This window comes from Thalassolituus marinus (assembly GCF_020320395.1).
Lineage (GTDB): Bacteria > Pseudomonadota > Gammaproteobacteria > Pseudomonadales > Oceanobacteraceae > Venatoribacter > Venatoribacter marinus.
This window is the reverse complement of the sequence record NZ_JAEDAH010000058.1, coordinates 51,549-109,219: the sequence shown is the minus strand read 5'-3', so window position 1 is coordinate 109,219 and position 57,671 is coordinate 51,549. Positions and strand designations below refer to the sequence as shown.

Genomic DNA, 57,671 nt, shown 5'->3' with positions numbered 1-57,671 from the left:
TCGATGAAGCCGTCAGCCTGATTCAGCGCGCTATCGCACATTTCGAAGAAATCAGCGCCGCAGAAGAAAGCAGCGAAGAGCTGGTTGAAGAACATGAAATCATCGGTGAAGCACCGGCCATGCAGGAAGTTTTCCGTGCAATCGGCCGCCTTTCACAATCCAATATCACGGTATTAATTAACGGTGAATCCGGTACCGGTAAAGAACTGGTTGCCCACGCACTGCACAAGCACAGCCCGCGTTCTGCACAGCCATTTATTGCGCTGAACATGGCTGCGATTCCGAAAGACCTGATTGAATCCGAATTATTCGGTCACGAAAAAGGCTCCTTTACCGGTGCCGGTGGTCAGCGTCGTGGTCGCTTTGAGCAAGCCAACGGCGGTACTTTGTTCCTCGATGAAATCGGTGACATGCCAGCCGACACCCAGACGCGTCTGCTGCGGGTATTAGCCGACGGTGAGTTCTACCGCGTTGGTGGCACCACGCCGGTTAAGGTGAACGTACGTATTATCGCCGCGACCCACCAGAACCTGGAAACCCTGGTAAAAGAAGGCCGTTTCCGTGAAGACTTATTCCACCGCCTGAACGTTATCCGTATCCATCTGCCACGTCTGGCTGATCGCCGCGAAGATATTCCGAAACTGCTCGGTCACTTCCTCAAGCGCGCCGCCGAAGAACTGGAAGTGGAATCCAAAACCCTGCGCCCTGAAACCGAGGAGTATCTGAGTTCTCTCGACTGGCCAGGTAACGTACGTCAGCTGGAAAATACCTGTCGCTGGATTACTGTTATGGCATCCGGCCGTGAAGTTCTGATCAGCGATCTGCCACCGGAACTGCTCGACCAGCAAGGCAGCATTCATACTTCTGGAAACTGGGAACAGGCACTGCGTTACTGGGCCGACCAGCAACTGACCAATGGCACCACCAATCTGCTGGATACTGCCGTGCCCGTGTTTGAACGCATTATGATTGAAACGGCACTGAAGCATACCGCTGGCCGTCGCCGTGATGCCGCCAACCTGCTGGGCTGGGGACGAAATACGCTGACACGCAAAATCAAAGAGCTGAATATGGATGGCCATGGCTCTGATGATGATGACGACAGCGACGACTGATCTCATCGCATAAGAAAAAATAAAGCCGGGGAATAAACGTCTTAACGGATGTTTAGCACCCGGCTTTTTTACTGGTAAATCTCACGCCAGTAAATAATCCGGTCATGCCCGCGATACACACCAAAAGTTGCTGTTGCAGCCGGGTCCTGCAGACTACCATCGCCATTAAAATCATCCTGCAACCACACTGGCACACGGTAACTGACACTGGTTTCACCGGTATCCGGCGAACCGGCAACAATAATCGGAGCCGTCAGCAATACTGCATCGTCGCTTATTCCTGCACTCAGTGTACCCGTGTTACCAGTAACTTCTGTCAGCCCGGTAACTCCCAGCGTCACGTCACTGGCACTGTCGTAAGTCCAGCAGCTGTCATCGGCGTTCACCACAAAGCGCGAGCCATTAAAATATTCATTGCGTGCCGCCAGAGTTAAATTCATGGTTTCCGGACCATAGGCATTCTCAAGCCACAAACGACCATAGCGCAGCTGGAAATTCGCCGCCGGCGTAATATTCATTGCGCTGCTCAGTGCCGCACCGTCCGGGTCGCTGAAAATACCCAGGCTATAGGTGACGTCCGGTGTCAGCGGAGCAACCTGAGCCAGCACCGATTTACTATAAGTTGCCGTATCAAGACTGCTCATATCGTAATTCAGCACCCCGGCCGCGGCGACAGTAATACTGCCATCGTTGACCACAGAGCTCATGACAAGGGCGTTGCTGTCGGTGCCCACGGCACTGTTGTCCGTAACCGGTCCGCTGATACTGACTGCGGACGCAGCCAGACGCACATAGCCGCTCTCGGTATAGTTCTGTGTGGTATTACCACTCTGATTAAACGCAGTAATCTGTAAACGCGGTGCGCTCAGCCAGCTGAGCGGCTGTCCCGTATACGCAAATGCACTGCCGGTACTGCAATAGGGGGCTAGTTCACCGGCAGATACAACACTGGCCGAATAATGGTGTGGATAGAAGCGTCCACTCGCTTGTGAAATACCATCCGCCAATGCCACCCCAAGATAATTTGCCCCAGGGGACACGCGGAAATTAAATACGCCTACTTCAGATTCACTCGCCGTAATCTGGTTCAGGTTGTTTGCCGCTGCCGTATGGTTGTATGTCAGTGGCGACACCACACCATTTACACCACCAACCGGGCTGACTTTATCCACGGATAACGCCATCCCCGACATAGCAAAAGACGGCGTGGGCGTATTACCGCTGCAGAAATCACTATCAGCCGCCATCTGCCATCCCATCGCCTGCACGCTCAGAGTAAAGTCACTGCCCGCTGCAACAAAGGCCGGGCAGGTCTCATCAGCAGCAGCGCACTCGCCGCTGGTTTGTACGCAAAAACCTGCCGGTACACTGCTGAACTGATTACTGCCTGTCATACTCAAGCCAGCATCGTTACCACTACCGGTTAACAGTGCATTCAGCTGCATGCGACCGGCATCGGCATAATTCAGGGTAAAGGTTGCTTTGCCATCAGTATCAAAGCTCAGAGTAAGCGGCGTTGCGGAGCCAGAATCAGTGCCAATATCGGTGCCGTTAATCGATACAGGCCAGGAGACCACGCGCGCTGTATTATCCGGATTAACATAGTCTGTCCAAAGCTGCAGCGAACGATTTACCGAGGCAAAAGCTGGCACGCAAGCCTGTGTCACGTCGTCCTTTTTTACCGCCTGAATACTGGCCAGTGCCGAGCCCTGCCCGGCAATAATATCCGGTGCATCAACAACAAAACCCGAATCAGAAAATGTCAGACTGCAGTTACTGGTCTGGCTGCCACCGTCAATGGCGCAGGTGTTGGTGGTGTATGCCTGACGTACCGGATAGGAATTCAGCACCGATAAATTCACCGTTTCAGCGGTTGTGTGCCAAAGATTAAAAGTGCTGCTGCCCCCAACGATTGTCAGGGTATCTCCCCCCTGCCAGCCAGACGGACTCAGCGTGACGCTGACATCATCGGTAAAGAGTTCTGAACAACTGGCATTTTTACAGGCACGAATCAGGACTTCCTGAGCATTGCAGGTTAAGGCATTACTGCTGTATTCCATTTCAAAATGGTGTACCAGCGGCCCAACCGGATTAATAGTTTTTGCGCATATCTGTAAATTATCAATCGCATGATTATTGGAAGAGCCACCGGTGGAACCGGTCAGCGACAACCAGAGATTTTCCGGAATGGTTGCCTGTCCACTCGCCGCAGCCACATCGGTTGAGGCAATCAGAGTACTGAAACTGCTGCCATTGGTGCTGCGCTCGACGGTCAGATAAGCGGCACTGCCAGTGCGGGCGTCAATGGTAATACGATAGCGGTAGCCCGGCCTTGCAGTACTGGTACGACGGCGGTCAATATTAGGATTCAACTGGCCAGTACCCGTTATAAAACGATAGCCTGTCTGATTTTCTCCGGAGCCGCGCACCGATACGCTGTTCGGCACAAAGCCGGTCCCACCCTGCCGACCTTCTGTCGGGTTAGAAAAGTTGCCGTATTCATCCAGCGCAATACCCAGCCAGCCACCGGCAAAACCGGTGTCGCCATTATCACGCTGCGCATAGCCCAGTGAGCCGCCAAAGCTACCGGCCTGCGGTGTCACTGTCGCGTCGGAAAATACCAGGGTAATACCATCGGCACCGTCGCCATAATTCGGCGACCAGGCGTAATGATCGAATTCGATTTCAACCAGATTATTCTCTGCCGGAAACCAGCGCTGCAGGGTCGCTGCGGTTGACTGATAGGTCACATCCTGAGTTAACAGCAAGCGTCCAGAACTCACTGTTGGCGTGAAACTGCCACTGAATCTGGATGTCACCCAGTCAGAACCCAGAGAAGAATTGCTGAAGGTATCTGTCAGGCAGGTTAATCCGCCGGAGCCCTGACACGACTCTGCCGGCGTTGATCCCGGCGTGCAGCTGCCGATAATCACCGTAGAGCCATAGGCGTAAACCGTAGAATACGTTGGCGCGGTAAAATCACCATAAGCTGTTGTATCAGTCAGGGTAATAGCTCCACTGACCGTGCTGACCGTTACCGGATCGGACGCCGTGCCCAACGTGCTGTTACTGATATTCAGCGAACTGGCCCCGGAAATTGTGCCGGACAACATGGTTACGCCATCAAATTCAGAGTAATTATTATTGGAATAAAAATCCCCCTGAATAGTACCGCCACTGATAAAAATTCCTGACGATAGTGACTGTGCTCCGCCATACAGATCGGTATTACTGGTCGTAATAGTGCAACAATTTGAGCTCACCAGGCCACCGACCTCTCCACCCGTTAAACTGATAGTCCCGGTATCGGCACTGACACTACCTGATATACTGCTATCGGTCGTTGTAACACCATTACTGGCTGACACATCGCCATTAATGGTGCTGTTATTTAATGTACTACTGCCGTTGGTATCGACACTGCCATTTACAGTGGTATTGCTTAAATTAATACTGCCCGATGAAGATGATATATCGCCATAAATGGTATTACTGCCATTAGCGACAATATCGCCATAGGCAGACACCAGCGAAATGGACTTAGCCGCCGAACCGACGGTGTTACCATTCAGCGTAATACCAGCATTGGCCTGCACAACGATATCACCAAGAAATTCCCAGAAAGACGTAGCTACTGTCATGGTATCGCCCGGATTCAGCGTAATAGACCCGGTACAGGTAAAGGTTGATCCCGATACACTCCAACTGCCGCCAGTGCACGGCGGCACATCACTCCCCCAGTAACTGAATACGTAGTCATACGCCAGCGCTTGATGGCTGCACAACAAAGCCAGTATGAAGAGGGAGCGGCGAATTACAGTCATCATTGCACCATCACCTCCAGTTGCCGCTGCGCCTGCTCACTACCATTGCCACAGCTGCCACTACTGGTCAGAAAATAAAATGTATGGCTGCCATCGGTGACACTGCGGCAGCTGACACTGGTGCTGCAACCATTCAGTCCCGCTACTGAGAACGACTGGCTATAAAAAGGTGATGTAGTACAACTACGTCCGGCACTGCCATCGGGAGGCAATAAAAGATTCAGTGCTAACTGAATACCCGACTCCGCCGAGTAAAAAGCGCGCTGCGACTGAATAACCGTGGCGACCGACTCAGCAGAACGTAGTGTCAGGGCGCTGATGGAAGCAATAATCAGCGCCAGAACAGTAATCACAAAAATAGCCGCTGGCAGCCCGAAGCCTGCGCTGCGTAATACACCTTGTTCAGGGGACATTGCGAATCTGTACCTCCTGCGCCATCGTCAGTTGATCACCATTGGTGCCATTCAGGGTAAAGCTTAACGTTACCAGACCATTGCGCTGCAACGTCGGTGGGGTGAAACGGAATTCGAGTGAATCGGCCAGCAAACCATTGGCCAGTACTTCACGCCCGGCGGCAAATGTGGATGGCAAATTCGTTTTCAGCTGCGCCACGCTGTTAATAAATCCATAGCCGGAGTACAGATACAGCCATTCGCCGTCCTGACAAATGGCTTGCGGCTGAGCACTGATAAACAGGCGCTGCTGTGGCGACCCTGAAGGAAAGCGATGAGGCTGGCTGAAGCTCACGGTCGCCGGTGCATTACCTGCTGGCAAAGTGGCGGTGAAAGGGGTTAACGGTCCGGTGCTACCCGGGTTGTATAAATTGCCTGTCAGCGGAAAGACACTCATATAACCAGTAACGTCAGCCACAACTGAATAAGGTACCGCAACCAGTGAGCTGATCGCTTTGCTTACCTCCAGATCGGTATAAGCACTGGCCGCCAGCAGTGGCATAAATTCTACACAGCTTCGATCTGAAGTTGTGCGAACACTGCCTGGCAGCGCCTGACGCAGGCGGCGAGAAATCTGTTCGCTGATAATCGCCCCCGTGCCAGCCAGCTGTTGTCGACTGCCGGTATCGACCAGTGAGCGACTGGCCTGAGAAATAAACGACACCGACACCGCTGCCACAATGCCGCCAATCACCAGCGTGATCAGTAACTCAATCAGGGTAAAGGCGCGGGCGTTTTTCATCAGAAATTCCCCCGATACACCGCAAAACGTCCCTGCTGACCATTGACCGCAGTCACCACTATTTCAATCCGCTTAGCGCCATTAGTATTCGCTCCAACACTGTTGTCACAACTGACACTGACCGAGATCGTATAGCCGGAATAAAGCGCCGCCAGAGATTGATCAGCAAATGCTGGCGCTTCATTGCTGACGCCGTTGTAATCATCCACATCGTCATATTTATCGCGGTTCTCAACATCATCCGTGATGCGGCAACCAACATAGGTTGGCACACCGCCATTACCGGTATCCTCATCCCAGCGCTTGCTCAGAATTTCATCGGCGTACAACTGTGCCAGATCGACCATGCGGGTCTGGATCAATACATCCGAGCTGCGCCCGGTAAGAAAGGAAAAGGCCGCAAGCCCTGCGGACATCGCCAGACTGATGATCACAATCACAATCACCAGCTCGACCAGCGTCATAGCTCGTACGTGATGATAATAGGTGTGTATCTGGCCAGGTGTTTTCATGCTGGGTTCCACAATAAATCAGCGATTGCCTGAGCAACTCTGCAACTACTTAATTATGGCTGACAACTGCCGGGATGCATGAAACCTGTTGAGGTCTGACAGACGCTGTGGCTGCTGTCGCCACTGAATACCCAGGCGCGGTTGCTGCCTGTGCTGCCATCCTGCTGAAAATTGACGGCCACCACCTGACCATTAGTCAAAGCGCTACCGTTCAGGGAAAGGGTCAGGCCATTACGTTCAATACGATCTGCCGTTACATCGCTACCACCAACCTGCAACGACAACAGCCAGACATCGCTTTGTTGTTCAACGCGCAGAGTTCGTGTGGCAGAAGCACCGGAATTAGCCAAAGCCTGTTGCTGCGCCAGCAACCCCATGGCAATAAAACGATCGCGCGCAGCAAGAGCCGAATAGGATCCTGTGCGCGCGAAGAGAGATGTAGCCGCAGCGCTCAATACCCCCAGCAGAATGATCACCATGACCAGCTCTACCAGAGTAAAACCGCGCTGCCTCATACCGCCGTTAACAACCTGTTGTGGTAATACCAGAGGTATCCACAGCACCGGAAGTGTCGGTGTAGGTAAAGTTACAGGTACCGAGAGTTACCGTTACCACGCCAGCTGCAGCGGCAATTGTGTAATCCGCTGTTGATAACTGTGCCGCGGTCACAATACCACCGGCTGTCGTAACACCTTCCGGGTAGCCACTTCCCACAATGTTAATAGTGGTACTTTCAAGCGATACAGTTGCGGGTACTGTTGGACTGCCATCTGCAAGCCACTGCGCATGAGCAATATTTGCAGCAGAGCGAACAGCACCAGCGGCAGCCTGAATTGAGGAAACACGTGCCTCACCACCCAGATCAGCAAACCTTGGCAGTGCATAAGCTGAGAGAACCCCCAGAATCACAATCACCATAATCAGTTCGATCAGTGTGAAACCCGCTTGTTTTTGAAGTTTAGTCACTTTCATAAGTCCGACTCCTGCATACTATCGGAAGGTAAAATTCACACGGCCGTTGGCCATGGAGTATTCAATAATCGCCGGGCTGTCTAATCGCCCATGCGGATCGTTAAACTGATACAGACAGCCTTGTGACAGTGTCTGTACGTCGTACATGCCAGCCGAGGTTTCGTCGGCAGGCAGGGCACCGTCGCGTAACAACAGTTGCCATAATTGCTTACAGGCTGCCTGCGCATTAACTGGCTGCTGCAGACTGCCATCGCTGTTCTGGCGAAACACAGACTGTGGCCAGCCGTTATCCGTCATCTGCAGCACCACCCCATCACCATAGACATTCACCAGACTCGCTGGCTGTCCTTTAGCGATCCAGGCCTCATGCGAGGCCAGTACAGCAGCCCGCAACGACATGGAGGTTGCCTGTACCTGTATCCGTTCAGCTTCACTGAGCAAGCGCGAAAAAAACACCAGCAGAAAGCTCATCATTAGCGCCAGGATAACCACCGCAATCACCAGCTGAAGATTGCTGTAGCCTGACATGGCTTTCAGGCGCATCTCCGCACAGTGAGAGGCTCTGTTAAAAACCATAGCTGACCCTGTGATTTTTTCCGCAGGAATTACGAAATAAAACAAAACTCAGGTAACGCCCGCTCACACTAGCCACGACCTGTAGCGGCGGTACCCAGATCCCAGACTGGCAGGAAAACACCCAGCGCCAGGATGAGTACGAGCACCCCCATAAAGGCAAGCAAAATGGGCTCTACCGCATCGGCCAATTGCTTCAGTTCGTAATCAATTTCTTCTTCATAGAAATCGGCCACCTCGTCCAGCAAGCGATCAACCGAACCGGTTTCTTCGCCGACAGTCATCATCTGGAGTACCAGGGGTGTGAATAAACCGGTAGCGGCTGCGGCATTTGTCAATCGGTCACCACGCTCAACACCGCTGTGCATTGAACGAACCGCATTACCGACGTATTTATTGCCAACGCTTTCGGCAACAATATTAAGGCTGCTCAGAATGGGAACACCCGATGACAGCATCATGGCAAACGAGCGCGAGAATCGGCTCAGTGCAATCCGTTCGAAAATACTGCCAAGTAACGGCCACTTCAGACGGTTCCTATCCCACCACAATCGCCCTTCCTGGGTATTAATATAAAAACGCAGACCGAAGAAGCTGCTCAGCAGCACGAACAACAACAGAATGCCGTTATTGCGCACAAAGTCAGATGTTCCCATTAATACTCGCGTCGCCCAGGGAAGGTCTGCCCCCAGCTTGGCGAATACACTGCTGAAGCTTGGAATAACGAATACGGTAATAACAGCCAGAGCAACTGCCATGGCAAATATCACCATCATCGGGTAGCGCAGCGCTGCCTTAATACGCTTCTGTGTTTCCCGCTCAGACTCAAGGTGGCCAATCAGGCGTTTTAACGCGTCATCCAGCTTACCGGTGCTTTCACCCACCTGAACCAGGCTGACATAAATGGTTGAAAACACTTTCTGGTGACGGCGAAAAGCACCGGACAAATCAGAACCACTGATCAACGACTGACTGATGTCCGCCAGCACCGTCGACAGCGCTTCATTGTTACTCGATTCGGCAAGACCGTTCATGGCGCGCAGGATGGGGATACCAGCTCTGGTCAGTGCATACAGCTGACGGGTAAACAGAATTAAATCGTCGTCGCCGATTTTCTGCGGAAACAGCGTACGCAGAGACACGGCGGATTTTTCTGCTGTTACTATTTTCGACTCTTCCAGAGCCAGCACCACAACCCGTTGTGACTGCAGGTTTTCAACCGCTCCCCGGGAGCTGCCAGCATTGATTTTGCCACTGATCAGCCGGCCATTCTCATCGCGGCCACGGTAGGTAAATTCAGCCATCAGCCACCTGCCTCATCCAGCGTTGCGGACACACGGAAAACTTCATCGAGCGAAGTAATACCGCTACGGGCATAATCCAGCGCACACAATGCTAACGAACGAAAACCTTTTTGCCCCGCAGCAATGTCAGCGAACTGCTGTTGTTGGCCCTCACGCATCGCCGCCACCAGGTCCGGAGTCATTTCCAGCAACTCGTAGATACCAATACGTCCCTGGTAACCGGTATTATGACAATGATGGCAGCCTGAAGCGGCCTTATAGGGTTGCGAAGAAGAACCTGACTCCAGGGTTTCCAGCCAACTGATTTCCTGAGTATCCGGCGTGTAATCGTGCTGACAGTAGGTACAAAGCTTTTTAACCAGTCGCTGAGCCACAACAGCACGTAATGACGAAGCAACCAGATACTGATCGACGCCCATGTCCATCAGACGTGCCACTGTCGAAACTGCATCGTTGGTGTGCAGAGTCGATAACACCATGTGGCCGGTCATTGCTGCTCGTAAGCCGATTTCAGCGGTTTCGTGATCACGCATCTCACCGACCAGAACAATATCCGGGTCCTGACGTAACGCGGCTCGCAGGACAGTGGCAAATTCAAGACCCACTTTCTGATTGATCTGCACCTGATTAACCCGCGGCAGGCGGTATTCGATCGGGTCTTCGGCGGTGATAATTTTTTTCTCTGGCTGATTGAGCACGCTGAGTGCAGCATACAGTGTGGTGGTCTTACCACTCCCGGTCGGACCCGTTACCAGCACCAGACCATGTGGCCGCTTAATCAGATACTCGAAACGCTGCTGAATCGCATCCGGCATACCCAACTTATGCATTTCCAGCATCCCGGCACTCTGATCCAGTAAACGCATAACCACCGACTCGCCAAACTGAACCGGCATGGTCGACAAACGAACATCAATACTTTTATGCAGGACCCTGATATTAAAACGGCCATCCTGAGGCAGGCGCTTCTCGGATATATCCAGCCCTGACATAATTTTCAGACGCGACACCAGTGCAGATGCTACACGTCGCTCTTTCATCACCTGCTCCTGTAATTCGCCATCTACACGCAGGCGGATTCGCAGCTGATGCTCTTCCGGTTCAATATGAATATCCGAGGCTTTAATCTGCACTGCATCCTCAAACAGGCTTTGCAGCAAGCGTACAACCGGCGCCTCATTCACATCGGATGACATCGCCATCTGGTCGATATCGAACTCGCTGCCGCTGAGCTCACCTTCCAGTTCAACCGCAATATTCGCCATCTGTTCCTGACGACGATAAACGCTGTCGAGGATTTCAATCAGCTCCTGTTCACGAACAAACGCCGGATAAACCGTCGCCTGCAGAACTCGCTGAATGTCATCCAGTGCCATCAGATCGGTCGGATCCGACATGCCAACCAGCAAACCGTTCTTTTCTTCAGATAACACCAGACAGCGATAACGACGCGCATGTGTCTCCGGCAGGCGCTGCACTAATTTCTGATTGATTCTGAAGCGACTTAAATCGATGTAGGGGTAACTGAAAAAATCGGCGAGTGTTTTCAGTAACTCGTCTTCACGAACAAAGCCCAGATCGGTAATAGCCCGCCCCAGTTTCTTACCGGTCTTTTTCTGCTCAGCAAGCGCCTGCATCAACTGATCGTCTGTGATCAGTTTCTTTTCCAGCAGCAGATCGCCTACACGGACTTTTTTACGAGCGGGATTGTCCACCAAGCACCTCTATCTTTCTTACGACCCACTGCTTCTGCGACGGAGTGAGACGGTAATGGGCGATAACATTTTTAAGCACAGCAACCGCTGGGGCTGGTTTGGTCTGGTCTTCCCAGGCCGACGCCAGCGCCAGCGGCCAGTTAACGACCTCCGGTTGCAAAACGATCAGTTGCTGATACGGCGCAACCGCCAGCTCCGGGTGACCCAGCATGTGAAGTCCCGGAGCCGCTACCGCCAACCAGTGTTCATGGCGGTTATCTGCATGCTGGCGGAAATAAGCGATAAACTGATCGCTGTTTTTTTCTTCAAGAAAAATACGCAGCTTCAGCGCCTGATAAGCCGGATTTTTGTCAGTGGCTAATGCCTGTTCAATCTGGCTCAACGCCTGTGTGTAGTGTTTGTTTTTCAGAGCGTTCAAAGCACCTACATATGCTGTGTGCGCATTGTCCTGACGCCGTTCGACAATAACGCCGGTTGCCGGACTACTCACCGTGGCTGCCGCCTGTATGGTTTTATATTCAGCGGCCGGTTGTGGTTGAGTGGCAACAGAAGCAGATGGCGAGTCTTCTTTGACCTGATGCAGCGCGACCGGCGTTGCACGGGGAACGTCTGCAACGGCAGACGGATGCTCTGCTGCTTTGACCGTCTGATCCGGCTTTTCAGCAGTGGCTGTAACCACAGACGCCAGCGTTGGTTGTACAAGTGATACCTGTGTAAGAGACGGGTGTGTAACAGGCGGCTGCACAAGCGCTGCTGATGTCGCGCGATCTTCAGCAGCAACCCTTGGTGCTGTATATTCCGCCACAGACAACGCCGAATTCTGACCATCATTCGCGGACCAGAAAAACCAGCCAATCATTGTCAATGCAGTGAGCAAAACGCCTACCGGTAACCAACCACTGAAGACACTCGACGGGGCATGCAGTTGCAGGGACGGAACAGCCACAGTCACCGGCTCCGTGCGCTGATCAATATCTTTCAGTACCTGATGCAGCAGGCTCATACAATCACCAGTACCAGGGCAGCCAACAGTGCCTGCCAGCGCCAGCTGGTATCAATCAGACGTAACGCTCCTTCGGTGTCTTTAACAGCACAGGCAATATGCTGTTTATCCAGCGCCCGACTGCCACTGCCATAACCCACCAGCAATGATTTAGCAGCGAGAATGTTAACCAGCCGGGGAATGCCGCCACTGGCCTGCCACAATGCCTTTAATGCTGCCGGTTTGAACAGCGGCATACCGCGATAGCCAGCAATCGTCAGACGTTGCTGCAGATACACAGCCAACGCCTGGGTGCTGTTAAGTGGACGTAATTTCGCAGAATAAGTTATACGCTGACGCAACTGACGCAGCGAAGCATCATCAAGACAATGGTCGAGCTCTGGCTGTCCGAATAACACAATCTGAACCAGCTTCTGCCGTTCCGTTTCCAGATTTGAAATCAGACGCAGGGTTTCAAGCGTATCCCGAGGCATACACTGTGCTTCATCCACCACCAGAACCACCTGAGTGCCGTCCGTCGCCAGTTGTAACAGCCGCTGCTGAATATCGTCTTTAACCTGGCTATCGGAACGGTGGTTGTCATCCAGCCCCAGTTCACGGGCAATGCTTCGCCAGAGGGCACTCTGAGTTAAATCAGGATTGGGAATATACGCGGTAACGCTGCCTTCCATAGCCAGTGCATTCAGCAAACGCCGGCATAGCAGGGTTTTTCCCGTGCCTACTTCTCCGGTAATTTTTACGAAGCCTTCGCCGGAAGATAAGGCGAACATCAGAGTATCAAACGCCTGCTTCTGACTCGGCAGCTCTACATAAAAATCTGTGTTTGGCGTCAGACTGAAAGCCGACTGCTGCAGTCCATAAAATTGTTCGCAGGCTGCCCGGAGCTCATTGAGTTGCATAAGACCTCCGCGGCGGGAAGCTTCCCGAGTAGCGGCGATTCAGACTATCCAGTTCATCCTGTTTAATGGCGGTATCGATAATGCGGGGCTGGATAAGAATCACCAGCTCACTCTGTACCATTTCTTCGCGTTTCTGACTGAAGAACCAGCCCAGTAACGGAATACTGGACAAGCCAGGGACGGACGCATCAGTCACCACCTTGCGGTTCTGCATCAGACCACCGATGACCACCACCTGACCAGAACGCGCACGAATAATCGAGTCGGTTTCACGCACGGTACTGAATGCCAGCGGCAGGGTGTAATCGTCGTCATTCAGCTGTACGGTTTTGGTTTTTTCTTCGACTTCCGTAACCGTTGGATGAACATGCAGCGTTACATCACCGCTTTCACCAATTTGCGGCGTGACGTCCAGAGCAATCCCCGAAAAGAACGGCGTCAGTTCAATTTCCGGTGTATCACTGGTGGTGGTCGTTGTGGACGTTGTGGTACTACTGATGTCCGTTACGAAGAACTCATCGGTGCCCACTTTAATCACGGCTTTCTGGTTATTTACTGTGGCAATACGCGGGCTGGATAACACACGAACATCACCCTGTGTTTTTAATAGCTGCAGTGCACCGGTGAAATCACCAAGAGAGAAGTTGGCAGTAAATATTCCGTCGATCAGATCAGGATTCTCCAGCGCCGCGGAAGATAAACCAGTGCCTACCGTGTATTCCGAACCACGGAAGCTTTTACCCCCCAGCGCCGCCCAGTTAATACCAGACTGGTATCCGTCGCTCAGGGTAACTTCTACAATTTTCGCTTCAATCAGTACCTGCTTCTGCACACTGAGTTCAGCACGATCCAGATAATCGGCAACGGTGTTGAGCGTCGCCGGCATGGCTTTCAGCACAACAATACCGGCGTGCGGATCAATCACGACATTGGCATCAGCCTCGCCGGCGATCATCAGCTCCAGTGTTTGTTTCAGACTGCTCCAGAAATCCGACACGGATTCGGTCTCGACCTGACTGCTGTTCGAGCTCTGACTGGATGACTGAGAAACCGTTGAATTATTAGCCGAATTCACTTCTTCCGTGGTCGTAACCTGCCCGCTGCTGACACGCATACCAGAACGACCAGAACGTTTTACATTCAGGTAATTAATCGGAAATACCCGGGTTTGCTGCTGACGCGGCAGGATCTGAACACCATAAGCCGTCCGCACAAAGTCAAAACCGTACAGATCACGTACTGCCAGCAGGGCTTCGGTGAGCGTCACCTGACGCAGATTCAGGGAAATATCGCCACTGACATCCGGGTGAACAACCAGATTATTGCTGGTACCGTCCACCAGGCTGTTAAAGAAAATAGCAGCGGGGGTTTTATTGGCGATCACATCGAAGCGTTCTTCACTGACAGGAGTTGCATCCAGCGGTGGCAGCAGCGCGGGTAAATCCAATGCTGCAGGTGCTTCTGCAGTATTGTCTGTAGTCACCAGAAACGCAGATGGCGAATCATCGGTTGCTGGTTTTTCCGGTGCTGAAGAACACGCAGACAGCATCAGTCCCAGGCAAAAGAACACCGGGTACTTCATCATCTGCTGAGCTTTTGGGCGCAATTCTTTCTGTTTCAAGCCAACACCTACTCTGAATCTTGACGAGTGTTATTAAGTAAAGACAGTTTCTGTCGTTTTTGCCGTATTTTTACCGTGACAACACCGGCTTTAATGGCCAGAACCTGAGCGCCATCAATTTTGTCGCCTACCCGCACCAACTGATTGTTAATCACCGCAACGGCATCCGTTGGCGATACACGAATCTGCTGCAGCGTCAGCACAGGTAACGGCTGCGACTCCTGCACCGTATTGGTCATCCAGTCCGGGGGACGCGTCGGATCTGCCGCGAGAGCGACCACGGACCAGGCCAGACACACTGGAAACAGAATTTTAGTGACCACCCAGTACCTCCGGCTGCCTGCTCAGGGCTGACACTTCGATGGTCAGCTGTGCGCGAGGATAATTAGTTACCCGGTATTGCAGAGATTCCCAGCCGATAGCCCATGGTGATTGATCCAGTTGCTGCAGATATTTCACCAGCGCCGGATAGGTTGCCGTCATAGTCAGACGCAGGCCGTGGCGATAAAGATCGACATCGGCAAAGCCTTCACCCAGATTGACCTTCTCTGCCGGCAAGGCAAGCAGCGAGGTTGGTCGCAACTGTGGATTCTGCTGCAGAACACTGGCCAGTAATGTCGTCATTTCCGATGGAGGAATGAGGGCTTTTGTTAGTTGAGAAATACGGTCATCCAGCAGCTGCTGCTGTGCTTCGGTACGCTGCAGTTCATCGCGCAACGGCTGATTAGGATCCACCACCGTTTGCGTGCGCAATGCGGCCAGTTTCTGCTGCAGCGTGGCGTTTTCGGCCTGCGCCTCATCGCTACGGCTGTAGGCCGCAGAGAACTGCTCCCACACAGGCCAGATAATCAGCGACAACATGATAAATGCCAGCAGAACGTTGAGCGTTGCCAGTGTCAGCTTCTGTTCCCGCGACGATAACGACTGATAGATAAGAATCAGCTTCTGTGCCTGTGGGTGACGCCACCAGTATTGCCAGTTTTTCATTGTTTCACCCCGCCCATGACCAGCGGACTGTCCAGCGCCGGGGCACGGGTATCCAGATAAAACTGCAGATGCTGATTTTCTTCACTGACATCAACCTGACGGAATGCCCGTCCCTGAAACGCCGGTTGAGCGGTCAGTGCTTCAATGTAAGGTGACAGCTGACGCGCTTCCTTGACGAAACCACGCAGCTCAATATTGTGACCGCCATCCAGTAACGAGAATGCCGACAGCCAGACACCTTCACTTTCCGCCTGACCCAGCTGCGTAACCAGCGCGGTGAATGACGTCCTCTGCGACTGACCTTCACGACTGAGATACGCCAGTACGCGCTGACTGTTTTGCAGGTGGTCCTGAGCGGCCTTCAGTTGCTGCTCCAGTTGAGGATCAACCACTAACGGCGGCAGGCGCTGCATTTCTTCGGCGATCAGCTGCTGCAGCCGGAGACGTTCCTGCTGTTCAGAGGTCAGAACGGACTCCTGCCACACCCGCCCCACCAGCAGCAGCAGCGCGCAGGCGGAAAGCGCTGCAAACGTAAGCACCAGACCTGTCAGCAGGAAGCGAATATCCTCCGGCATTTTCGGTGGTCGGAAGTCGTCGGTGAAAAAGTTAACCCGCTGCTTAAGCTGCCAGCTCATCAGGCAACCTCCCGCTGAGCAGTCAGTGCATTAGCCAGAGCCAGTGCCAGTGATGCCGTCATTTCAACCGTCTGCATTTCACTGTGATAACGGCTGGGATTCAGCAGGCGTACCGGCGTATTCACACTGGTTTCCAGTTGCGGCAGTGCGTCACTGACGTCCATACCATCGGGTGCCAGGACCCATATTTCAGACACGACACCCATGCCAATCTGGCTGTCGAAGTAATCCAGCGAGCGTTGAATTTCCAGTGCCAGCGCATCCACCTGTGAATCGGTACTCAGCGATAGCTCGCCTTCTGCTGCCTCTTGCACGCACAAAGCGGCCGCACCGATATTCAGGCGGCGGGAGAGATACATAGCGCCTTCGCGCAGCAGGTAGATCATGCCTTCGCTATCGTCCAGACGCAGCACACCCACGGCACTCTCCGGCTCAAACTCGGCAACCAGACTGAGAACACTCATTTCGGGGATGGTAATGGTCTTCAGTTGCAGCTGCTGGTGACGACACCAGCTGACCAGCTGCTTGACGATGGTGCGCTCGACCACCGCGGCGAATACCATATCCATGCGACCACGGTAGGCATCCTGCGGTAAGCGGAATGGCTGCAACATGACGTCGGCCGCATCTGCAGTCATCAGATCGCGCATACGAAAACGCAGTGCATCCGCAAGTTCGGCATCCGCCACCGGCGGGGCCTCAACCAGATGCAGCTGATAGTCGAGTTCATCCAGTGAAATCACGACCGGCACGGCCGTGATCTGATGAGCCTGCAGCCATTGCTCAAGCCCGGCGAGTCCGTTGTCTTCCGGTTGTGGCCGGTAGGTCTGCACGACCTCGCCGTTACAGACGAGAACAGCATAAGGCTTGCCCTTGTGCAGTTCGATACCAAGACAATGCTGCTGCGCCGAAGCCTGTTGCTTACGTTGAAAGAGCCAGCCCATGGCACCTCTCTCATAAATGGTTATAAGAAAAAGTGTAGACCATGATTCTGGCGTATGATGACCAATCCGGACGGCGCCGCAAAAATCGTTATAATGGCGCTTTCTTCGCCATTTCAGTGATCAGATGTTCAATATTGTTTTGTTCGAACCCGAGATTCCGCCAAACACAGGCAACATCATCCGCCTGTGCGCCAATACAGGCTGTCAGCTGCACCTGATTGAGCCTCTCGGTTTCAACATGGAAGAGAAGGCCCTGCGCCGGGCCGGGCTGGATTACGCCGAGTGGGCGGATATTCGCATCCATAAGAACATCGATGCGTTTCTGGCCAGTGAACAGCCAAAGCGCCTGTTTGCACTGACCACCAAAGGCAGCGTCACCCACTCAGATGTGAACTTTGAAGCCGGCGACTACCTGATGTTCGGCCCGGAAACCCGCGGCCTGCCGGAAACCGTACGGTTGATGATTCCACAGCAGCAATGGCTGCGCCTGCCCATGCTGCCGCACTCGCGCAGTATGAATCTGTCCAATGCCGTGGCGGTGATGGTGTATGAAGCCTGGCGCCAGCTAGGCTATGACGGCGGCGCCTGAACGCAGACCATAAAAAAAGGAGCCAGGGGCCACTGCTGTCCCACAGTTTTAAAACTATCTGTTTTCTATAAACGACTTTTAAATCCGCAATGCCTTCTGCCTCCCAGGGGAACTTATCCCCTGGCCGGCAGGGCGACCCCAGCTTTTCGCTTCTGGAGCGTTACCCTCATTCTCTCGATTTTTCAGGCCACGCGCCCATGCGACATCCCTGTCGCCGTCCGCTCGCCGGGCATCCATGCCCTGCGGACCGGAAAAATCATCGTTCATTTCGGCACTCCAGGATGCGAAAGAATGGCTTCCTCTATGCTGCTTTTTACTACAACGCGATCTCTGAATTTCAGTCAGAGACATGACATTCAGATTCTGTGTGACGTTTGAAATAAGGCGGTGAGGTTAACTAACACAGCGCCTCTGGGCTCGCCGCAGAAAGCGTAGATATTTCCGATCTGCCCGAAGGGACTCGGGCAAGCGGCCCCGGCCATGGATGGCCGATGGGGCGCGAGGTCAGGAAATATCGAGGTTTCAAGGGTAAACGAGCCAGGACAGCGCGAAGCGGGGAGATAGCCCGTCCGGCGAGAGGGGGAAGGCCCCTCTATGAGGACAAGGGGCCTGGAATATCTAGCAAAAGTTCAAATAAAAATTTGTGGGACAGCAGTGAGCCAGGGGCTCCTTTTTTATGGCGGGAAACAACTCAGTGAGTGGTTTCTTCGCTGGTCTCAGCCGCTGCTGTCTGCTGAGCTTCCTGTGCCAGCTTCTGCTGGTACAGAGCATCAAAGTTGATTGGTGCCAGCATCAGCGCCGGGAAGCCACCTTTAACAACCATGCTGTCGATGCTTTCGCGCAGGTATGGGAACAGGATATTCGGGCACATAGCACCCAGCATTGGCTTCATCTGAGCTTCCGGAATGTTTGCCATGGTGAACAGACCAGCCTGAACCAGTTCAACCAGGAATGCGGTTTCGTCAGCATTGGTCGCGGTGACTGTTACTTTTACAAACACTTCGTAGTGGTTGTCATCCAGTTTGCGTGCACCACTGTTCAGATCCAGCTTAACTTCTGGTTTCCACTCTTTGGTGAATGCCTGTGGCGAGTTCGGCGCTTCAAACGACGCGTCTTTGATGTAAATACGCTGCAGCGCGAACTGAGGTTGTTGATTATCGGCCATTCTACGTGTCCTTCAATATTGGGTGGGGTGATCAGCTGCGGATCACCGGCAGGTTCTGGTTATTCCATTCCATCATGCCACCAGCCAGACGAACGGCATTGAAGCCTTTCTCGCGCAGCATCTTACCTGCAACGCTGACGGTCTGACCGGTTTTACATACCAGAATGATCGGACGGGATTTGTAGGTATCCAGTTCGCCCATACGGTTGGCCAGGTTGGCGTAAGGAATATTGACAGCATTGGCCAGATGGCCGGCGCTGAAGTCTTTCTTATCGCGGATATCCAGAACAACAGCATTTTCTTTGTTGATCATCAGAGTAGCCTGAGAGGCTGACACTGACTGGCCACTGCGGCGGCTGTTATCCCACATCAGAGCGCCCAGAAACGCGCCCCAGATACCAACCAGCCACCAGTGATTGCCTACGAATTCAAACAGACGATCCATAACTTCCCGGGTTCAGCAGAAATAAAAGAAGGCCGGAGTATAACGCCACCCCGGTCAGGGAACCACCGCCCGGCGCAAAAGGTCAGTTAAAACCTGATCTGGCAGCGAACGGAGTGGCCGATGTATGGTTTTTACCCGCAACTATCGCCCTGTGAGTAAAAATCAATCAGCAAAGTCCCTGCCAGAGGCGACGAAAGTAGCCGAAAACAGGTACAATGGCCGACTCAAGGTAACAATATTCTGAGTTCGTTTTGATGAAATCGCGTCCTGTACCTACTGCACTGATCATTCTGGATGGCTGGGGCTATCGTGAAGAAACCGATAACAACGCCATTGCCAACGCTAATACCCCGACCTGGGACCGTCTGCTGAACGAGTTTCCGAACGTTCTGATCAAGACCTCCGGCGAAGCCGTTGGCCTGCCAGATGGCCAGATGGGTAATTCTGAAGTAGGCCATATGAACCTCGGTGCTGGCCGCATCGTTTATCAGAACTTCACCCGCATCAACAAAACCATCAAAGATGGTGAGCTGGCGAACAACGCAGCCCTGGTCAATGCCATTGATGCAGCCGTTGCCAAAGGCGGTGCGGTTCATTTCACCGGCCTGCTGTCGCCGGGCGGCGTACACAGCCATGAAGATCACCTGATCGCTCTGCTGGAGATGGCCAAAGCCCGCGGCGCAGAACGCGTTTACGTGCACGCCATTCTTGATGGTCGCGATATGCCACCACGCTCTGCAGCACCATCAATCAAACTGATCGAGGACAAATTCGCTGAGCTGGGCAACGGTCAGATTGCCACCGTCATCGGTCGTTTCTTCTCCATGGATCGCGACAACCGCTGGGACCGTGTCCAGGCAGGCTACGATGCCATGACTCTGGCAAAAGGCGAGTTCACCGCCGACAGCGCCAGCAATGCACTGGCTGCTGCCTACGAGCGCGATGAAAACGATGAATTCGTTAAAGCAACCGTGATTGACGGCGCTGATGGCCGCATTCAGGACAACGACAGCATTATTTTCTTTAACTTCCGCCCTGACCGTGCGCGCGAACTGACCCGTGCCTTTACCGAAGGCGATGATTTCAAAGGCTTCGAGCGTGCAGCACGTCCGGCACTGTCCGACTTCGTGATGCTCACCGAATACGCCGCCGACATCAAAGCTAACTGCGCTTTCCCACCGGAAACCCTGAGCAATGGCATCGGTGAGTACGTATCCAACCTCGGACTGAAACAGCTGCGTATCGCCGAAACTGAAAAATACGCTCACGTGACCTTCTTCTTCTCCGGTGGTCGCGAAGCAGAATACGACGGTGAAACCCGTATTCTGGTGAAGTCTCCCGACGTTGCGACCTATGACATGCAGCCGGAAATGAGTGCACCGGAAGTGACCGACAAACTGGTTGCAGCGATTAAGAACCGCGAATACGACCTGATTGTGTGTAACTTCGCCAACGGCGACATGGTTGGCCACACCGGCGTATACGATGCTGCGGTTAAAGCCGCTGAATGTATCGACACCTGCCTGCAGCGCGTTACTGATGCCCTGCTGGAAGTCGGTGGCGAATGTCTGATCACCGCCGACCACGGCAACGCCGAGCAGATGCTGGACGACAATGGCCAGGCCATGACTCAGCACACCACAGGTCCGGTGAAACTGATCTACGTTCACGACCGCGAAGGTGCTGTGGGCCTGAAAGAAGGCCGCCTGTGCGACGTATCCCCAACCCTGCTGGGCATGATGGGTATTGAACAGCCTGCTGAAATGAGCGGCGAATGTCTGGTGAGCTACGACGACTGATCATGAAAGCATGGCTGCTGGGCGGGCTGATGCTCGCCAGCCTGGCGCTGCCGGTACAGGCAGATGACGAGGCGGATCTGGATAAACTGAAGGCTGAAATTCAACGCCTGGAGCAATGGCTGCACCAGGCGAAGGATGAGTTCAGCCAGTTGAATGACGCTCTGCGTAAATCCGATGAGGAAATCGCCGAGCTGACAAAACAGATCAACAGCACCCGCGATCAGCTGGCGGAGGAAAAAGACCGCCTAAAAAAGCTCAGACAGGAGCAGGGACAGCTCCGCGAATTACAGACTAAGCATCGCACACATCTGGCCGAACAGCTGCGCGGTGCTCAGCGTCTGGGTAATCAGGGGCCGGTAAAACTGCTGCTGAACCAGGACGACCCGCAACAGGCGCAGCGCATGCTGCGCTACTACGACTATTTCAATAGCGCTCGCATTGAACATATCCAGCAGATTATTGCGGAACTGACCCGCCTTGATCAGGTTGCCGAGTTGATCGTGCAGCAGGAACAGGCACTGCAGCATACCGAACAGAAACTACTGGCGGCCAACCGCAACCTGGCAAAGCGTAAGCAGGAGCAGCAAGCCCTGCTGGCCAAACTGTCCGGTGAAATGCAGAACAGCCAGAAACGTCTGGTGCAGAAACAGGCCGATCGTAAGCGCCTGGAGTCGCTGGTCAGCGAAGTTCAGACCCTGTTGATCAACAGTCCACGCCGCAACGATGCCCGCCCGATTACAGCATTAAAAGGCAAACTGCCACGCCCTCTGAATGGCCGTATCTCTCACGCGTTTGGCAGCCGCCAGGCAGATGGTCCGTCGCGCTGGGAAGGCTGGATGATCCGGGCGGATGAAGGAGAACCAGTCCATGCCGTTCATCATGGCCGCATCGTCTATTCCGACTGGCTGCGTGGCTTTGGTTTACTCAGCATCATCGACCATGGCCAGGGCTATCTGACACTGTATGCTCACAACCAGACATTGCAGCGCGCAGTGGGTTCGTGGGTGAATCAGGGCGATATTATTGCCACCGCAGGTCGCAGTGGAGGCCTGAGCGATAGCGGTCTTTACTTTGAAATTCGCTATAAAGGTCAGCCACAGGATCCTGCGGTGTGGCTGAAACGGTGACTTTTGTGCCATTCTTAGCAGCAATCGTCTCTGGCTCTGATAATAAGTAAGGTTAAGTTACGCATGCTCAACACAGCCAAACGCCTGATCCTGCCACTGATTACTGCCAGTGCATTAATCGCCTTACCGTCTTTCGCCGACGAAGCCAGCGGCAGCAAAGACCCGCTCAATGGCCAGCTGCCATTGCAGGAGCTACGGAATTTCACCGAAATTTTCGAGCGCATCCGCACGTCCTACGTCGAGGAAATCGACGATACCACGCTGCTGCAGTACGCCATCGACGGCATGCTGACCTCCCTCGACCCGCACTCCGCTTATCTGCAACCGGAAGATTTTTCTGATCTGCAGGAAAACACCACGGGTAAGTTTGGTGGACTGGGTATTGAAGTCGGTCAGCAGGATGGTCTGATTCTGGTGGTAACCCCGATCGATGAAACACCAGCGCAGAAGGCTGGTATCAAAGCCGGTGATCTGATCGTCAGCCTGGATGGTGAAGCCGTCATGGGGATGAGCCTGAATGACGCCGTGGAAAGAATGCGCGGTGAACCGGGTACTGACATTACTCTGGAAGTCCGCCGTAAAAACGAAAAAGAACTGCTGACCTTTACCCTGACCCGGGCCGAGATCAAAGTCGCCAGTGTACGCACCGAGAAAATGAACGGCGATATTGGCTACGTACGTATTACTCAGTTCCAGGAAAATACCGGCGGCGAGCTGGCACAAGCCATCGAAGACTGGCAGAGCCAGGGCAAACTGAACGGCGTTATTCTCGACCTGCGTAACAACCCGGGCGGTGTGCTGGATGCCGCCGTTGAAGTGGTCGACAGCTTTATCAGTCAGGGCCTGATCGTGTACACCAAAGGCCGCAACCCGAATGCCGAACTGAGCTACTCAGCCACTCAGCACACACCGGCAGGCAGCATCCCGACAGTCGTACTGATTAACGGCGGCTCCGCCTCTGCCTCGGAAATTGTTGCCGGAGCACTGCAGGACCATCAGCGGGCCGTGATTGTTGGTACCCAGTCGTTTGGTAAAGGCTCAGTGCAAAGTGTGCTGCCGATTACCGAAGACCGCGCAGTAAAACTGACCACGGCGCGCTACTTCACCCCCAATGGCCGCTCGATTCAGGCACAGGGTATCCGTCCGGATATCTGGGTCGAACAGAGTGAAGTAAAGTCCTCCGAGCAGCGCTTTTACAAGGAAGCCGATTTACCCGGCCACCTGAGTAATCCGACCGATGCTGAAGAAGTAACCGAAGGCAGCGAAAAAGCACCGGAAATTGTTTCTGAATTGCTCAAACGCGACTTCCAGCTGTATGAAGCCCACACCCTGTTGCGTGGCGTGTCGATTCTCAGCCCGCGCCCGGAGTCCTGACCGACTGTGATTCTGCGTGCGTTCATCTGCCTGCTGGCACTGCTACCGGCAGGCTCTCTGCTGGCACAGCCAGCTCAGCTGCTACTGATCATTGACGATATTGGCTATAACCGCGCTCTGGGTGAGCGCGCTCTGGCGCTGCCGGCGCCGGTAAATCTCGCCTTTCTGCCACACACCCCCTTCTCAGCCCGACTGGCACAGCAAGCCTGGCAGGACGGTCACGGCATCATGCTGCACGCGCCGATGGAAAATGATCAGGGTACCAATCTGGGCCCGGGCGCTATGCTGGCCACCATGGATCAGCAAACGCTGCAGGCCACACTGAAAGAAAATCTCAGCGCCATTCCCCATGTACAAGGGCTGAACAATCATACCGGTAGCCTGCTGACTCAGAATGCGGACGCCATGAGCTGGGTTATGGAGGTCGCACGCGAGCAAAAACTGTTTTTTATCGACAGCCTGACGAGCCCTGCCAGTGTCGCCTTACAGCAAGCCGAAGCGCTGGGTATTCCTACCCTCGCCCGCGATGTATTTCTCGACAACGATACCAGTGCCGGAGCCCTGAAAAAGCAATATGAACATGCGCTGACACTGGCGAGGCGTCGCGGCTATGCGGTGCTGATTGGCCATCCTTATGCACAGACTCTGGAATTTCTGGAGCAGGAGCTGCCTGCTCTGGCGCAACAGAACATCGAACTGAAACGGGTAGACCACTTTTTTCAGCAGCGTTTGTGGTCAGTGATGACCAGCGTACAACCTGCCCCATCGCGCTATCTGCTCAATCTCAGCCAGCCACAGGCGGCACCGCGCTGAGCTGACATTCCTGTCGGCTCCGGACAATACTTGTACCATCGTTCCGATTTGAGTAATCTGGCACCTGTACCGGAGGGATATCTAATGATAACAATGCTCACCCGAACCACTCTGGCAGCGCTGACCTTACTGACAGCCATCGGCGCCCAGGCCACCGACGACTATACCCAGGAGCTGTACGATATTTACTGTACAGCCTGCCATGCCGTGTCTGCATCCGGCGCGCCTCAGGCCTTCACCAGCGAGTGGGAAGACCGCCTGGATAAAGGCATTAACACCCTGGTAACCCATGCCATCAATGGCATCGGCAATATGCCGCCGATGGGTACCTGCGCTGAGTGCAGCGAAGAAGACCTGAAAAACATCATTCTTTACATGGCGCAGGAGCAGTAAGCGTGAAAATTGATCGAGTACGAATGAATCGTCGTGGTCTGCTGAAAGCGGCCGGCGCCAGCCTGATTGCAGCAGGTACTACCACATCGGTTGGCTGCAGCGACAGTGTTAAACCCCAGGCAGAACCTGGCATCATCGGTAAGGATGGCAAGCGCGTACTGCCATGGAGCAACTGGTCCGGTAACCAGAGCTGCCAGCCGAGCGAGCGTCTGATTCCTAAAAACGTCGATGAACTGCTGGCGATCCTGAAGTCCGGCAATCAGAACATCCGTTGTGTGGGCTCCAGCCACAGCTTCAGTGCTCTGGTACCAACCAATCAGACTCTGCTGTCCCTGGCTCGTCTGCGCGGTATCGAGAATGTCGACAGCGCTGCGATGGAAGCCGATGTCTGGGCTGGCACACGTCTGGCTCAGGTCAGTAAAGGCCTGTGGCAGCATGGCATGTCACCGATTAACATGCCTGATATTGATACTCAGGCGTTTGCCGGCGCTCTGGCGACCTCAACGCACGGTACCGGCAAAGACCTCGGCACCTTATCCAGCCAGGTTATCAGCCTGCAGATGGCTGATGCCCGTGGCAAGCTGCTTGAGTGCAGCCCGACCATGAACAGCGATCTGTTCAACGCCGCACGTAATAACCTCGGAGCTCTGGGTGTTGTCACTAAAGCACGTATCAAAACCGAGCAAGCGTACTATCTGAAAGAACACAGCTGGATGATGTCCGAAGAGGAAGGTCTGGCCCGCTGTGAAGAGCTGCGTGACAAGCACCGTCACTACGAAATGTACGCACTACCGCATGGCGACTACATGCTCGGTATCGCCATCGATAAAATTGATCCGGCGGATATTCCGGATGAGCCTCCGATTGAAAGCGGCGACGCTTATGAAGCCTTCCGCATGCTGGCCAACCTGATCGATTACATGCCGTTCCTGCGCAGCTGGCTGGTTAATTTTGGCGCCAGTGGCGTTGAGCCGGAAACCCGCTACGGCAAGGCTTATGAGATTTTTGGCAACCTGCGCGATATCCGTTTCAACGAAATGGAATACACCGTACCGGCCGAAGTGGGACCCCAGTGTCTGGCTGAAATTCTGCACACTATTAAAAAGCAGAAGATTCCTGTGATCTTCCCGATTGAGGCGCGCTACATCAAGGGCGACGACGTATGGCTGAGTCCTTTCTATAAACGCGATGGTTTTTCAATCTCATGTCATAACTTCCATGACAAGGACTATAAAAAGTACTTCGCAGCGATTGAGCCAATCTTCTGGAAATACGATGGACGTCCGCACTGGGGCAAGATTCACACGCTGGCTGCGCCTGAATTTGCAGCACGCTACGAGCGCTTTAATGACTTCGTCAAACTGCGCCGCGAACTTGATCCAGACGGTCGTTTCCTCAATGACCACCTGCGAAAAGCTCTGGGCGTTGTCTGAGGCATTGTCGCCAGCACACTCAGCGCCTACACTGGGCCATCATTTATGCACAGTCCCATACGGGGCTGTGCGCTAAGGACCCGAACAACGCACCATGATGTCTGCCCGATTCTCACTGCGCCCCTGGTTGGCGATCTGCTTACTTGTTCTCAGCATGGTCGCCAGTGGTGATGACGGACAATCTGCACCGCGGATGGTGACATCGACCGTTGAACCCTGGGGTATCTTCGATGGCCCCGACCGTGCACGTGGCATTCTGGTGGACTTTCAGCGAGCCCTGTTTGAACGCGCAGGTCTGCCACTGCGCAATACCATGCAACCCTACCCTCGGGTAATCAAAAGCATTGCTTCAGGAGAAGCTGATCTGGCGGTGATGTTTGTCAGCCCGCAATCGGCTGCCATTGCTCATTCACTTGGCAAGGTAGTGGATGAACGTATCGTGATCGTGACCCGCGCCGAATATCCACAGGTTAAAACGCTGGACGACTTTAACGACCATCAGGTAGGCCATATCCGCGGTTCACGCTACGGTGCAGCGTTCGATCAGCATGCCGGCATTGTTCGCGTACCGGTAACCAACGTCGAGCAGGGTCTGCGCATGCTGTTGTCGGGGCGTATCGACGCCATGACCAGCACCGAACACTCGCTGCTGTACGCCATGTACATTAACGGCATCGACAGCCAGAAAATTCGCGTCGCGATTCCTCTGTTCTCTGCTCAGGGGACCTCTATGTCGCCCGGGATAAAATCAACGAACCCTGGGTGGCACCGCTGAAAAGCGCTCTGAAAAGTATGACGGAAGATGGCAGTCTGTTACCGGCGCTGTATAACCACGCCTACTGGCCGTATAACAGCTTTTGTTTTGCTGGCGGGCAGTGTCTGGGACCCACCAAACAAACGCCGTAAGTTAACGGCGGCTTTTACGGATTACATCGTACGCGGTCTGAATTTCCTGGGTTTTTTCCTTCGCCAGTTTCATCATTTCTTCCGGCAGACCTTTCGCCACCAGTTTATCCGGGTGGTGCTGGCTCATCAGCTTACGGTAGGCTTTCTTCAGCTCGTCATCACTGGCATCGGCAGATACCCCAAGAACCGCGTAGGCGTTACGTACATCACTACCTGAGCTGCGCGCACCACTGTGCTGACGCTTTCCGCCCCCAGCCATCGCAGCCTGTACACGACCGTTAATCCATTCAAACTGAAATGCTGAAATGCCCAACTGGCGACAGAGCTTATCGAACAGACGACGTTCTTCCAGCGACAAACGTCCATCGGCATATGCAACCGACAACTGAATTTCCAGAAACATCTGCGCCAGCGCAGTGCGTTGTACAAACAGATTATTCAGCTGGCTCAGATCACGACTAAGATCCAGCTCCGGGTCTTTGCCCTCGGTGAAATATTTAATCGCCAGCTGTCGCTGAGCACCGCTCAGCCCCATCTGATCCATAATAAAACTGGCAGCATCAATTTCTTCTTCGCTGACACGGCCATCGGCTTTGGCCATGCGTCCCATGACACGAAACGTAGCGCGGAAAAATACCTGCTGAACCTGCCCCTGTTTCACCGGGCCGCTATCGTTGTCCTGCCCCAGCAGCATTTTACCCAGAGCCTGATCGAGCAAGTGACCAGCAAAAGCGCCCACCAGCAAACCAAACGGACCACCGCTGGCAAACCCCAGAAATGCACCGACGATTTTACCCATCCAGATTTTCATAACAGCGACTGCTCCAGCAACTGCAAACGTTGTGGGGTACCGACATCCACCCACTGAGCCTGCATACGACTTCCTGTCACACGTTGCTGATCCATCGCCTGCCGTAAAAGCGGTGCCAGAGGATAAGCGCCAGCCGGGCAGCTGTGCAGCAGCGCCGGCGCAATGATGCTCATGCCGCTGAACGTCAGCCGTGGCGAGTCGTCAGCCAGCGTGACCGGATTCAGCACAAGACCATCACGCAGCACAAAATCGCCATGCGGATTGTGGTCCGGGTTATCCACCAGCCACAGATGAGCAAGGTTGTCTGCGAGGGTTATGTCCAGCGCAGCGCGGTAATCCCAGTCGCTCCAGACATCACCGTTCACCAGTAAAAACGGCTTATCGCCCAGCAATGGCAAGGCGTTAACAATGCCGCCGGCGGTTTCCAGCGCTTCAGCTTCGGCCGAGTAGCGAATACTGACGCCCCACTGGCTGCCATCCCCCAGAGCTTCTTCAAGCATATGGCCCAGGTAGGCGTGATTAATCACCAGCTCAGTGAAACCTGCCGCCGCCAGTTTCTCGATGTGGTGCACGATCAGCGGTTTACCCGCCAGCGGAATCAGGGGTTTCGGCATGTGGTCGGTCAAAGGCGCCATACGGGTACCGCGACCGGCGGCGAGAATCATGGCTTTCATTCGGCGCTGCTGTCCCGCTCCCCGTCAGCGGCTGCCGGCAAACGTTGCAGCAACGGCATAAAGACTTCCTGCAGCCATTGATGGAAGGCTGACAGCTGTGGATAAGCAGCGCTCACATCCAGCAGATAACGGCAGGTATTGGGGATATCGTTCAGATAGCCACTCTTACCGTCACGCAGATTCAGACGAGCAAAAATGCCTGCCGCTTTCAGGTGGCGCTGCAGCCCCATAAAGTCGAAATCCTGCTGGAATTGCTGCCAGTCACCCAGGTAAATACCCAGCGGGCGGGCTTTTTCCCAGTAGTAGGCGGCCAGCTCTTCAACCAGTGACGCTGGCCAGCGCACGTAGCAGTCACGCAACAAAGACACCAGATCGTAGGTTGCAGCACCGGCGACCGCGTCCTGAAAATCGATCACGCCAATGGAGCCATCGGCTTTCAGCATCAGGTTACGCGAATGATAGTCGCGATGAACCGCCACCACCGGCTGTGCCAGGGCATTCTTGCGCAGCAATTCAAAGGTCGAGCCGAGCATCTGCTTTTCTGCATCAGACAGAGTGTGCTGCAGCTGCTTTTCACACAACCAGTCACTGAACAGCGCCATCTCGGTATCGAGCAGGGTTGCGTCATAGGCAGGCAGGTCGGCCGGTGGCAACGTCTGAATATGCAGCAGCTGATCGATGGCTTGTTCGTATAATGCTGTTACGTCGCGGACGCTGATGTCATCAGCATGCAACGCTGGCCATAGCAACTGATCGCCGAAGTCCTCCAGCAGCATAAAACCCTGGTCAAAATCATGGGCGATCACTTTTGGTACCGCGACGTCATGGTCGCGCCAGGCACGGGCAATTCTGACGAAACGCGGGTTGTCTTCTTTATCCGCCGGAGCATCAACAGCAATCCAGCTCAGATTACGATAATGAAGACGGAAGTAACGGCGAAAGCTGGCGTCGCCTGATACCATAGTCACTTCCGGAGTAATGTCGTCGTTGGCTTGCTGGCGAATGGTTGCCGCTGCCCACTGCGCGAGATCTTCCCGCCGCTGATCCATGCTGGCCTCTCAGGGTTAGTCGTTCTAGAATTGGGCGCCTTTGTGGAACCCGATGTTCAGGGAACCTGCTGGTTGTTCGCAGACTCCATTAGTGCGGATTGCTAAGATAACACACTCGATTTGGATAGGCGCTACAGCCGCACATGATTCGTATTCGACCTCATAATGTCCGTAAAGCTCCCGCACGTCAGTCAATCGGGCTGCGTACCCTGCTGTCCGTTGTCGCAGCGGTGGGCTTTATACCGACAGCCGGCGCCGCCAGCACTGCCCACCTGAGCTGGTACCCCAGAGATCTGCTGACAGACGAGGAACAGGACGCCCTTCCTGACTTCTGTCATGGCAATTACCGCGTTGCCGAGATTGAGCCGATCGAAGGTCAGCAGATCGAAGTTGAAGCCGACCAGTCTCTGGTCTCTAAATCCGGCGACACCCAGCTGCAGGGCGATGTGGTAATGCGTCAGGCGGATCGCCAGGTCAACGCCGACACTGCTTACTGGTACCAGCAGCGTGGTTTTGCTGAATTCCGCGGCAACGTGACGCTGCAGAGCCCGGAAGTGACTCTGCACGGTGACAGCGCCGACTTCGATCAGACCGGCGGCCAGCTGACGTTCCGTCAGGCTGAGTATTCCGTACCGCAGCGCCATTTCCGTGGCAGCGCTGCCAGCATTGATTCCAGTGACGAAGGCAGGATCGATCTCGCCGATGCCACTTTCACCTTCTGTGAACCCGGCCACAACGACTGGGATCTGAAAGCCAGTGAACTGCATCTCGATCAGGAAGCCGGTATCGGTTCTGCCTGGCACGCACGCCTGCGAGTGAAAGAAGTGCCGGTAATGTACGTGCCATATTACCGTTTCCCGATCGGCGACCAGCGCATGACCGGCTTCCTCGATCCAAGCTTCTCGCTGAACGGGATGGGCCAGGCTGAAGATGTACAGATTCCGTTTTACTGGAATATCGCCGCCAATGCCGACGCGACGCTGATCGCACACCACATTCTCGACCGCGGTCTGCTGTGGGAGAGCCAGTTCCGTCACAAAACCGCATTACTCGGCGATGGCGAACTGAATTATGGCTATCTTGCCGACGATGAAACCGAAGGCGAGGAACGCTGGCTGATTAACTATCAGCAGGACGGCAAGCTCGGTGCAGGCTGGAGTCACAGCTGGGTGTATAACCACATCAGTGACAACGACTACCTCAGTGATATGAACCCGCAGGCTGCAGTGGACCGCACAACCCATCTGCCGCGCCGGGGCCAGATTCAGTGGAATGGTGGCCACTGGTACTTTGATGTTATCGGCGAGAGTTTCCAGACCATCGATGACACTATTGCCCTGAGCAGCCGCCCCTACCGTCGCCTGCCGCAAATGAATCTGACTTTCAGCCAATCGGTGATCAACGACTGGCAGTTCAGTCAGAAGCTGCAGGTCACCCGTTTTAACCGCGATTCAGAAGCCACCATTGCTGACAACAAGCAGGTACTGAGCGGTTTCTCCGCGTTAAATGGCGACCGCCTGCTGTCAGACAGCAGCGTGGCCTACCCGTTCGAATGGCCTTTTGGCTTCCTTACCCCCAAGATTGAGTATCGCTACCGTGCTTACCAGCTGACCGATGACGACGATACCCTCAGTGACGAAGTCGATCTCGATGTCAGCCATGGTACAGGCAAATACAGTGTCGACGGCGGCCTGTATTTCGACCGCGAGTTCAGCTGGTTCGGTAACGACTACCAGCAAACGCTCGAGCCACGGGTTTTCTGGGTCAGGAGTCCCTACCTGAAAGATCAGAATCTGATTCCGAACTTCGACAGTGCCAGAACCACGGTAACCTATGCCAGCCTGTTTACCGGCGACCGTTTTACCGGTGGTGACCGGCTTGCCGATCTTGATCAGGTCAGTACCGGCCTGACAACGCGCTTTATCCGCGGCGATGGTCTGGAGCAGTTTCGCGCCAGTATCGGTCGTATCTGGTACAACGAAGACCGTCTGGTACAACTGACGGGCACCAGTCTGCCGGAAGCGGACACTCAATCCATCTCCAGTACCCTGGGTGAAGTCGAATTCAACCCGGATCTGAACTGGTCTCTGTACCACACCATTGAGTGGGACGAATACAAAGACTTCGCCCGCCAGCGTCGCTATGGTGTGCGCTATGAAAGCACTGACAACCGCTTCCTCAATCTGGCCACCAATACGGTACAAAGCTGGAACAGCGGAACGGAAAAAGTGGTCACAACCACGCGTCAGATTGATGCTGGTTTTTTCTGGTCACTGAATGATCGCTGGGCTGTGGTGGGGCGTCAGCTACGCGATATGCTTTCCTACGACAGCGATGAAAAACGTCCGGTAAGTCCGGTACTGGAATCGCTGGCAGGATTCGAATATCAGAACTGCTGCTGGCGGGTACAATTGCTGTACCGTGAGACATCACCGAAAGACACATCAGCAGACGCAGAATTCACCACCGATAAACGCTACGGCTTTATGCTCAGCATACAGCTGAAAGGATTAAGTACCTTCGGCAGTGGCACCGACGACGTGATCAACGAAGGCATTACAGGTTATTCAAGACGGCAGTATCATGACTATTAAATCGTTTTTCCTCGGCGCCATGATGGCCGCCGCGAGCTTCACTACCCAGGCCGCCCCGCAACTGATTGATCAGGTGGTGGCAGTGGTAGACGACGACATCATTATGGCCAGCGAGCTGGATGCCCGTATGCAGTTGCTTCGCCAGCAGAGCGCGGGACAGGCCATGCCGGACAACGCCACTCTGCGCGATCAGGTGCTGGAACGTATGATTCTGGAAAGCATTCAGCTGCAGATGGCCGACCGTGGCGGCATCCGCATTACCGATGCGCAGCTGAATGATGCCCTTGGCCGCATTGCCGCCCAGAACAATATGAATCTGGCCCAGTTCCGCCAGACGATGGAAGCCGAAGGGGTTTCCTTTGCTCAGGCCCGTGATCAGATTGCGAATGAAATGCGCATCTCCCGCGTGCAGCGTTTTCAGGTGGGTGAACGTATTCAGATTACCGATCAGGATGTGGACTACTTCCTCGCTTCTGAGCTGGGGAAAATGGCCTCAGCAGCAGAATACAACCTCGGCCATATTCTGATTGCAGTGCCGTCTGATGCCAGCCCGGGCGACCTGCAGAAAGCGGCGAAAAAAGCTGACGATATCGTAGCCCGACTGCGAAACGGAGACGATTTCCGCAAAATGGCTATGGCCGAATCCAGCGGTCGTACAGCGCTCAACGGCGGTGAACTGGGCTGGCGTAAGGAAGCTCAGCTGCCGGGCATCTTTGCTCCTGTGGTACCAGCGCTGAAAGTCGGTGGCGTATCCGACCCGATCAAAAGCCCGAGCGGCTACCATATCGTGAAACTGCTGGAAAAACGTGGCGGCAACACCCAGATGGTCACGCAGACCAAAACCCGCCATATCCTGATCCGTACCAACGAACTGCGGGACGATGCTGCGGCAGAAGCACTGATCAATGACCTCTATCAGCGCGTTCAGGCCGGTGGTGACTTTACCGCACTGGCCAAAGAATTCAGTGATGATCCTGGCAGCGGCGCCAGCGGTGGCGACCTCGGTTGGGTAAACCCGGGCGATATGGTGCCGGAATTCGACAGCACCATGGCAGATACCGCAGCCGGTGGTATCAGTGCGCCGTTCCGTTCACAGTTCGGCTGGCACATTCTGCAGGTCGAAGAGCGCCGGGAAACGGATATTGGTGCTGAAAACCAGCGCAATCAGGTACGTAATCTCCTGTACAGCCGCCGCTTCGAGGAAGAGCTGCCAATCTGGCTGCGTAAAGTACGTTCTGAAGCCTACGTCGACATCAAGGAACGTCCATGACCATTCGCCTTGCCATTACCGCAGGCGAACCAGCGGGTATTGGCCCGGACCTGTGCATTCAGATTGCGCAGCAGGCCCATGATTGCGAACTGGTGGTCATTGCCGATCCACAGCTGATTGAGCAGCGCGCCGCCGAGCTGGAGCTGAACATCACTGTACGCCTGTTTGATGACACCCAGCCCGCACAGGCTTCCACTGCTGGTGAAATCTGTGTTTGCCCGGTAACACTGGCCGCCAGCGTCAGCACGGGCAAGCTTAACGTCGAGAACAGCCACTATGTGCTGGAAACCCTGCGCGTTGCCGTGCAGGGCGCGCTGGATATGCGCTGGGCCGGTATTGTCACCGCTCCTGTGCATAAGGGCATTATCAACGATGCCGGCATCAGCTTCAGTGGACATACCGAATACTTCCGCGATTACTGCGGCGTAACCGAAGTGGTCATGATGCTGGCTACCAGCGATCTGCGCGTAGCCCTGGTAACCACTCACCTGCCGCTGCGTGACGTCGCCGATGCCATTACCCGTGAGCGTCTGCACCGTGTTACCCGCATTCTGAATAACGATTTAAAAACCTTCTTTGGTGTTGCCGAGCCGCATATTCTGGTTGCTGGTCTCAATCCGCACGCTGGCGAAGATGGTCATCTGGGCCGCGAAGAGCTGGACACCATCAGTCCGGCGCTGGATGAACTGCGCGCCGAGGGCATGAAACTGACCGGCCCGCTTCCTGCTGACACCCTATACACACCCAAGCACCTGCAAGGTGCTGATGCCACGCTGGCCATGTACCACGATCAGGGATTACCGGTACTGAAATTCCACGGCTTCGGCCGGGCAGCTAACATTACTCTGGGACTTCCTGTTATCCGCACTTCGGTCGACCACGGCACTGCCCTGGATCTGGCTGGTACCGGCAAAGCCGACAGTGGCAGCCTGTTAACCGCCATCGAAGTGGCACTGCAAATGGCAGCTAATCATGTCTGATACCAACAAACACATCCCCAAAGCCCACGGTCACCGTGCGCGTAAACGCTTTGGTCAGAACTTTTTGCACGACTCCCACGTCATCGACAAAATCGTTCGTTCCATCAACCCGAAACACAGTGATTGCCTGGTCGAGATCGGCCCGGGTATGGGTGCTCTGACCGAGCCACTGCTGGAAGCCTGCGGCAAACTGGATGTGGTAGAGCTCGACCGCGATCTGATTCCGATTTTGCGCACCAAGTTTTTCAACTATCCGGAATTCACCATCCACGAAGGCGATGCGCTGAAGTTCGACTTCAACACCATCCTCAAGCCGGGTCAGCAGCTGCGTATTGTCGGCAACCTGCCGTACAACATTTCAACACCGCTGATTTTCCACTTCCTCGCCCACCACACTATCGTGCAGGACATGCACTTTATGCTGCAGAAGGAAGTGGTTGAGCGTCTGGCCGCCGGCCCGGGCACCTCAGATTACGGTCGTCTGGGCATCATGGCGCAGTACTACTGCAAGGTAGAGCCGCTGTTTATTGTTGGTCCGGGTTCATTTAACCCGCCACCGAAAGTGGATTCAGCCATTGTTCGTATGCGTCCGTATGATGAACTGCCTTACCCTGCGAAAGACGTCAAAATCCTCGAACGCGTGGTACGGGAAGCCTTCAGCATGCGCCGTAAAACCTTGCGCAATACACTGAAAAATCTCATCAGTACCGAACAGCTGGAAGCCATTGGCATTGACACCAGCCTGCGTCCGGAACGCCTGACGCTGCAGGAATATGTACGCATCGCTGATGCCGTGGCCGACCTGCCAGCACCGACAAGCGGAGAAGAATAAATGAGCGATGCGCTGAACCAGAGTTTTGTGGTCACCGTTGAGACCGAGTATCTCGACCAGCAATCGGTGCCGGAAGATCAGCGCTATGTCTTCGCTTACCACATCAGCATCCGTAACAACGGCGATCAGGCAGCCACCCTCCGCACCCGCCACTGGTTTATTACCGACGGCAACAACGAAGTGCAGGAAGTAAAGGGGGAAGGCGTGGTCGGAGAACAGCCGACCATTGAGCCCGGTGAAACCTATCGTTACTCGTCAGGCACCGTGATGTCGACTCATGTTGGCAGTATGCGCGGCTACTACGTTATGCAGGCCGATGACGGCCAGTTGTTTCATGCCAGCATTCCGGTATTCACACTGGCCACTCCGAACGCTCTTAACTGATTCTGACGACTCGACGAAAAGATAACCAGATGGCAATATACGCAATTGGCGATATACAAGGCTGTTTCGAAGCGCTGCAGCGTCTGCTGCAGAAAGTGTCGTTTGATGCGACGCAGGATCAACTGTGGCTGGCCGGTGATCTGGTCAACCGCGGCCCGCAGTCCCTTGAAGTACTGCGCTTTGTAAAAGACCTCGGACATCATGCCAAAGTGGTTCTGGGCAACCATGATCTGCATCTGCTGGCCATTCACTACGGTGGTCAGTCAGTGCGCCATCATGACACCCTGACGCCCATTCTCAGTGCGCCGGACCGCGACGAGTTGCTCGACTGGCTGCGTTTTCAGCCGCTGGTTCAGCTCGATGAAGGTATTAACTGGTGCATGAGCCATGCCGGCATTCCGCCGCGCTGGAGTGTGCGCAAGGCCAGACGACTGGCGCAGGAAGTGGAAGCCGTACTGCAAAGCCCGCAGTGCGCCGATTTTTTCCGCGCTATGTATGGCAACCTGCCAGACCGCTGGCAGAAAGGACTGACAGGTCAGGACAGGTTACGCACCATCGTCAATTACCTGACCCGCATGCGCTTTGTCGGCGACGAGCAACAGCTCGACCTGACCAGCAAGGAAGGGGTTGGCACCGCACCTGAAGGCTTTATGCCCTGGTTTGAGGTGGCTGGTCGTAAAGCCTGCAACAATCGCCTGCTGTTCGGCCACTGGGCCGCGCTGGAAGGCAAGGTAACAACAGACAACGTCTACGCTCTGGACACCGGTTGTGTCTGGGGTGGACAACTGTCGGCATTGCGACTGGACGACCAGCAATGGTTCCGGGTGCCGGCACAACCTGAGGAGACAGAACAATGAGCGGATTTCAGCGCATTACCGCTGGTGATGCCAAAGCCCTGATGGAAGCCGGCAAAATCAATATTGCCGATATTCGTGATGCCATGAGCTTTGGTGCAGGCCACATCAGTGGTGCAGCCCGTGTTGATAACGACAATCTGGCAGAATTTCTGTCAGGTTGCGACAAAGCCGATCCACTGCTGGTGTGTTGTTATCACGGCAATTCCAGTCAGGGAGCGGCACAATTCTTTGCCGGTCAGGGCTATGAAAAAGTTTACAGCCTCGATGGCGGTTATGAATTGTGGAAACTGGCGTTTCCCGATCTGACCGAACGCTGATACCGACAAGGCCCGCTACTGCGGGCTTTTTTGTGCCTGACAAACAGTGGCATATGCTGATAACGGATAACATCACCGGGCAAAGGCGGCACGCTCAATGCATAGTACTTTTGCAGAGACAGTTTTCCGGCACTTACACCAGAGACCATTGTCTGACAATTATTGACTGGCCATGCTGCCGTTAACTGACCCATACTGAACAAACTATCGGATATTAAACGGACACTTATGTAACAAGAACAGAACTACCCGCCCTGCGAATGGAGAGGTGAATTATGAGTGTATTCAGTCGCTATAAAGACAGGTATCAGGCCGCTCAGGAAGAGGTCATGAGCCTGCAGGACTACCTCGAACTGTGTAAGACAGATAAAACCGCCTATGCCACTGCCGCCGAACGAATGCTGATGGCAATCGGTGAGCCGGAACTGATCGATACCTCCAAAGACCTGCGACTCAGTCGTATTTTTTCCAATAAAGTTATCAAGCGTTACCCCGCATTCTCTGAGTTCTACGGTATGGAAGATGCCGTTGAAAACATCGTCGCCTACTTCCGCCACGCTGCCCAGGGGCTGGAAGAGCGCAAACAGATTCTGTATCTGCTCGGTCCTGTGGGCGGTGGTAAATCCTCCCTGGCCGAACGACTGAAGCATCTGATGGAGCGAATTCCTTTCTACGCCATTAAGGGCTCACCGGTATTTGAATCACCGCTGGGGTTATTCGATCCGGCGGAAGATGCTCAGATTCTGGAAGAAGACTACGGCATTCCACAACGCTACCTCGGCCGGGTGATGTCACCCTGGGCGGTTAAGCGTTTGCATGAATTCGGTGGCGACATCAGTAAGTTCGAAGTGGTTAAACTCTACCCCTCCATTCTCGACCAGATTGGTGTAGCGAAAACCGAACCCGGCGATGAAAACAACCAGGATATTTCCTCACTGGTGGGTAAGGTCGATATCCGCAAACTGGAAGATTTCTCGCAGGACGACCCGGATGCCTATGCATACTCCGGCGGCCTGTGTCGAGCCAACCAGGGCCTGATGGAATTCGTCGAAATGTTTAAGGCACCGATCAAGGTGCTGCACCCATTACTGACCGCCACTCAGGAAGGCAACTACAACGGCACCGAAGGTATGGGCGCCATCCCGTTCGAAGGTATCATTCTGGCACACTCGAATGAGTCCGAATGGCAGGCGTTCCGTAACAATAAAAACAACGAGGCGTTCCTCGACCGTGTTTATATTGTCAAAGTCCCTTACTGTCTGCGCGTTAATGAAGAAGTCAAAATCTATGAAAAACTGCTGGCAGGCAGCTCGCTGTCGACCGCCCACTGTGCACCCGACACCCTGAGCATGCTGGCTAAATTCACCGTACTGTCGCGCCTTAAGGTGCCGGAAAATTCCAGCATCTACTCCAAGATGCGGATCTATAACGGTGAGAATCTGAAAGACACCGATCCGAAAGCCAAATCCATGCAGGAATACCGCGACAGCGCTGGCGTCGATGAAGGTATGAACGGCATATCCACACGTTTCGCCTTTAAGATTCTGTCCAAAGTATTCAACTTTGATTCCACCGAAGTCGCCGCCAACCCGGTACACCTGCTGTATGTTCTGGAACAGGCAATTGAACAGGAGCAGTATCCGGACGAAGTGCACGACCGTTACCTGAATTTCCTGAAGGAGCACCTGGCAGCGGAATATGTGAACTTTATTGGCAAGGAAATTCAGACCGCGTATCTGGAATCCTACGCTGAGTACGGCCAGAACATTTTTGACCGCTACGTTACCTACGCCGATTTCTGGATTCAGGATCAGGAATACCGTGATCCGGAAACCGGCGAAATGTTCGACCGCGTCGCCATTAACGAAGAACTGGAGAAAATCGAAAAAGCCGCCGGCATCAGCAATCCGAAAGATTTCCGCAATGAAATCGTTAACTTCGTGCTGCGTGCCCGGGCCAACAACAACGGCAACAACCCATCCTGGCAGTCATACGAAAAAATGCGCTCCGTTATTGAGAAGAAAATGTTTTCCAATACCGAAGACCTGCTGCCGGTTATTTCATTCTCGGCCAAATCCTCATCCGAGGATCAGAAGAAACACGATGACTTTGTCGATCGCATGATCGAGCGCGGCTACACCGAGAAGCAGGTACGACTGCTGTCGGAATGGTATCTGCGTGTACGTAAGTCGCAGTGATAACAAGGGCCTGCCTCAGGGCAGGCCCACGCCTGATGAAAGGGGAAGCCTATGTCGTACATTATCGACCGCCGCCTGAATGGCAAGAATAAGAGCACGGTCAATCGTCAGCGCTTTTTACGCCGCTATCAGAAGCACATTAAGGAAGCCGTCACCGGCGCAGTCAACAAGCGCTCCATTACCGATATGGAACGTGGAGAACAGATCAGCATTCCGACCCGCAGCACCCACGAGCCGATTATCACCCATGGCCCCGGTGGCAAACAGCATCGGGTATTTCCTGGTAATAAAGAATTTCAGGCCGGTGATTTACTGGATAAACCCGAATCCGGTGGGGGTGGCGGTGGTTCAGGTAAGGCCAGCAATCAGGGGGATGGTGAAGACGAGTTTTCGTTTTATATCAGCAAGGAAGAGTTTCTGAATTATCTGTTCGATGACTTAGCACTGCCGAACATGATTAAAAAGAACCTGAGCCAGTCAAAAGAATTCAAAACCCGCCGCGCCGGTTTTGTCTCGGAAGGTACGCCAAACAACCTGTCAGTGGTCAAATCACTGCGCAATGCTCACGCCCGCCGTATTGGCATGACGGTCGGCAAGCGACGTAAACTGAAAGAGCTGAATGCAGCACTGACGGCACTCGATCCACAGCCGGAAGATAGTCGTGAAGAGGTCATCAGCCTGCGCCTGCAGATTGAAGAAATCGAGAAGAAACTGAAAACCGTACCGTTTCTCGACGACCTCGACCTGCGTTACCGCAGTCAGGTAAAAGTGCCAATGCCCAGCAGCAAAGCGGTTATGTTCTGTGTGATGGATGTGTCGGGCTCCATGACTCAGGATATTAAGGACATTGCCAAGCGCTTTTATATTCTGCTCTATCTGTTTCTGCAGAAGTCCTACGAACATATCGAGCTGGTATTTATCCGTCACCACACCAGCGCCAAAGAAGTCGACGAGCAGGAATTTTTCTACTCACGCGAGACCGGCGGCACCATCGTTTCCAGTGCACTGAAAATGATGCAGGACATCATCGCCGAGCGCTACAACAGCGACGAATGGAATATCTATGCCGCCCAGGCTTCCGATGGCGATAACTGGGATGACGACTCCCCTCAGTGTGCTGAATTACTGAGTCAGCAGCTGCTGCCGCAGGTGCAGTACTTTGCCTACATAGAAATCACCCCGAATCAGCATCAGGCCCTGTGGGAGTCTTATACCGGTCTGTTGAAGCAATACCCTCATCACTTCGCGATGTCACAGATCCGAACAGCGGCTGATATTTACCCTGTGTTCCGTGAACTGTTCGCCAAGGAGCGTTATCAGGAGGCTGTATGACTGATACACACCAAGTGCAGGAACGGCATTACCTGTCTACCGGCTCTGACTGGACGTTTGAGCTGCTGGAAACCTACGACCGCGAAATCGCACGCATTGCTGCGCTGTACAAACTGGATACCTATCCGAACCAGATTGAGATCATTACCGCCGAGCAGATGATGGATGCCTATTCATCAGTCGGCATGCCAATCGGCTACAACCACTGGTCTTACGGCAAACAGTTTCTGCAAACGCAGAAAAATTACCAGCGTGGTCAGATGGGGCTGGCCTATGAAATTGTGATCAACTCCAATCCCTGCATCGCCTATCTGATGGAAGAAAACAGTATGCCTATGCAGGCTCTGGTAATAGCCCATGCCTGCTACGGTCATAACTCATTCTTCAAGGGTAACTACCTGTTCCGAACCTGGACCGATGCTGGTTCCATCATTGATTATCTGCTGTTTGCTAAAAACTACGTGCGCCAATGCGAGGAACGCTATGGCCAGGAGGAAGTCGAGCAGATTCTCGATGCCTGTCATGCCTTACAAAATTTTGGAGTCGACCGCTATCGCCGGCCAAAACCCATTTCTGCGGCTGAAGAACGAGCCCGGCTGGAAGAACGGGAGAATATCCTGCAACAACAGATAAACGACCTCTGGCGTACTCTGCCTGCCTCCCCCAAAGAAGCATCACAGAAAAAGGGCCGGCGAAAATTTCCGGAAGAACCACAGGAAAACATTCTCTACTTTCTCGAAAAGAACGCTCCCCTGCTGGCGCCATGGCAGCGAGAGCTGATCCGCATCGTGCGCAAAATATCACAGTACTTTTATCCACAACGCCAGACCCAGGTGATGAACGAAGGCTGGGCTACCTTCTGGCACTATACGTTGCTCAACCATCTGTACGATGATGGTCTGGTCACCGACGGTTTTATGATGGAATTTTTATCATCCCATTCGAACGTGGTATTTCAGCCGGGCTACGATGCCTCCTATTACAATGGTATTAATCCCTACGCGCTGGGCTTTAACATGTTTCGCGATATCAAGCGTATCTGTGAAGAGCCAACCGATGAAGACCGCGATTGGTTCCCGGATATTGCCGGCAGTGACTGGCTGGAAACTCTGCACTTTGCCATGCGTAACTTTAAGGATGAGAGTTTTATTCAGCAGTTTCTGTCACCTAAGCTGATGCGTGAATTCCATTTATTCAGCATCTATGATGACGACGAAAAAAATCAGTACGAAGTGGAGGCAATCCACAACGAGGCAGGTTATCGCCGTCTGCGTGAAATGCTGGCTCGCCAGTACGACCTGTCGGTAAGGGAGCCGAATATTCAGATAACTCACGTTGAGATTGAAGACGACCGCTCACTGACTCTGCGCCATACCATGCAGAATGACACCCCTCTGTCGTCGGATGTGCACGAAGTGATGAAGCACCTGCATCTGCTGTGGGGCTTTGATATTCATCTGGAGACTTTTAAAGGCGAACGTCTGATTAAACGTCAGAGTTGCCCGGATACCCGGGTTAGCTGAGAGACTTAAGAGACTAAAACAAAAAGCCCCGGAAGACGTGTATCTGCCGGGGCTTTTTATTGATGCTTTGTTGAGTCGGTTACCAGGCAATCACCATATCATCACGCTGAACCGCTAAGTGCTCTGCACCCAGCTTCATTTCAGCCACAACAAACTGCGGCTGTACCTGTTTAACCACGACTTCGGTCGCCATATCGCTCAGTTCAGTGCGCGGCTCAAGATCGAGGTTATAGAAGGTGCCGGTACGATAAACCTGGAATTTATCACCGGGACGAATACCCGCACCGGCAGGTGCTTCGATATGAACTTTCTGCCCACGGGTTTTAACGATACGTGCCATAAATGGCTGACAACGCAGAACCTCGTCAACATCATCGACCACATCCACCAGCAGACCACGCACCTCGTGACCGTAGCCGCTCTGCCAGAATTGTGGTGTGGCAAAGCCGGTTTTTTCTGTACGGCGACGATCCCAGTCACCTTCAGTGGCATAGCTGCGCTGGAATAACATGGCCCCGCTCAGACCATCATGTACGTATACATCGACCACAAAACGGCGCGCCTGAGAATCCGCTTCAAATCCCATCAGACTCAGCCAATGTGTATCACTCTGGCGCGCGACATGCTCCCGAGCCTCGCCAATCATGGCCAGATCCCGCACCACACCAGACACCACATACTGAGCTCCAAATTGTGTAGCCAGTGCCACAGAGGTGGTCAGGCGCTGCTGAGCGGTTTCCGCCGAAGGTGCCCGACGCGGGTCCTGATAGAGGCTGGTCTGACTGGCATCCAGTGCGTGAATGGCACCACGGTCGTTGAGTGTATTAACCAGTACTCGGGACAAGTCCTGCTCGATATTCTGCAATCGTCCCAGCGTAGCCTGAGCCGGGTTAGCCAGACCAAATCCGGTAATCGCCACTGACTTGCGGTAGCGCTGGGTACTGGCCGGGCACATAGCTTCAGGTTTTACATCCGCTCGAATAGACACCTGGTACAAACCATTGAGCTGGTCTTCCCACAACACCTGAACATTACTCAGCTGGGCCTGAGAGCGCACGCGCACATCATCCTGTTCAATAACGCCCTTATCCATCAGCTGAGTGCTGCTGACCTGCGCACCGGCACGCAGGCTGGCCTGACGCATAGCATCTTCCAGCGCCTGCTCGCGCGCGTATGACACTGAGCTGGTCAGCGGTGCAGAGCCAACAACCTCCACGGTGATCGCCTGCGTTGTCAGTGACAGCAGCGACATTCCAATCAGCAGCCAGGTTTTCATATCCGCCTCCTGCAGCATTATTCGATAAAGTAAAAACCGCCTTCCGGCACGCCCGACTCACCCTGAACACGCTGGCGCTGGCTGGCGGCGAAGTTGTTCAGTTCGCGGCTACCACCCAACGGCGCACGGCAGTCGACATTGAAGCGCTGGTTATCCATGGTCTGCAGACAGTTACGGAAGCCCTGATCAATAGTCATTTCCAGTACTGTTTCAACACTGCCATCCGGCATCACATCGCTGGAGACAACGCGTGCGCCATGCATGTAGGTTTCAACGTAGGAACGGAAGCGGTCATTCTGCACGACCATATCGCGCACCGTGGTACTGCCCTGCACCGAGGTGCCATACACACGTTCCGCCATTGAGCGATAGGCATCCATTTTCGAGGCACGAATCGCCATCAGACGACGCTGTACTTCGCTCTTTTTCTTATCCGTATCCATCGCACCGTAACCAACAACACGCAGCACCATAGGTGCAATAGGATCGACCTCCTGCTCTACCGGAACAAAAAAGGCTTCAGGTTCGTCTGCAAGGTTGTCCTCTTCTATCAATGCACTGGAACATCCCTGCATCAGAAGCACGGAACTGGCGGCCAAAGCCGCCGTGAATGACCATTTCATACCTGTCTCCTACAAATTCAGACAACTGCTCGTTAACGACGTTGTCGGCAGGGCGGCTGAAATATTTAGCGCAAATCAGGATAAAGCTCAGCCCCCGGCAAGGAAGGCCGAACTGCGATCAGGATTCAGTCGGGATTTTCACTGTACGTACGCGGCTGAATATCCGATCCAGCCCCTTATGCCACTGGTACAACGCCAGCCCCGACATCAACCCCAGCACACCGATCACCGATGCCAGCGACAGGCGCTCCCCTTTCAGCCAGAAACCCCAGAACACCGCGAGCACCGGTGCCACCAGTGTAATCAGTGTCACTCTTGAAGCAGGCAGATTGTTAAGCACGTAGAAGTACAATAAAAAGCCCAGCAGAGAACCCAGCAACACCAGATAAGACAGTGCAGCAGCAGATGTCATTGACCACTGTTCAGGCAGGTGCACGCCAAACAACGGAATCGTCGCGACGTAAGCAACGGATGACACCCACAAAGTACCACTGGTCTGCACCATAGGATGCAACCCGGCCCCCACCTGCTTAACCCATACCGCACTGAGCGCGAAGAAAAATACCGACAGCAATGTACCGGTAATGCCTCTCCAGGACGCCGCATCAACAGACAGGCGACCGGTTACCACCAGCGTCAGTCCTGCCAGAGCAATCAGCAAAGCAATGATCCGGGCCGGCGTCAGCTCACGCTCCCCCAGCCAGAACCAGGCAATCGCCCCGGACAGCATCGGGCTCAGACCGTAAATCACTGAAATCAGCCCTGACGGAATGTAAGCCGTCCCCCAGTACACAGCCATCATCGCGCCATACACGCCAACGCTGCCCGCCACATAGCTGCGCAGCGCCTGTGCATTCATCGCCAGCGGCTGACGCAGCAGGGCCAGCAGCGGCAGAGACAGCAATGCGCTGATCCACATACGCAGACTGACGCCGGTGAAAAAATCCAGTGAATCAAGACTGAACTGAATGGCAATAGGGGTCGTGGACCAGATCAGGACCACCCCAATGTAGGCAATGATTAATGGCATATCCGCTTCTCCGGGTGCGGTGCATAAACAGCCAGCAAATCGCAGCCACAAAAAAGGCCGCGAAAGCGGCCTTCTCTTGGGTGATGTCCGGAACTACCGGTTTCTCCTGCTGATCAGCCGCAATATCTGCAATGCACGCGCACGACGCATCACCACTGCGCAGGCGCGCACTGGCATCATCAGCTTGGCAATAATGGATTGCAGATTCATGACCTTCATCAGAGTCGGTTTCCGTCTGTTTTTGAGTTGAAACAAAACTTCACAGCAAATTGAGCATATTACGGCCTCTTTCGATAGGCAATCTTTGTTTGTTGTGACTATCATTACCTACGGACTATGACGCCCTCTGCCAGCACCGTTTTGCCCTGACCTGGTAACGATCGCTGAAGGTGTCGATGGATGCTCACTTATACAGGACCTTCCCGATGACAAAACGTTCACTACTGGCGATTGCAATCGCCTCCCTGACCTCTCAGGCTGCGCTGGCCGCACCATTTCTGCCGATGGATGCCCGTGGCCTGGCCATGGGTAATACCGGGGTAGCCAGTGCCGCTCGCGCGCACGCGCCGGCCTACAATCCATCGTTACTGTCTCAGGGGTCTGAGGACGATGATTTCGCACTGCTGTTCCCACAACTGGGTGCCAACGTTTCCGATGAAGAAGAGCTGGTCGATGAAGCTCAGTTGATTTCGGATGAAATTTTCCCGGCATTCGAGGACGCCATTGAAGGTAGCGGCATTTCCGATGGTCTGGACAACAATCTGGATACTCTGACCACCCGTATCAGTCAGCTTGAAACCGCAATCAACAGCGGCAACGCAGCTCAAATCAAAACCGCTAACGATAACCTGAAAGCTGCACTGACTCTGGTAGACGGTGACCTGGACCTGACGCAGAGCTCCATTACCGATCTGACCGAATCGCTGGGTAACATTTCCGGCAGCCCACTGAGTGCACGACTGGGTGTTGGTGGTGCGCTGGCCATTCCGAGCAAGAAATTTGCAGCGGCAGTAAGTGTTTCCGGCAGCGCCAACATTTCCGGACGAGTTAACTTCGCCGACAGCGATCTCGACCTGCTCAACAGCTACGTGCCGGCGGCGCAAGGTTATATTGATGCAGCCGAAAACGTGACCTCTGAGATCGATAGCGCCACCGCTGATAATAACGTTTTGCCCAGTGAAGTTGCAGCACTGAAACTTGCCGTTGAAGACCTGCAGGATTACTCATACACCAGTGGTGACGGTACTGTAATTTTTGACAACGGCGAACTGAGCGACGCCGCCAGCAACGCCAACCTGAGCTCTACTGCAGAGATTGTGGCCGTTGCTATCGCCGACGTCGGCGTGTCATTCTCGCGCGAATTCGATATCGCCGGCGAAGCGGTTGCCATTGGTATCACACCAAAACTGCAGATGATCACCACTTACCACTACGCTGATGAAGTCGATGGCTTTGAAGACGTTGAAGAAGACGATCTGGAAGACTCCAAAGAAGACTACTCCAACGTCAACCTCGATATCGGTGCCTCATGGCGCTTCGGCGGTGAGAAGAAATGGATTGTTGGGGTTGTTGGTAAAAACCTGCTGGGTGGCGAATTTGACTACGCCGATGTAACCGTAACGCCTAAGGATTCCAACGGTAACCCGAACGGTCTACCTTACACCATTGATGGTGGCAGCGTATCCCTGGAGCCGCAGTTCCGTGCAGGTCTGGCTTACGATGGCGACTGGGTGAATGCGGCAATCGATCTGGATCTGATGGAAAACGATCCGATTGCTTTCGAAAGCGCCACTCAGTTCCTGGCATTCGGTGCTGAATTCGATGTATTTGGTACCGTGCAGCTGCGCGCTGGCTACCGTACCAACCTGAGCAACTCTGGTTCAGACATCGTGTCTGTTGGTCTGGGTCTGTCTCCGTTCGGTGTTCACTTCGACATCGCAGCCATGGCCAATATCGACAACCCGGAATCCGAAGCCGGCGTTGCACTGGAAACAGGCTTCTATTTCTAACGCCTGAGCGTTCGCGCTACACTGAAAAGCCGCTGACTTCAGCGGCTTTTTTTATGCTCAACTCCTGAACGAAACAAGAGGTTCAGAAAACCGGACATGCAGATTTATCTTGTCGGCGGCGCAGTGCGCGACGCCTTGCTCAACATCAGTATCAAAGACCGCGACTGGGTAGTCGTAGGTGCTACGCCGGAAGAACTGCTAAGCCGCGGTTATGAGCAAGTCGGTGCCGATTTCCCGGTTTTTCTGCACCCGCAAACCCATGAAGAGCACGCGTTGGCGCGCACCGAACGCAAGTCTGGCAAGGGTTATCAGGGCTTCGACTGCCAGTTCAGCCCGGATATCACGCTGGAAGAAGATCTGCTGCGCCGTGACCTGACCATCAATGCCATGGCACAGGACGATGACGGCCAGATTATCGACCCTTACGGTGGCCAGCAGGATATTGAACAACGCATTCTGCGGCACGTGTCCCCTGCCTTCAGTGAAGACCCCTTGCGCGTGCTGCGCGTCGCCCGCTTTGCTGCACGTTTCGCACCACAGGGCTTTACCGTTGCCGCCGAAACCATGCAGTTAATGACGCAAATGGTTAGTGACGGTGAACTCGATCATCTGGTGGCCGAACGAGTATGGACCGAAACCCGCCGTGCGCTCGGAGAAAAGACACCGCACGTCTACTTTCAGGTACTGCGCGACTGCGGTGCACTACAAATCTGGATGCCAGAGCTGGATGCCTTATTCGGCATTCCTCAGCCAGAAAAATACCATCCGGAGATCGACACCGGCGTGCATGCCCTGATGTCACTGACGGCCTCGGCAGCACTGTCTGACGATATTCCCGTACGCTGGGCTGCACTGACCCACGATCTGGGCAAGGCTCTGACCCCGCAGAGCGACTGGCCACGCCATATCGCCCACGAGATGAAAGGCATTAAGCCACTGAAACATTTGCAAAAACGCCTGAAAACCCCCAACGACTGTTGCGACCTGGCACTGCTGAGCAGTGAGTTTCACACTCACGTTCATCGGGCGTTTGAACTGCGCGGTGAGACGCTGGTTAAGCTGTTCAACAAGGCTGACGCCTGGCGTAAACCAGAGCGCTTTGAACAGTTTTTGCTGGTCTGTGAAGCCGATGCCAGAGGACGCACCGGTTTTGAAGATCAGGCTTACCCACAGGCAGACTACTGCCGCCAGGCTCTGCAGGAAGCAGCGACCATTACGGCTCAGCAGATGATCGCACAGGGATTACACGGCGCCGAGATTCGCTCCGGTCTGGATCAGGCACGTGGCGAACACCTGCAACAATGGAAAAAGTCCGTCAGCCAGCCGAGCGCTGACTGAGTGGCGCGGTGATCAGCGTTAATGGCTGATCCTGAACATCATTCAGGTAACGGCTGAGCGTCTGCCCGTTCTGCGGGTCAATAGCCTGCGGGCTGATGTCCAGCAGCGGCTGAATAACAAAAGCAAAGCGGCGAATATCATCTCGCGGTAACTGCAGGCCATCGTGTTCGCCGCACAGATCATTGAACAACAGAATATCGATATCCAGCGCCCGCGAAGAAAACTTCACCGCATCGGCGGCACGACCAAACTCAGTTTCAATGCGCTTAAGGCGCTGATTCAGCTCACCAACGCCACCATCAAAAGACACTTCCAGCACCAGATTGACGAAATCCGGGCCGTCAAAGCCAACCGCAGGTGAACGGTACCAGGGCGACTCCGCCACCAGCGTAACGTCACGTTGCAGGCGCTCAATACCAGCACGCAGATTCACTTCGGCCTCAATATTAGAGCCCAGCCCGAGAAACACTCTGGCCATCAGCGCGCGCCCCCGACCGGCAGCTCGCCACGTTCAATATACAAGCCAACCGCCCGCGCCTGAGGCACAACCGCAGGCTTCTCTACGCGGATACTCAGCCATGGCATACCAAACTCTTTACGCAACGCCGCCGCCAGACGCTCGAGCAATGATTCCAGCAGCTGGAAATGCTGCTCGCGTACAAATTGCTCAATGAACTCAGTAACTGCCTGATAGTTGAGCGCATGCATCAGATCATCGGTAGCCGCCGCCATGCGGATATCCCAGGCCATTTCCAGATCAAACACCAGTGGCTGGCGAACCTGTTTTTCCCAGTCATAAACACCAATAACCGCATCGACTTTCAGCCCGCGAATAAACACCTTATCCATGACTACGGTCCACCCGTTCAACCGGCGCCAGTTCAGTCATTGGCCAGCGAGGAACCACACTCACCGCCAGCTCAGCGCGCTCACCGGCCAGCAGACGCTGGGTTCCGGCATAGGCAATCATCGCACCGTTGTCAGTGCACAGCTCAGGACGTGGGTAATACACAGCGCCTTTCAGGCTTTCGGCAGTCTGGCGCAGCTTTTCACGCAGACGCTTATTGGCACCGACACCACCAGCAATGATCAGACGGTTAATGCCGGTTTCTTTCATGGCACGCTTACATTTAATGGCCAGCGTATCGACCACTGCCGCCTGAAAGCCGGCGGCGATATCGGCTTTATCCTGCTCGGCAAGAACACCGTCAACAGCACAGCCAAGAATCGTGGTGCGGGTAAAGGTTTTAAGACCGCTGAAGCTGAAGTCCAGCCCCGGGCGATCGGTCATCGGCCGGGGGAATTTAAAGCGGCTGTCGTCGCCACTGTCTGCCAGTTTGCTCAGCGCCGGGCCACCCGGGTACGGCAGCCCCATCATTTTGGCGGCCTTATCGAATGCCTCGCCGGCAGCATCATCCAGCGACTCACCCAGCAGGCTGTAACGGCCAATACCGTCGACCTGCACCAGTTGGGTATGACCGCCAGACACCAGCAGTGCAATAAAAGGAAACTCAGGAGGATTATCTTCCAGCATCGGCGCCAGCAAGTGCCCTTCCATGTGATGCACACCGAGCGCCGGAATATCCAGCGCCCATGCCAGACTGCGACCTAAACAGGCACCGACCAGCAGTGCGCCGACCAGACCCGGACCGCAGGTATAAGCAATACCGTCGAGATCAGACAGTGTCATACCCGCTTCAGCCATCACTTCATTAATCAGTGGCTGCGCCTTACGGACATGATCACGGGAGGCCAGTTCCGGCACCACACCGCCGTATTCGGCATGCAGCGCAATCTGTGAATAAACCCGGTGCGCCAACAGCCCTTTTTCGCTGTCGTACAGTGCAATGCCTGTTTCGTCACAGGATGTTTCCAGACCCAGAACTCGCATAAAATCCCCCACTCACTAAGGTCGGCAATGATACTGCCGCACCCGGTCAATCGCCAGCCACAATTCCCCGAGCCCGCCCCATGACTGGGCTGGCAGCTATGACAGTCGGTGGCAAAATCGGCGCGGCAAACTACTCTTTGCAATCCGGGATTAAAGACTATAGAATGCCCGCCCTCTAACTGGGGCCTGTGGTTTCCCCATTAAACGAATTGACTAAACACGTAGGTGATTGGATGCCAGCTGTAAAAGTTAAAGAAAACGAACCGTTTGACGTTGCACTGCGTCGCTTCAAGCGTTCTTGTGAAAAAGCCGGTGTACTGTCTGAAGTACGTCGTCGTGAGCACTACGAAAAGCCAACCTGGGTTCGCAAGCGTAAAGCTGCTGCCGCTGTTAAGCGTCACCTGAAAAAGGTACAGCGCGAACAGCGTAAAATGACTCGTCTGTACTAATCAGACCTGAATCGGGAAGTCAGCGCATGACAACTCTGGTAGCGACCGTAAAGGATGCTGTGAAAGCAGCAATGCGAGCCAAAGAAAAAGAGCGACTGAGTGCACTTCGCCTGATTACGGCGGAGTTCAAACGCGTAGAAGTGGACGAGCGTATCGAAATCGATGATGCCCGCGCACTGGCGATTCTCGATAAGATGAGCAAACAGCGTCGCGATTCCATTGCCCAGTATGAGGCAGCGGGTCGTGATGATCTGGCAGCAGTCGAACAGTTCGAAATTTCCGTTCTGAACGAATTCCTGCCAGAAGCCTTGAGCGAAGAAGAGTTGGCCAAACTGGTGGCTGATGCGATTGCACAGTCCGGTGCTGCTGGTATGCAGGACATGGGCAAAGTCATGGGCATCCTGAAACCACAAGTGCAAGGTCGTGCCGATATGGCACAGATCAGTCAACTGGTGAAGTCTCAACTGGGCTGATTCTGCTACAGGCAAACAAAGCGCCACCCATCTCTGATGGCTGGCGCTTTTGTCGTTTATACGACTTCAATGTTTGTCAGTGCTGCAGTAACCTCTTGCCACTGAAACAGCCTAGATTCACAAAGCAGGTAGTTTTTTCATGGCCGGCCGCATTCCACAGTCTTTTATTGATGACCTTCTTGCCCGCGTCGATGTAATCGATGTGGTGGATAGTCGCGTCAAACTGAAAAAGACCGGCAAAAACTACTCCGCCTGCTGCCCGTTCCATAATGAGAAATCCCCCTCCTTTACCGTCAGCCCCGATAAACAGTTCTACTACTGCTTTGGCTGCGGAGCTTCCGGCAGCGCCCTCAAATTCGTCATGGAATTTGACGGCCTGAGCTTCCCCGATGCAGTGGAAAAGCTCGCCACTCAGGCGGGTATGGAAGTACCACGGGAGCAGGTCAGTTTCGAAGCGCGCCAGGAAATTCAGCATCAGCCACTGTTTGAACTGATGCAGAAGGCCGGACTCTACTTCGAGCAGATGCTGCGCAGTCATGAGCAACGCGGTAAAGCCGTAGACTACCTGAAGAACCGTGGACTATCGGGCAAAGCCGCAAAGTTTTTCGGCATTGGCTACGCCCCGGTGGGCTGGGATAACCTGCAGAATTTTCTCGCTGGCGAAGGCGATAAAGAAACCATCAAAAACCTGATTGCCTGCGGCATGCTGATAGAAAAGGAAGATGGTCGCACCTACGACCGCTTCCGCGATCGCATTATGTTCCCGATCCGCGACGCCCGGGGCCGCTACATCGCCTTTGGTGGCCGCGTACTGAGGGACGAAAAACCCAAGTACCTGAACTCACCGGAAACACCGATATTTCAGAAAGGCCGCGAACTCTACGGACTGTACGAAGCGCGAAAAATCCGCCAGAAACTGACGCGCTTTGTCATCGTTGAAGGCTATATGGATGTCGTTGCTCTGGCCGAGTTTGGCATCCACTATGCCGTCGCGACTCTTGGCACAGCGACCAGCGAACACCACCTGCGTCGCCTGTTCAAAATCGTGCCGGAAGTGATTTTCTGTTTCGATGGCGATCAGGCCGGACGCACCGCGGCAGCCCGCGCCATGGAAACCGTACTGCCGGTTCTCGATGACGGCCTGCAGGCTCGCTTCCTGTTCCTGCCGGATGGTGAAGACCCGGATACTCTGGTGCGCCAGGAAGGCAAAGACGCATTCGAGCAACGTCTGAACAAAGCCGCACACCTGCCGGAATTTCTGTTTGAGCACCTGAAAGAACAGGTCGACTTCGACACACTCGATGGCAAAGCCCGATTTGATCAGCTGGCTGCACCACTGATTAACCGACTGCCGCGCAACACCACCCTGCGCAACCTGATGGAAAAATCACTGCAGGATCTTATCGGCACCGAAAGCGCCTCATTGAAAAAACTGGAAAATCAGCCCGAAGCCATTGCCGAGCCAGTATACCCACAGGCCGAGGATAGCCAGCCAGAACCCGACTACCTGTATGAAGACAGCAGCGAACCCAATATCCCGCATATTGATCACTCTGCCGACACCCTGGCGCCCCTGGTACACAAAGCGCTCAGCAGCCTGGTTAAACAGCCAGAGCTGGCGCAGCAACTGGAAGTACCGGACGCTGATGCCGAAAGTGAGCACGAGCGCTTATTACTGGAAGTGCTGCGTAAACTGAAAAAAGCTCCCCAGAGCAGCCCGGTCGGCTTACTGATTCAATGGACCGGCTCACCCTATCAGGATGAACTGAAAGCGATTGCCGACAACCCTCACAGCCAGATCCGGCCGTCAGCCAGCGATATCGCCGAAGTTCTGCGGCAAATGAACGCGCGTAAACTCAGTGCCGATGTTCAGAACTACACCCAACGCATCGCCCGTGGTGACAAACTCAACGATGAAGAACGTGCCGACTACCGCAACAAACAACGCCAGCTGCACGGCATTCAGAAAAAACGCGGGCGAATCTACGCCCGTCCATAAAAATTTAACTTTCCAGCCCTTGAGATTGGCGCTTTCGCCCCTATATTCAATGGGCAAGCCGCCAACCAGCGGCAACTGATTGCAGCAATCCAGAAGCCAACGTGACTCAGCCAAGCGGCCAGAATCGGATACCCCGGGCATATCTTCGCCAGACCGATCTTTTCAACACGTTAACTGACCTTGCTCAACCGACACAGCAAGTCGCCGATTCACCCGTAAATTGAAAAAAGCGGGGAACATCAGGGCCTTACTATGGCCTAAGGATCGGTTAAAAGTTATACTTCGGCGTTTTTATTCCGCCTTTAAAAATCGGAACACAGGGCCCCTATGTCAGCGAACACGCAACAATCCCGTCTTAAAGAACTTATCGCCAAAGGTAAGGAACAGGGTTACCTCACCTATGCGCAGGTTAACGACCACCTGCCAGACGATATCGCTAACCCTGACCAGGTAGAAGACATCATCCGCATGATCAACGATATCGGTATTCCGGTATCTGAATTCGCTCCGGATGGCGAAACCCTGTTCATGAACGATGCCGCTGACGACGCTGCCGCAGAAGAAGCAGCTGCTGCCCTGGCATCGGTAGAATCTGACGTTGGCCGCACCACCGACCCGGTACGTATGTACATGCGTGAAATGGGTACCGTTGAGCTGCTGACCCGCGAAGGCGAGATCGTTATCGCCAAGCGTATTGAAGAAGGTATCCGCGAAGTTATGTCAGCCCTGGCATACTACCCTGGTGCCGTACAGACCGTTCTGCAGGCCTTTGCCGACACAGAGGAAGATCCGAACCGTATCGGTGACATCTTCTCTGGTTTTATTGATCCGTCTGATGAAGATCCTGCTCCTGGTCCACAGTCTGGTCCGGAAGCAGAAGCAAATAACGACGACGATTCCGATGACGACGATGACTCCGATAGCGATGATGACGACTCTTCAAGCGAAGACAGTGGCATCGACATCGCTGAAGTTGTCCGTCGCTTTGGTGAAATTGCCTCGGCTCATACCGCTGTAGAAAAATCACTGGCGAAAAATGGCCGTGCCCACAAGAAAACCGAAGAAGCTCTGCAAGCCCTGGCAGACGTATTTGCGCCGATCAAACTGACGCCAAAATACTTCGACCAGCTGGTGAGCAACGCTCGTGAAGCACTGGAACAGATCCGTGCTCAGGAACGTCAGATCATGGTCATGATGACACGTAAATGTGGCATGGACCGTAAAGACTTCATCAAATACTTCCAGGGCAACGAAGTCAGCAACGACTGGATCGAAGCACTGATTGAAGCGAAGAAGCCATATTCCGCCAAGCTGGATACTTACAAGCTGGATATTTTCCGTGCTCAGAAGAAAATCAAAGCGGTTGAAGATCGCGTTGGCCTGAGCATTCCGGAAATCAAAGAAGTTAACCGTCGCGTTTCTATCGGTGAAGCCCGCGCTCGTCGCGCCAAGAAAGAAATGGTTGAGGCGAACCTGCGTCTGGTTATCTCCATTGCCAAGAAATACACCAACCGTGGTCTGCAGTTCCTTGATCTGATTCAGGAAGGCAACATCGGCCTGATGAAAGCGGTAGATAAGTTCGAATACCGTCGTGGTTACAAGTTCTCTACCTACGCTACGTGGTGGATTCGTCAGGCAATCACCCGTTCGATTGCTGACCAGGCGCGTACCATCCGTATTCCGGTACACATGATCGAAACCATTAACAAACTGAATCGTATCTCTCGTCAGATGCTGCAGGAAATGGGTCGTGAACCAACACCGGAAGAACTGGCTGAACGCATGGAAATGCCGGAAGACAAAATCCGCAAAGTCCTGAAAATTGCCAAAGAGCCAATCTCCATGGAAACCCCGATCGGTGACGATGAAGATTCGCATCTGGGTGATTTCATTGAAGACACTCAGTCTGAGTCGCCGCTGGATACCGCGACCGCTGAAGGCCTGACCGAAGCTACCCGCTCCGTTCTGGCTGGCCTGACTGCCCGTGAAGCCAAAGTACTGCGTATGCGTTTCGGTATCGATATGAACACCGACCACACGCTGGAAGAAGTAGGCAAGCAGTTCGACGTAACCCGTGAACGTATCCGTCAGATCGAAGCGAAAGCGCTGCGTAAGCTGCGTCATCCAAGCCGCTCTGACCACCTACGTTCGTTCATCGACGAGTAATCGTCCGATGTCACAAAAAAGCCCGCCCTGTGCGGGCTTTTTTGTGCAAAATCAAAGGGGTGGCGCTATTCCGGTGAGCTGCTTATAATGCTGCCTGCTGATTGGATCAGCATTCTTTTCTCATCCGGATACACGCTCAGCCGGTTCATGGATGCAGCGAAGGGCCTGTAGCTCAGTTGGTCAGAGCAGTCGACTCATAATCGATTGGTCCACGGTTCAAGTCCGTGCAGGCCCACCATTTTCTCTCTGCTTTTTATTCGTGTGTGCGGTGATGCTCCTGGCGAGCAAATTTCCAGATAACTTGAGCATTCTGCCAGATTTGGCCTCAGTTTCTAGATAACTTGAGCACGCCAATCCTTCCACCGAAATTAATATCGCCTTACAAGCCTCACCAATACTGAGTTTCTAGATAACTTGAGCAGGCTGCCGCACATATCACTCAAAGATGGCTTTGATGGCTAGAGTACCACCTAACTGGGTGTCCGGAATCACTGAACCACTACAACCCGTCCTTAATACCCTTAGTGTTTCTCCTGTAAAAAAGCCGGCATACATTGCCGGCTTTTTTTGCACCGAGTAATGGCGAATTATTCTTTATCGTTTTTAATATCTCCCATACCGAACTGGGTCAGCACTCTTCTGGCGTTATCGGCGCAATTCATATCAGCTGGCTTGCTTTCGATTTCATGTAACACCTCCAGCAGTTGCGCCCGACTGACGGCCAGGCGCTGCTGCAGCGCTTCTATATCAGCCAGCTTGGTGCGCATCGCATCTACCAGCGAACCGTGATCCCACTGTGATAAATCCGCCGGTAATAGCGCGCGCAGCTCATCAAGGGTAAAACCTGCCTGCTGCGCACTGGTAATCAGCTGCAGAAAGGTCACGGCTTCCGGCGGATAGCTGCGGTAGCCGTTCGATTGCCGATGCACAGAACGCAGCAAACCAATTTTTTCGTAAAAACGAATGCGCGATGCCGCCAGACCGGTTGCTTCTGCCAGTTCACCAATTTTCATATCTGCCACCTCTGCTTGCTGTGTCTGAACGACAGACCATAATAAGATTAAAGCTTGCTTTAAGGTCAATACAAAACTCTCACCTGCGGTGTCTGCTTACGACTAAAACCAGATTGCCGCAGGCCTGGCATGTCCTTAAGCTGGCGCTCTACTCAAACAGGCACCACCATGGCATACATACTTTCCACCCTCGCTCCGATTTTCGGTCTGATTCTGCTGGGCTTTACTCTGCGCCGTACTCAGCGCCTGGGTGAACATGCCGCCTCGGAACTGAATCGACTGGTGGTGTGGCTGTGCCTGCCTGCCCTGTTGTTTACGTCCACCGCCACAGCCCCCCTGCACAGCATCTGGCACCCCGGGTTTGTAATGGCCTTCACCCTCGCCACCCTGTCGGTGTACGGACTCACGCTAGTGTGGCGACTTGCACAAGGACTACCGCTAAGCAGTGCCAGCCTCGATGCGCTGGGTGCGTCGTATGCCAATACTGGTTACGTCGGTATTCCGCTATGCCTGTTCGTGCTCGGTGATGACGGTCTGGCGCCGGCACTGGTGTCCACGCTGATTGTCGTCAGCCTGTTATTCGCCATTGCCGTGGTAGCCGTAGAAGTCAGCCTGCACCGCCATCAGGGGGTATTTAAAGCACTGGCGAAAGTGCTGCTGGCTCTGAGCAAAAACCCACTGGTGGTATCACCGCTGATTGGTATTGGCTGGAATCTGGCAGGCTTCGGAGTACACGATGTCGCAGGGTCACTGCTCAAGCTACTGGGCGACGCCACCGTACCCTGTGCGTTAATTTCACTCGGTGCTTTTCTAGCGCAGAAGCAGGCAAGCAGAGCCAGTAGTGCTAACAGCCTGGTACTGATCAAACTGATCGTGCACCCGGCTCTGACCTGGCTGCTGGCATTCTATGTGTTTGAGTTGCCAACCCTGTGGGCCAGCGCGGCAGTGCTGCTCAGTGCCCTGCCAACCGGCACCGGACCGTATATGCTGGCGGAGTTCTACAAGCATGAAGCGTCGGTGGTTTCCCGCACCATTCTGTTATCGACGGTGGGATCGGTACTGACGCTGGCGGGGTTGCTGGCGGTGCTTTAGACGTCTGACGTCTGACGTCTGACGTCGGATGTCGGATGTCGGATGTCGGATGTCGGATGTCGGATGTCGGATGTCGGATGTCGGATGTCGGATGTCGGATGTCGGATGTCGGAGGTCGGAGGTCGGAGGTCGGAGGTCGGATGTCGGAT

At 54.1% G+C, this 57,671-nt stretch carries 55 protein-coding genes and 1 tRNA gene (1 of these 56 only partly in view); 27 read left to right on the top strand and 29 right to left on the bottom strand.

Annotation, left to right across the window (positions count from 1 at the left end; all coding sequences use genetic code 11):
• Positions 1–1,115, top strand: the 3' portion of a protein-coding gene (gene ntrC, locus I9W95_RS11705; protein WP_225675064.1) for a nitrogen regulation protein NR(I). Its footprint begins 316 nt before the window's first position; 1,115 of the gene's 1,431 nt are visible here — the last part of the coding sequence; its start codon lies off the left edge, out of view; it ends in the stop codon at positions 1,113–1,115.
• Between the two features lie 68 nt (positions 1,116–1,183).
• Here the strand turns inward: ntrC and I9W95_RS11700 are convergent, their stop codons facing one another.
• The 16 genes from I9W95_RS11700 to I9W95_RS11625 all read right to left on the bottom strand — a co-directional run bounded on the left by I9W95_RS11700 (position 1,184) and on the right by I9W95_RS11625 (position 17,298).
• Complete coding sequence (locus I9W95_RS11700; RefSeq protein ID WP_225675062.1) at positions 1,184–4,942, bottom strand: DUF6701 domain-containing protein; 3,759 nt, start codon at positions 4,940–4,942, stop codon at positions 1,184–1,186.
• On the bottom strand, positions 4,939–5,352 hold the full coding sequence (locus I9W95_RS11695) for a hypothetical protein (protein WP_225675060.1): 414 nt from the start codon (positions 5,350–5,352) through the stop codon (positions 4,939–4,941). Before I9W95_RS11695 ends, I9W95_RS11700 begins: the two co-directional genes overlap by 4 nt.
• Positions 5,342–6,133, bottom strand: a complete 792-nt coding sequence (locus I9W95_RS11690; protein ID WP_225675058.1) for a PilW family protein — start codon at positions 6,131–6,133, stop codon at positions 5,342–5,344. Before I9W95_RS11690 ends, I9W95_RS11695 begins: the two co-directional genes overlap by 11 nt.
• Positions 6,133–6,645, bottom strand: coding sequence for a prepilin-type N-terminal cleavage/methylation domain-containing protein (locus tag I9W95_RS11685; protein WP_225675056.1), 513 nt, complete (start codon positions 6,643–6,645; stop codon positions 6,133–6,135). Before I9W95_RS11685 ends, I9W95_RS11690 begins: the two co-directional genes overlap by 1 nt.
• A 53-nt stretch (positions 6,646–6,698) precedes the next feature.
• A complete protein-coding gene (locus I9W95_RS11680) occupies positions 6,699–7,208 on the bottom strand; it encodes a type II secretion system protein (RefSeq protein WP_225675054.1) in 510 nt (169 codons plus the stop codon).
• Positions 7,168–7,611 (bottom strand): prepilin-type N-terminal cleavage/methylation domain-containing protein, encoded by a 444-nt coding sequence (locus I9W95_RS11675; RefSeq protein WP_225675052.1) that lies wholly within the window; start codon positions 7,609–7,611, stop codon positions 7,168–7,170. The genes I9W95_RS11680 and I9W95_RS11675 overlap by 41 nt, the downstream gene beginning before the upstream one ends.
• Positions 7,612–7,635: 24 nt before the next feature.
• Entirely contained in the window at positions 7,636–8,193 is a 558-nt protein-coding gene (locus tag I9W95_RS11670) for a pilus assembly FimT family protein (protein ID WP_225675050.1), read from the bottom strand.
• Positions 8,194–8,261: 68 nt separating this feature from the next.
• Complete coding sequence (locus I9W95_RS11665) at positions 8,262–9,494, bottom strand: type II secretion system F family protein (RefSeq protein WP_225675048.1); 1,233 nt, start codon at positions 9,492–9,494, stop codon at positions 8,262–8,264.
• Positions 9,494–11,209: a GspE/PulE family protein gene (locus I9W95_RS11660; protein WP_225675046.1), complete on the bottom strand. Its 1,716-nt coding sequence runs from the start codon at positions 11,207–11,209 to the stop codon at positions 9,494–9,496. The genes I9W95_RS11665 and I9W95_RS11660 overlap by 1 nt, the downstream gene beginning before the upstream one ends.
• Positions 11,190–12,212: a tetratricopeptide repeat protein gene (locus tag I9W95_RS11655; protein WP_225675043.1), complete on the bottom strand. Its 1,023-nt coding sequence runs from the start codon at positions 12,210–12,212 to the stop codon at positions 11,190–11,192. Before I9W95_RS11655 ends, I9W95_RS11660 begins: the two co-directional genes overlap by 20 nt.
• On the bottom strand, positions 12,209–13,111 hold the full coding sequence (locus tag I9W95_RS11650; protein ID WP_225675041.1) for an ExeA family protein: 903 nt from the start codon (positions 13,109–13,111) through the stop codon (positions 12,209–12,211). The genes I9W95_RS11655 and I9W95_RS11650 overlap by 4 nt, the downstream gene beginning before the upstream one ends.
• The gene (mshL, locus tag I9W95_RS11645; RefSeq protein WP_225675039.1) at positions 13,098–14,732 is read right to left on the bottom strand and encodes a pilus (MSHA type) biogenesis protein MshL; all 1,635 of its coding nucleotides are present in this window, start codon (positions 14,730–14,732) and stop codon (positions 13,098–13,100) included. The genes I9W95_RS11650 and mshL overlap by 14 nt, the downstream gene beginning before the upstream one ends.
• An 8-nt stretch (positions 14,733–14,740) precedes the next feature.
• Positions 14,741–15,055 (bottom strand): hypothetical protein, encoded by a 315-nt coding sequence (locus I9W95_RS11640; RefSeq protein ID WP_225675038.1) that lies wholly within the window; start codon positions 15,053–15,055, stop codon positions 14,741–14,743.
• On the bottom strand, positions 15,045–15,719 hold the full coding sequence (locus I9W95_RS11635) for a type II secretion system protein GspM (RefSeq protein WP_225675036.1): 675 nt from the start codon (positions 15,717–15,719) through the stop codon (positions 15,045–15,047). Before I9W95_RS11635 ends, I9W95_RS11640 begins: the two co-directional genes overlap by 11 nt.
• Positions 15,716–16,354, bottom strand: coding sequence for a hypothetical protein (locus I9W95_RS11630; protein ID WP_225675034.1), 639 nt, complete (start codon positions 16,352–16,354; stop codon positions 15,716–15,718). The genes I9W95_RS11635 and I9W95_RS11630 overlap by 4 nt, the downstream gene beginning before the upstream one ends.
• Positions 16,354–17,298 carry a hypothetical protein gene (locus tag I9W95_RS11625; protein ID WP_225675032.1) on the bottom strand — a complete coding sequence of 315 codons (945 nt, stop codon included), beginning with the start codon at positions 17,296–17,298 and terminating at the stop codon, positions 16,354–16,356. Before I9W95_RS11625 ends, I9W95_RS11630 begins: the two co-directional genes overlap by 1 nt.
• A 124-nt stretch (positions 17,299–17,422) precedes the next feature.
• Here I9W95_RS11625 and trmL point away from each other — a divergent pair, with 124 nt between their 5' ends.
• Positions 17,423–17,887, top strand: coding sequence for a tRNA (uridine(34)/cytosine(34)/5-carboxymethylaminomethyluridine(34)-2'-O)-methyltransferase TrmL (gene trmL, locus I9W95_RS11620; RefSeq protein WP_225675030.1), 465 nt, complete (start codon positions 17,423–17,425; stop codon positions 17,885–17,887).
• Positions 17,888–18,578: 691 nt separating this feature from the next.
• On the opposite strand, the gene secB is transcribed toward trmL, so the two are convergent.
• Both secB and I9W95_RS11610 read right to left on the bottom strand, forming a co-directional pair.
• Positions 18,579–19,052, bottom strand: coding sequence for a protein-export chaperone SecB (gene secB / locus I9W95_RS11615; RefSeq protein ID WP_225675028.1), 474 nt, complete (start codon positions 19,050–19,052; stop codon positions 18,579–18,581).
• Between the two features lie 31 nt (positions 19,053–19,083).
• Positions 19,084–19,497, bottom strand: coding sequence for a rhodanese-like domain-containing protein (locus I9W95_RS11610; protein WP_225675026.1), 414 nt, complete (start codon positions 19,495–19,497; stop codon positions 19,084–19,086).
• 254 nt (positions 19,498–19,751) lie between these two features.
• Between I9W95_RS11610 and gpmI the strand changes: the two genes are divergently transcribed.
• The 7 genes from gpmI to I9W95_RS11575 all read left to right on the top strand — a co-directional run bounded on the left by gpmI (position 19,752) and on the right by I9W95_RS11575 (position 27,211).
• Positions 19,752–21,296 (top strand): 2,3-bisphosphoglycerate-independent phosphoglycerate mutase, encoded by a 1,545-nt coding sequence (gene gpmI / locus I9W95_RS11605; RefSeq protein WP_225675024.1) that lies wholly within the window; start codon positions 19,752–19,754, stop codon positions 21,294–21,296.
• Positions 21,272–22,423, top strand: a complete 1,152-nt coding sequence (locus I9W95_RS11600; protein ID WP_225675023.1) for a murein hydrolase activator EnvC family protein — start codon at positions 21,272–21,274, stop codon at positions 22,421–22,423. The genes gpmI and I9W95_RS11600 overlap by 25 nt, the downstream gene beginning before the upstream one ends.
• A gap of 63 nt (positions 22,424–22,486) precedes the next feature.
• Entirely contained in the window at positions 22,487–23,797 is a 1,311-nt protein-coding gene (locus I9W95_RS11595) for a S41 family peptidase (protein ID WP_225675021.1), read from the top strand.
• A 6-nt stretch (positions 23,798–23,803) separates the two neighbouring features.
• The gene (locus I9W95_RS11590) at positions 23,804–24,610 is read left to right on the top strand and encodes a divergent polysaccharide deacetylase family protein (protein ID WP_225675019.1); all 807 of its coding nucleotides are present in this window, start codon (positions 23,804–23,806) and stop codon (positions 24,608–24,610) included.
• An 84-nt stretch (positions 24,611–24,694) separates the two neighbouring features.
• Positions 24,695–25,003: a c-type cytochrome gene (locus tag I9W95_RS11585; protein ID WP_225675017.1), complete on the top strand. Its 309-nt coding sequence runs from the start codon at positions 24,695–24,697 to the stop codon at positions 25,001–25,003.
• Positions 25,004–25,005: 2 nt separating this feature from the next.
• Positions 25,006–26,436: a D-arabinono-1,4-lactone oxidase gene (locus I9W95_RS11580; protein ID WP_225675016.1), complete on the top strand. Its 1,431-nt coding sequence runs from the start codon at positions 25,006–25,008 to the stop codon at positions 26,434–26,436.
• 94 nt (positions 26,437–26,530) lie between these two features.
• Positions 26,531–27,211: a substrate-binding periplasmic protein gene (locus I9W95_RS11575; RefSeq protein ID WP_225675013.1), complete on the top strand. Its 681-nt coding sequence runs from the start codon at positions 26,531–26,533 to the stop codon at positions 27,209–27,211.
• A gap of 132 nt (positions 27,212–27,343) precedes the next feature.
• Here I9W95_RS11575 and djlA read toward each other — a convergent pair whose 3' ends face one another.
• Genes djlA through I9W95_RS11560 form a run of 3 tightly spaced genes read right to left on the bottom strand, consistent with a single transcriptional unit; the run spans position 27,344 to position 29,876 of the window.
• Positions 27,344–28,153, bottom strand: coding sequence for a co-chaperone DjlA (gene djlA / locus I9W95_RS11570; RefSeq protein ID WP_225675011.1), 810 nt, complete (start codon positions 28,151–28,153; stop codon positions 27,344–27,346).
• On the bottom strand, positions 28,150–28,827 hold the full coding sequence (gene murU / locus I9W95_RS11565) for an N-acetylmuramate alpha-1-phosphate uridylyltransferase MurU (RefSeq protein ID WP_225675009.1): 678 nt from the start codon (positions 28,825–28,827) through the stop codon (positions 28,150–28,152). The genes djlA and murU overlap by 4 nt, the downstream gene beginning before the upstream one ends.
• Positions 28,824–29,876: an aminoglycoside phosphotransferase family protein gene (locus I9W95_RS11560; RefSeq protein ID WP_225675007.1), complete on the bottom strand. Its 1,053-nt coding sequence runs from the start codon at positions 29,874–29,876 to the stop codon at positions 28,824–28,826. Before I9W95_RS11560 ends, murU begins: the two co-directional genes overlap by 4 nt.
• Before the next feature lie 143 nt (positions 29,877–30,019).
• Here I9W95_RS11560 and I9W95_RS11555 point away from each other — a divergent pair, with 143 nt between their 5' ends.
• The 10 genes from I9W95_RS11555 to I9W95_RS11510 all read left to right on the top strand — a co-directional run bounded on the left by I9W95_RS11555 (position 30,020) and on the right by I9W95_RS11510 (position 42,163).
• Entirely contained in the window at positions 30,020–32,470 is a 2,451-nt protein-coding gene (locus tag I9W95_RS11555) for an LPS-assembly protein LptD (RefSeq protein WP_225675005.1), read from the top strand.
• The gene (locus I9W95_RS11550) at positions 32,460–33,740 is read left to right on the top strand and encodes a peptidylprolyl isomerase (protein ID WP_225675004.1); all 1,281 of its coding nucleotides are present in this window, start codon (positions 32,460–32,462) and stop codon (positions 33,738–33,740) included. The genes I9W95_RS11555 and I9W95_RS11550 overlap by 11 nt, the downstream gene beginning before the upstream one ends.
• On the top strand, positions 33,737–34,720 hold the full coding sequence (gene pdxA, locus I9W95_RS11545; protein WP_225675002.1) for a 4-hydroxythreonine-4-phosphate dehydrogenase PdxA: 984 nt from the start codon (positions 33,737–33,739) through the stop codon (positions 34,718–34,720). The genes I9W95_RS11550 and pdxA overlap by 4 nt, the downstream gene beginning before the upstream one ends.
• Positions 34,713–35,552, top strand: a complete 840-nt coding sequence (gene rsmA / locus I9W95_RS11540; protein WP_225675000.1) for a 16S rRNA (adenine(1518)-N(6)/adenine(1519)-N(6))-dimethyltransferase RsmA — start codon at positions 34,713–34,715, stop codon at positions 35,550–35,552. The genes pdxA and rsmA overlap by 8 nt, the downstream gene beginning before the upstream one ends.
• Complete coding sequence (gene apaG / locus I9W95_RS11535; protein WP_225674998.1) at positions 35,553–35,936, top strand: Co2+/Mg2+ efflux protein ApaG; 384 nt, start codon at positions 35,553–35,555, stop codon at positions 35,934–35,936.
• Positions 35,937–35,965: 29 nt separating this feature from the next.
• Entirely contained in the window at positions 35,966–36,793 is an 828-nt protein-coding gene (locus I9W95_RS11530) for a symmetrical bis(5'-nucleosyl)-tetraphosphatase (RefSeq protein WP_225674996.1), read from the top strand.
• Positions 36,790–37,110, top strand: coding sequence for a thiosulfate sulfurtransferase GlpE (gene glpE, locus I9W95_RS11525; protein WP_225674994.1), 321 nt, complete (start codon positions 36,790–36,792; stop codon positions 37,108–37,110). Before I9W95_RS11530 ends, glpE begins: the two co-directional genes overlap by 4 nt.
• A 275-nt stretch (positions 37,111–37,385) precedes the next feature.
• The gene (locus tag I9W95_RS11520) at positions 37,386–39,308 is read left to right on the top strand and encodes a PrkA family serine protein kinase (RefSeq protein WP_225674992.1); all 1,923 of its coding nucleotides are present in this window, start codon (positions 37,386–37,388) and stop codon (positions 39,306–39,308) included.
• 51 nt (positions 39,309–39,359) lie between these two features.
• Complete coding sequence (locus I9W95_RS11515) at positions 39,360–40,640, top strand: YeaH/YhbH family protein (RefSeq protein ID WP_225674990.1); 1,281 nt, start codon at positions 39,360–39,362, stop codon at positions 40,638–40,640.
• Positions 40,637–42,163, top strand: coding sequence for a SpoVR family protein (locus tag I9W95_RS11510; protein WP_225674988.1), 1,527 nt, complete (start codon positions 40,637–40,639; stop codon positions 42,161–42,163). Before I9W95_RS11515 ends, I9W95_RS11510 begins: the two co-directional genes overlap by 4 nt.
• 79 nt (positions 42,164–42,242) lie before the next feature.
• Here the strand turns inward: I9W95_RS11510 and I9W95_RS11505 are convergent, their stop codons facing one another.
• From I9W95_RS11505 to I9W95_RS18410, 4 genes are all read right to left on the bottom strand, one after another.
• A complete protein-coding gene (locus tag I9W95_RS11505; RefSeq protein WP_225674987.1) occupies positions 42,243–43,439 on the bottom strand; it encodes a flagellar assembly protein FlgT in 1,197 nt (398 codons plus the stop codon).
• A gap of 17 nt (positions 43,440–43,456) precedes the next feature.
• Positions 43,457–44,062, bottom strand: coding sequence for an LPP20 family lipoprotein (locus I9W95_RS11500; RefSeq protein ID WP_225674984.1), 606 nt, complete (start codon positions 44,060–44,062; stop codon positions 43,457–43,459).
• Positions 44,063–44,180: 118 nt separating this feature from the next.
• Positions 44,181–45,092: a DMT family transporter gene (locus tag I9W95_RS11495; RefSeq protein ID WP_225674982.1), complete on the bottom strand. Its 912-nt coding sequence runs from the start codon at positions 45,090–45,092 to the stop codon at positions 44,181–44,183.
• Between the two features lie 93 nt (positions 45,093–45,185).
• Entirely contained in the window at positions 45,186–45,311 is a 126-nt protein-coding gene (locus I9W95_RS18410) for a hypothetical protein (RefSeq protein WP_263866185.1), read from the bottom strand.
• A 206-nt stretch (positions 45,312–45,517) separates the two neighbouring features.
• Between I9W95_RS18410 and traF the strand changes: the two genes are divergently transcribed.
• Positions 45,518–47,101: a conjugal transfer protein TraF gene (gene traF, locus I9W95_RS11490; protein WP_225674980.1), complete on the top strand. Its 1,584-nt coding sequence runs from the start codon at positions 45,518–45,520 to the stop codon at positions 47,099–47,101.
• Between the two features lie 96 nt (positions 47,102–47,197).
• Entirely contained in the window at positions 47,198–48,439 is a 1,242-nt protein-coding gene (locus tag I9W95_RS11485; RefSeq protein WP_225674978.1) for a multifunctional CCA addition/repair protein, read from the top strand.
• On the opposite strand, the gene folK is transcribed toward I9W95_RS11485, so the two are convergent.
• From folK to tsaD, 3 genes are read right to left on the bottom strand one after another with little or no spacing between them, the layout of a single operon-like run.
• A complete protein-coding gene (gene folK / locus I9W95_RS11480) occupies positions 48,417–48,917 on the bottom strand; it encodes a 2-amino-4-hydroxy-6-hydroxymethyldihydropteridine diphosphokinase (RefSeq protein WP_225674976.1) in 501 nt (166 codons plus the stop codon). The genes I9W95_RS11485 and folK overlap by 23 nt on opposite strands.
• Positions 48,917–49,288: a dihydroneopterin aldolase gene (gene folB, locus I9W95_RS11475; RefSeq protein ID WP_225674974.1), complete on the bottom strand. Its 372-nt coding sequence runs from the start codon at positions 49,286–49,288 to the stop codon at positions 48,917–48,919. The genes folK and folB overlap by 1 nt, the downstream gene beginning before the upstream one ends.
• Entirely contained in the window at positions 49,281–50,330 is a 1,050-nt protein-coding gene (tsaD, locus tag I9W95_RS11470; RefSeq protein ID WP_225674972.1) for a tRNA (adenosine(37)-N6)-threonylcarbamoyltransferase complex transferase subunit TsaD, read from the bottom strand. The genes folB and tsaD overlap by 8 nt, the downstream gene beginning before the upstream one ends.
• A 233-nt stretch (positions 50,331–50,563) precedes the next feature.
• Between tsaD and rpsU the strand changes: the two genes are divergently transcribed.
• The 5 genes from rpsU to I9W95_RS11445 all read left to right on the top strand — a co-directional run bounded on the left by rpsU (position 50,564) and on the right by I9W95_RS11445 (position 55,655).
• Entirely contained in the window at positions 50,564–50,779 is a 216-nt protein-coding gene (rpsU, locus tag I9W95_RS11465) for a 30S ribosomal protein S21 (RefSeq protein WP_068441605.1), read from the top strand.
• A 26-nt stretch (positions 50,780–50,805) separates the two neighbouring features.
• Complete coding sequence (locus I9W95_RS11460; RefSeq protein WP_225674970.1) at positions 50,806–51,252, top strand: GatB/YqeY domain-containing protein; 447 nt, start codon at positions 50,806–50,808, stop codon at positions 51,250–51,252.
• A gap of 139 nt (positions 51,253–51,391) precedes the next feature.
• Positions 51,392–53,251 carry a DNA primase gene (gene dnaG / locus I9W95_RS11455; protein WP_225674968.1) on the top strand — a complete coding sequence of 620 codons (1,860 nt, stop codon included), beginning with the start codon at positions 51,392–51,394 and terminating at the stop codon, positions 53,249–53,251.
• 327 nt (positions 53,252–53,578) lie between these two features.
• Entirely contained in the window at positions 53,579–55,417 is a 1,839-nt protein-coding gene (gene rpoD, locus I9W95_RS11450; protein WP_225674966.1) for an RNA polymerase sigma factor RpoD, read from the top strand.
• Between the two features lie 161 nt (positions 55,418–55,578).
• Positions 55,579–55,655 (top strand) — tRNA-Ile (locus I9W95_RS11445).
• 349 nt (positions 55,656–56,004) lie between these two features.
• On the opposite strand, the gene I9W95_RS11440 is transcribed toward I9W95_RS11445, so the two are convergent.
• Positions 56,005–56,430 (bottom strand): MerR family transcriptional regulator, encoded by a 426-nt coding sequence (locus tag I9W95_RS11440; protein WP_225674964.1) that lies wholly within the window; start codon positions 56,428–56,430, stop codon positions 56,005–56,007.
• Between the two features lie 168 nt (positions 56,431–56,598).
• Here I9W95_RS11440 and I9W95_RS11435 point away from each other — a divergent pair, with 168 nt between their 5' ends.
• The gene (locus I9W95_RS11435) at positions 56,599–57,522 is read left to right on the top strand and encodes an AEC family transporter (RefSeq protein WP_225674962.1); all 924 of its coding nucleotides are present in this window, start codon (positions 56,599–56,601) and stop codon (positions 57,520–57,522) included.
• Positions 57,523–57,671: the final 149 nt, after the last annotated feature.

Coding starts and splice junctions, on each gene's coding strand:
- I9W95_RS11700 (WP_225675062.1), bottom strand. CDS start 4,942: ATGATGACTGTAATTCGCCGCTCCCTCTTCATACTGGCTTTGTTGTGC.
- I9W95_RS11695 (WP_225675060.1), bottom strand. CDS start 5,352: ATGTCCCCTGAACAAGGTGTATTACGCAGCGCAGGCTTCGGGCTGCCA.
- I9W95_RS11690 (WP_225675058.1), bottom strand. CDS start 6,133: ATGAAAAACGCCCGCGCCTTTACCCTGATTGAGTTACTGATCACGCTG.
- I9W95_RS11685 (WP_225675056.1), bottom strand. CDS start 6,645: ATGAAAACACCTGGCCAGATACACACCTATTATCATCACGTACGAGCT.
- I9W95_RS11670 (WP_225675050.1), bottom strand. CDS start 8,193: ATGGTTTTTAACAGAGCCTCTCACTGTGCGGAGATGCGCCTGAAAGCC.
- I9W95_RS11665 (WP_225675048.1), bottom strand. CDS start 9,494: ATGGCTGAATTTACCTACCGTGGCCGCGATGAGAATGGCCGGCTGATC.
- I9W95_RS11655 (WP_225675043.1), bottom strand. CDS start 12,212: ATGAGCCTGCTGCATCAGGTACTGAAAGATATTGATCAGCGCACGGAG.
- I9W95_RS11650 (WP_225675041.1), bottom strand. CDS start 13,111: ATGCAACTCAATGAGCTCCGGGCAGCCTGCGAACAATTTTATGGACTG.
- I9W95_RS11635 (WP_225675036.1), bottom strand. CDS start 15,719: ATGAAAAACTGGCAATACTGGTGGCGTCACCCACAGGCACAGAAGCTG.
- I9W95_RS11630 (WP_225675034.1), bottom strand. CDS start 16,354: ATGAGCTGGCAGCTTAAGCAGCGGGTTAACTTTTTCACCGACGACTTC.
- I9W95_RS11625 (WP_225675032.1), bottom strand. CDS start 17,298: ATGGGCTGGCTCTTTCAACGTAAGCAACAGGCTTCGGCGCAGCAGCAT.
- trmL (WP_225675030.1), top strand. CDS start 17,423: ATGTTCAATATTGTTTTGTTCGAACCCGAGATTCCGCCAAACACAGGC.
- secB (WP_225675028.1), bottom strand. CDS start 19,052: ATGGCCGATAATCAACAACCTCAGTTCGCGCTGCAGCGTATTTACATC.
- I9W95_RS11610 (WP_225675026.1), bottom strand. CDS start 19,497: ATGGATCGTCTGTTTGAATTCGTAGGCAATCACTGGTGGCTGGTTGGT.
- gpmI (WP_225675024.1), top strand. CDS start 19,752: ATGAAATCGCGTCCTGTACCTACTGCACTGATCATTCTGGATGGCTGG.
- I9W95_RS11600 (WP_225675023.1), top strand. CDS start 21,272: ATGTCTGGTGAGCTACGACGACTGATCATGAAAGCATGGCTGCTGGGC.
- I9W95_RS11595 (WP_225675021.1), top strand. CDS start 22,487: ATGCTCAACACAGCCAAACGCCTGATCCTGCCACTGATTACTGCCAGT.
- I9W95_RS11585 (WP_225675017.1), top strand. CDS start 24,695: ATGATAACAATGCTCACCCGAACCACTCTGGCAGCGCTGACCTTACTG.
- I9W95_RS11575 (WP_225675013.1), top strand. CDS start 26,531: ATGATGTCTGCCCGATTCTCACTGCGCCCCTGGTTGGCGATCTGCTTA.
- djlA (WP_225675011.1), bottom strand. CDS start 28,153: ATGAAAATCTGGATGGGTAAAATCGTCGGTGCATTTCTGGGGTTTGCC.
- murU (WP_225675009.1), bottom strand. CDS start 28,827: ATGAAAGCCATGATTCTCGCCGCCGGTCGCGGTACCCGTATGGCGCCT.
- I9W95_RS11560 (WP_225675007.1), bottom strand. CDS start 29,876: ATGGATCAGCGGCGGGAAGATCTCGCGCAGTGGGCAGCGGCAACCATT.
- I9W95_RS11555 (WP_225675005.1), top strand. CDS start 30,020: ATGATTCGTATTCGACCTCATAATGTCCGTAAAGCTCCCGCACGTCAG.
- I9W95_RS11550 (WP_225675004.1), top strand. CDS start 32,460: ATGACTATTAAATCGTTTTTCCTCGGCGCCATGATGGCCGCCGCGAGC.
- pdxA (WP_225675002.1), top strand. CDS start 33,737: ATGACCATTCGCCTTGCCATTACCGCAGGCGAACCAGCGGGTATTGGC.
- rsmA (WP_225675000.1), top strand. CDS start 34,713: ATGTCTGATACCAACAAACACATCCCCAAAGCCCACGGTCACCGTGCG.
- apaG (WP_225674998.1), top strand. CDS start 35,553: ATGAGCGATGCGCTGAACCAGAGTTTTGTGGTCACCGTTGAGACCGAG.
- I9W95_RS11530 (WP_225674996.1), top strand. CDS start 35,966: ATGGCAATATACGCAATTGGCGATATACAAGGCTGTTTCGAAGCGCTG.
- glpE (WP_225674994.1), top strand. CDS start 36,790: ATGAGCGGATTTCAGCGCATTACCGCTGGTGATGCCAAAGCCCTGATG.
- I9W95_RS11520 (WP_225674992.1), top strand. CDS start 37,386: ATGAGTGTATTCAGTCGCTATAAAGACAGGTATCAGGCCGCTCAGGAA.
- I9W95_RS11515 (WP_225674990.1), top strand. CDS start 39,360: ATGTCGTACATTATCGACCGCCGCCTGAATGGCAAGAATAAGAGCACG.
- I9W95_RS11510 (WP_225674988.1), top strand. CDS start 40,637: ATGACTGATACACACCAAGTGCAGGAACGGCATTACCTGTCTACCGGC.
- I9W95_RS11505 (WP_225674987.1), bottom strand. CDS start 43,439: ATGAAAACCTGGCTGCTGATTGGAATGTCGCTGCTGTCACTGACAACG.
- I9W95_RS11500 (WP_225674984.1), bottom strand. CDS start 44,062: ATGAAATGGTCATTCACGGCGGCTTTGGCCGCCAGTTCCGTGCTTCTG.
- I9W95_RS11495 (WP_225674982.1), bottom strand. CDS start 45,092: ATGCCATTAATCATTGCCTACATTGGGGTGGTCCTGATCTGGTCCACG.
- I9W95_RS18410 (WP_263866185.1), bottom strand. CDS start 45,311: ATGAAGGTCATGAATCTGCAATCCATTATTGCCAAGCTGATGATGCCA.
- traF (WP_225674980.1), top strand. CDS start 45,518: ATGACAAAACGTTCACTACTGGCGATTGCAATCGCCTCCCTGACCTCT.
- I9W95_RS11485 (WP_225674978.1), top strand. CDS start 47,198: ATGCAGATTTATCTTGTCGGCGGCGCAGTGCGCGACGCCTTGCTCAAC.
- folK (WP_225674976.1), bottom strand. CDS start 48,917: ATGGCCAGAGTGTTTCTCGGGCTGGGCTCTAATATTGAGGCCGAAGTG.
- folB (WP_225674974.1), bottom strand. CDS start 49,288: ATGGATAAGGTGTTTATTCGCGGGCTGAAAGTCGATGCGGTTATTGGT.
- tsaD (WP_225674972.1), bottom strand. CDS start 50,330: ATGCGAGTTCTGGGTCTGGAAACATCCTGTGACGAAACAGGCATTGCA.
- rpsU (WP_068441605.1), top strand. CDS start 50,564: ATGCCAGCTGTAAAAGTTAAAGAAAACGAACCGTTTGACGTTGCACTG.
- I9W95_RS11460 (WP_225674970.1), top strand. CDS start 50,806: ATGACAACTCTGGTAGCGACCGTAAAGGATGCTGTGAAAGCAGCAATG.
- dnaG (WP_225674968.1), top strand. CDS start 51,392: ATGGCCGGCCGCATTCCACAGTCTTTTATTGATGACCTTCTTGCCCGC.
- rpoD (WP_225674966.1), top strand. CDS start 53,579: ATGTCAGCGAACACGCAACAATCCCGTCTTAAAGAACTTATCGCCAAA.
- I9W95_RS11440 (WP_225674964.1), bottom strand. CDS start 56,430: ATGAAAATTGGTGAACTGGCAGAAGCAACCGGTCTGGCGGCATCGCGC.
- I9W95_RS11435 (WP_225674962.1), top strand. CDS start 56,599: ATGGCATACATACTTTCCACCCTCGCTCCGATTTTCGGTCTGATTCTG.